The organism is Acidimicrobiales bacterium (assembly GCA_022452145.1).
Classification (GTDB): Bacteria; Actinomycetota; Acidimicrobiia; order Acidimicrobiales; family MedAcidi-G1; genus UBA9410.
The window spans coordinates 1-56,820 of sequence record JAKURY010000014.1; the positions used below are offsets into that span (position 1 = coordinate 1).

58 protein-coding genes and 2 tRNA genes are annotated in these 56,820 nt (G+C 69.0%); 13 read left to right on the forward strand and 47 right to left on the reverse strand.

Features of this window, described 5'->3' with window-relative positions; genetic code table 11:
• Positions 1-48: 48 nt before the first annotated feature.
• The 8 genes from MK177_06635 to MK177_06670 form a co-directional block, all read right to left on the reverse strand.
• Positions 49-132 (reverse strand) — tRNA-Leu (locus MK177_06635).
• An 85-nt stretch (positions 133-217) separates the two neighbouring features.
• Positions 218-442, reverse strand: coding sequence for a preprotein translocase subunit SecG (gene secG / locus MK177_06640; protein ID MCH2426995.1), 225 nt, complete (start codon positions 440-442; stop codon positions 218-220).
• Between the two features lie 30 nt (positions 443-472).
• A complete protein-coding gene (gene tpiA / locus MK177_06645) occupies positions 473-1,252 on the reverse strand; it encodes a triose-phosphate isomerase (GenBank protein ID MCH2426996.1) in 780 nt (259 codons plus the stop codon).
• Positions 1,253-1,277: 25 nt separating this feature from the next.
• Positions 1,278-2,399 (reverse strand): phosphoglycerate kinase, encoded by a 1,122-nt coding sequence (locus MK177_06650; GenBank protein ID MCH2426997.1) that lies wholly within the window; start codon positions 2,397-2,399, stop codon positions 1,278-1,280.
• A gap of 20 nt (positions 2,400-2,419) precedes the next feature.
• The gene (gap, locus tag MK177_06655) at positions 2,420-3,457 is read right to left on the reverse strand and encodes a type I glyceraldehyde-3-phosphate dehydrogenase (GenBank protein MCH2426998.1); all 1,038 of its coding nucleotides are present in this window, start codon (positions 3,455-3,457) and stop codon (positions 2,420-2,422) included.
• A gap of 132 nt (positions 3,458-3,589) precedes the next feature.
• Entirely contained in the window at positions 3,590-4,456 is an 867-nt protein-coding gene (locus MK177_06660; protein ID MCH2426999.1) for a YvcK family protein, read from the reverse strand.
• A complete protein-coding gene (gene rapZ / locus MK177_06665; GenBank protein ID MCH2427000.1) occupies positions 4,453-5,301 on the reverse strand; it encodes an RNase adapter RapZ in 849 nt (282 codons plus the stop codon). Before rapZ ends, MK177_06660 begins: the two co-directional genes overlap by 4 nt.
• A gap of 92 nt (positions 5,302-5,393) precedes the next feature.
• Entirely contained in the window at positions 5,394-6,137 is a 744-nt protein-coding gene (locus MK177_06670) for a class I SAM-dependent methyltransferase (GenBank protein MCH2427001.1), read from the reverse strand.
• Between the two features lie 92 nt (positions 6,138-6,229).
• On the opposite strand from MK177_06670, the gene MK177_06675 reads away from it, so the two are divergent.
• Entirely contained in the window at positions 6,230-7,078 is an 849-nt protein-coding gene (locus MK177_06675) for an EamA family transporter (GenBank protein MCH2427002.1), read from the forward strand.
• Positions 7,079-7,082: 4 nt separating this feature from the next.
• Here MK177_06675 and uvrC read toward each other — a convergent pair whose 3' ends face one another.
• The 10 genes from uvrC to MK177_06725 all read right to left on the reverse strand — a co-directional run bounded on the left by uvrC (position 7,083) and on the right by MK177_06725 (position 21,160).
• The gene (gene uvrC, locus MK177_06680; protein ID MCH2427003.1) at positions 7,083-8,945 is read right to left on the reverse strand and encodes an excinuclease ABC subunit UvrC; all 1,863 of its coding nucleotides are present in this window, start codon (positions 8,943-8,945) and stop codon (positions 7,083-7,085) included.
• A gap of 150 nt (positions 8,946-9,095) precedes the next feature.
• Positions 9,096-11,951: an excinuclease ABC subunit UvrA gene (gene uvrA / locus MK177_06685; protein MCH2427004.1), complete on the reverse strand. Its 2,856-nt coding sequence runs from the start codon at positions 11,949-11,951 to the stop codon at positions 9,096-9,098.
• Positions 11,952-12,038: 87 nt separating this feature from the next.
• Positions 12,039-14,042 (reverse strand): excinuclease ABC subunit UvrB, encoded by a 2,004-nt coding sequence (gene uvrB / locus MK177_06690; protein MCH2427005.1) that lies wholly within the window; start codon positions 14,040-14,042, stop codon positions 12,039-12,041.
• A gap of 132 nt (positions 14,043-14,174) precedes the next feature.
• Positions 14,175-14,822 carry a dephospho-CoA kinase gene (gene coaE, locus MK177_06695; GenBank protein MCH2427006.1) on the reverse strand — a complete coding sequence of 216 codons (648 nt, stop codon included), beginning with the start codon at positions 14,820-14,822 and terminating at the stop codon, positions 14,175-14,177.
• A 36-nt stretch (positions 14,823-14,858) separates the two neighbouring features.
• Complete coding sequence (gene rpsA / locus MK177_06700) at positions 14,859-16,259, reverse strand: 30S ribosomal protein S1 (GenBank protein MCH2427007.1); 1,401 nt, start codon at positions 16,257-16,259, stop codon at positions 14,859-14,861.
• A gap of 243 nt (positions 16,260-16,502) precedes the next feature.
• Entirely contained in the window at positions 16,503-17,249 is a 747-nt protein-coding gene (locus tag MK177_06705; GenBank protein ID MCH2427008.1) for a class I SAM-dependent methyltransferase, read from the reverse strand.
• A 10-nt stretch (positions 17,250-17,259) separates the two neighbouring features.
• Complete coding sequence (gene polA / locus MK177_06710) at positions 17,260-19,938, reverse strand: DNA polymerase I (protein MCH2427009.1); 2,679 nt, start codon at positions 19,936-19,938, stop codon at positions 17,260-17,262.
• A 77-nt stretch (positions 19,939-20,015) separates the two neighbouring features.
• On the reverse strand, positions 20,016-20,645 hold the full coding sequence (locus tag MK177_06715; GenBank protein ID MCH2427010.1) for a response regulator: 630 nt from the start codon (positions 20,643-20,645) through the stop codon (positions 20,016-20,018).
• Entirely contained in the window at positions 20,638-20,928 is a 291-nt protein-coding gene (locus tag MK177_06720) for a hypothetical protein (protein ID MCH2427011.1), read from the reverse strand. Before MK177_06720 ends, MK177_06715 begins: the two co-directional genes overlap by 8 nt.
• Before the next feature lie 148 nt (positions 20,929-21,076).
• A tRNA-Leu gene (locus MK177_06725) sits at positions 21,077-21,160 on the reverse strand.
• 174 nt (positions 21,161-21,334) lie between these two features.
• Here MK177_06725 and MK177_06730 point away from each other — a divergent pair.
• The 4 genes from MK177_06730 to MK177_06745 all read left to right on the forward strand — a co-directional run bounded on the left by MK177_06730 (position 21,335) and on the right by MK177_06745 (position 24,830).
• Positions 21,335-22,510: an ACP S-malonyltransferase gene (locus MK177_06730; GenBank protein MCH2427012.1), complete on the forward strand. Its 1,176-nt coding sequence runs from the start codon at positions 21,335-21,337 to the stop codon at positions 22,508-22,510.
• Between the two features lie 30 nt (positions 22,511-22,540).
• The gene (fabG, locus tag MK177_06735) at positions 22,541-23,254 is read left to right on the forward strand and encodes a 3-oxoacyl-ACP reductase FabG (protein ID MCH2427013.1); all 714 of its coding nucleotides are present in this window, start codon (positions 22,541-22,543) and stop codon (positions 23,252-23,254) included.
• A gap of 206 nt (positions 23,255-23,460) precedes the next feature.
• Positions 23,461-23,658, forward strand: coding sequence for an acyl carrier protein (gene acpP, locus MK177_06740; GenBank protein MCH2427014.1), 198 nt, complete (start codon positions 23,461-23,463; stop codon positions 23,656-23,658).
• Positions 23,658-24,830: a beta-ketoacyl-ACP synthase II gene (locus MK177_06745; protein ID MCH2427015.1), complete on the forward strand. Its 1,173-nt coding sequence runs from the start codon at positions 23,658-23,660 to the stop codon at positions 24,828-24,830. Before acpP ends, MK177_06745 begins: the two co-directional genes overlap by 1 nt.
• Positions 24,831-24,870: 40 nt before the next feature.
• On the opposite strand, the gene fabZ is transcribed toward MK177_06745, so the two are convergent.
• From fabZ to hisD, 17 genes are all read right to left on the reverse strand, one after another.
• Complete coding sequence (fabZ, locus tag MK177_06750; GenBank protein ID MCH2427016.1) at positions 24,871-25,302, reverse strand: 3-hydroxyacyl-ACP dehydratase FabZ; 432 nt, start codon at positions 25,300-25,302, stop codon at positions 24,871-24,873.
• Positions 25,303-25,440: 138 nt separating this feature from the next.
• The gene (locus MK177_06755) at positions 25,441-25,794 is read right to left on the reverse strand and encodes an HU family DNA-binding protein (GenBank protein MCH2427017.1); all 354 of its coding nucleotides are present in this window, start codon (positions 25,792-25,794) and stop codon (positions 25,441-25,443) included.
• Positions 25,795-25,989: 195 nt separating this feature from the next.
• Positions 25,990-26,310: a globin gene (locus MK177_06760; protein MCH2427018.1), complete on the reverse strand. Its 321-nt coding sequence runs from the start codon at positions 26,308-26,310 to the stop codon at positions 25,990-25,992.
• Positions 26,311-26,408: 98 nt separating this feature from the next.
• The gene (trpA, locus tag MK177_06765) at positions 26,409-27,203 is read right to left on the reverse strand and encodes a tryptophan synthase subunit alpha (GenBank protein ID MCH2427019.1); all 795 of its coding nucleotides are present in this window, start codon (positions 27,201-27,203) and stop codon (positions 26,409-26,411) included.
• A complete protein-coding gene (gene trpB / locus MK177_06770) occupies positions 27,200-28,354 on the reverse strand; it encodes a tryptophan synthase subunit beta (protein ID MCH2427020.1) in 1,155 nt (384 codons plus the stop codon). The genes trpA and trpB overlap by 4 nt, the downstream gene beginning before the upstream one ends.
• A gap of 34 nt (positions 28,355-28,388) precedes the next feature.
• Positions 28,389-29,054, reverse strand: coding sequence for a phosphoribosylanthranilate isomerase (locus MK177_06775; protein ID MCH2427021.1), 666 nt, complete (start codon positions 29,052-29,054; stop codon positions 28,389-28,391).
• A 10-nt stretch (positions 29,055-29,064) separates the two neighbouring features.
• Positions 29,065-29,859 carry an indole-3-glycerol phosphate synthase TrpC gene (locus MK177_06780; GenBank protein ID MCH2427022.1) on the reverse strand — a complete coding sequence of 265 codons (795 nt, stop codon included), beginning with the start codon at positions 29,857-29,859 and terminating at the stop codon, positions 29,065-29,067.
• A gap of 60 nt (positions 29,860-29,919) precedes the next feature.
• Positions 29,920-30,744: a hypothetical protein gene (locus MK177_06785; GenBank protein MCH2427023.1), complete on the reverse strand. Its 825-nt coding sequence runs from the start codon at positions 30,742-30,744 to the stop codon at positions 29,920-29,922.
• On the reverse strand, positions 30,737-32,272 hold the full coding sequence (gene trpE / locus MK177_06790) for an anthranilate synthase component I (GenBank protein MCH2427024.1): 1,536 nt from the start codon (positions 32,270-32,272) through the stop codon (positions 30,737-30,739). The genes MK177_06785 and trpE overlap by 8 nt, the downstream gene beginning before the upstream one ends.
• 4 nt (positions 32,273-32,276) lie before the next feature.
• Complete coding sequence (hisI, locus tag MK177_06795; protein MCH2427025.1) at positions 32,277-32,657, reverse strand: phosphoribosyl-AMP cyclohydrolase; 381 nt, start codon at positions 32,655-32,657, stop codon at positions 32,277-32,279.
• A 64-nt stretch (positions 32,658-32,721) separates the two neighbouring features.
• Positions 32,722-33,099 (reverse strand): co-chaperone GroES, encoded by a 378-nt coding sequence (locus tag MK177_06800; GenBank protein ID MCH2427026.1) that lies wholly within the window; start codon positions 33,097-33,099, stop codon positions 32,722-32,724.
• Positions 33,100-33,119: 20 nt separating this feature from the next.
• Positions 33,120-33,893: an imidazole glycerol phosphate synthase subunit HisF gene (gene hisF, locus MK177_06805; GenBank protein MCH2427027.1), complete on the reverse strand. Its 774-nt coding sequence runs from the start codon at positions 33,891-33,893 to the stop codon at positions 33,120-33,122.
• Complete coding sequence (hisA, locus tag MK177_06810; GenBank protein ID MCH2427028.1) at positions 33,893-34,633, reverse strand: 1-(5-phosphoribosyl)-5-[(5-phosphoribosylamino)methylideneamino]imidazole-4-carboxamide isomerase; 741 nt, start codon at positions 34,631-34,633, stop codon at positions 33,893-33,895. Before hisA ends, hisF begins: the two co-directional genes overlap by 1 nt.
• Complete coding sequence (hisH, locus tag MK177_06815; GenBank protein MCH2427029.1) at positions 34,630-35,265, reverse strand: imidazole glycerol phosphate synthase subunit HisH; 636 nt, start codon at positions 35,263-35,265, stop codon at positions 34,630-34,632. Before hisH ends, hisA begins: the two co-directional genes overlap by 4 nt.
• A complete protein-coding gene (gene hisB, locus MK177_06820; GenBank protein ID MCH2427030.1) occupies positions 35,262-35,852 on the reverse strand; it encodes an imidazoleglycerol-phosphate dehydratase HisB in 591 nt (196 codons plus the stop codon). The genes hisH and hisB overlap by 4 nt, the downstream gene beginning before the upstream one ends.
• A complete protein-coding gene (hisC, locus tag MK177_06825; GenBank protein MCH2427031.1) occupies positions 35,849-36,922 on the reverse strand; it encodes a histidinol-phosphate transaminase in 1,074 nt (357 codons plus the stop codon). Before hisC ends, hisB begins: the two co-directional genes overlap by 4 nt.
• Positions 36,915-38,219 carry a histidinol dehydrogenase gene (gene hisD / locus MK177_06830; GenBank protein ID MCH2427032.1) on the reverse strand — a complete coding sequence of 435 codons (1,305 nt, stop codon included), beginning with the start codon at positions 38,217-38,219 and terminating at the stop codon, positions 36,915-36,917. The genes hisC and hisD overlap by 8 nt, the downstream gene beginning before the upstream one ends.
• Positions 38,220-38,308: 89 nt before the next feature.
• On the opposite strand from hisD, the gene MK177_06835 reads away from it, so the two are divergent.
• Positions 38,309-38,506 (forward strand): hypothetical protein, encoded by a 198-nt coding sequence (locus MK177_06835; GenBank protein MCH2427033.1) that lies wholly within the window; start codon positions 38,309-38,311, stop codon positions 38,504-38,506.
• Positions 38,507-38,726: 220 nt separating this feature from the next.
• Here MK177_06835 and nth read toward each other — a convergent pair whose 3' ends face one another.
• A complete protein-coding gene (nth, locus tag MK177_06840; protein ID MCH2427034.1) occupies positions 38,727-39,368 on the reverse strand; it encodes an endonuclease III in 642 nt (213 codons plus the stop codon).
• Positions 39,369-39,394: 26 nt separating this feature from the next.
• Here nth and mshD point away from each other — a divergent pair, with 26 nt between their 5' ends.
• The 4 genes from mshD to MK177_06860 are packed head-to-tail and all read left to right on the forward strand — an operon-like array spanning position 39,395 to position 42,371.
• Positions 39,395-40,156 carry a mycothiol synthase gene (gene mshD, locus MK177_06845; GenBank protein MCH2427035.1) on the forward strand — a complete coding sequence of 254 codons (762 nt, stop codon included), beginning with the start codon at positions 39,395-39,397 and terminating at the stop codon, positions 40,154-40,156.
• Positions 40,153-41,289, forward strand: a complete 1,137-nt coding sequence (rlmN, locus tag MK177_06850) for a 23S rRNA (adenine(2503)-C(2))-methyltransferase RlmN (protein MCH2427036.1) — start codon at positions 40,153-40,155, stop codon at positions 41,287-41,289. Before mshD ends, rlmN begins: the two co-directional genes overlap by 4 nt.
• Before the next feature lie 13 nt (positions 41,290-41,302).
• Positions 41,303-41,641 (forward strand): hypothetical protein, encoded by a 339-nt coding sequence (locus MK177_06855; protein MCH2427037.1) that lies wholly within the window; start codon positions 41,303-41,305, stop codon positions 41,639-41,641.
• 13 nt (positions 41,642-41,654) lie between these two features.
• A complete protein-coding gene (locus MK177_06860) occupies positions 41,655-42,371 on the forward strand; it encodes a ubiquinone/menaquinone biosynthesis methyltransferase (protein ID MCH2427038.1) in 717 nt (238 codons plus the stop codon).
• Between the two features lie 61 nt (positions 42,372-42,432).
• Here the strand turns inward: MK177_06860 and MK177_06865 are convergent, their stop codons facing one another.
• Positions 42,433-43,404 (reverse strand): 1,4-dihydroxy-2-naphthoate polyprenyltransferase, encoded by a 972-nt coding sequence (locus MK177_06865; protein ID MCH2427039.1) that lies wholly within the window; start codon positions 43,402-43,404, stop codon positions 42,433-42,435.
• Positions 43,405-43,420: 16 nt separating this feature from the next.
• On the opposite strand from MK177_06865, the gene MK177_06870 reads away from it, so the two are divergent.
• Together MK177_06870 and MK177_06875 are read left to right on the forward strand one after the other, a co-directional pair.
• The gene (locus MK177_06870; protein MCH2427040.1) at positions 43,421-45,391 is read left to right on the forward strand and encodes a thioredoxin domain-containing protein; all 1,971 of its coding nucleotides are present in this window, start codon (positions 43,421-43,423) and stop codon (positions 45,389-45,391) included.
• A gap of 81 nt (positions 45,392-45,472) precedes the next feature.
• The gene (locus tag MK177_06875) at positions 45,473-45,766 is read left to right on the forward strand and encodes a hypothetical protein (protein MCH2427041.1); all 294 of its coding nucleotides are present in this window, start codon (positions 45,473-45,475) and stop codon (positions 45,764-45,766) included.
• A gap of 42 nt (positions 45,767-45,808) precedes the next feature.
• Here the strand turns inward: MK177_06875 and MK177_06880 are convergent, their stop codons facing one another.
• The 7 genes from MK177_06880 to MK177_06910 form a co-directional block, all read right to left on the reverse strand.
• Positions 45,809-47,008: a thiolase family protein gene (locus MK177_06880; GenBank protein ID MCH2427042.1), complete on the reverse strand. Its 1,200-nt coding sequence runs from the start codon at positions 47,006-47,008 to the stop codon at positions 45,809-45,811.
• Positions 47,009-47,037: 29 nt separating this feature from the next.
• On the reverse strand, positions 47,038-47,460 hold the full coding sequence (locus tag MK177_06885) for an OB-fold domain-containing protein (GenBank protein MCH2427043.1): 423 nt from the start codon (positions 47,458-47,460) through the stop codon (positions 47,038-47,040).
• 140 nt (positions 47,461-47,600) lie between these two features.
• The gene (locus tag MK177_06890; GenBank protein ID MCH2427044.1) at positions 47,601-48,218 is read right to left on the reverse strand and encodes a nitroreductase family protein; all 618 of its coding nucleotides are present in this window, start codon (positions 48,216-48,218) and stop codon (positions 47,601-47,603) included.
• A 7-nt stretch (positions 48,219-48,225) separates the two neighbouring features.
• A complete protein-coding gene (locus MK177_06895) occupies positions 48,226-48,894 on the reverse strand; it encodes a hypothetical protein (protein MCH2427045.1) in 669 nt (222 codons plus the stop codon).
• Between the two features lie 128 nt (positions 48,895-49,022).
• Positions 49,023-52,571, reverse strand: coding sequence for a DNA polymerase III subunit alpha (gene dnaE, locus MK177_06900; GenBank protein MCH2427046.1), 3,549 nt, complete (start codon positions 52,569-52,571; stop codon positions 49,023-49,025).
• A 13-nt stretch (positions 52,572-52,584) separates the two neighbouring features.
• Positions 52,585-53,100: a bacterial proteasome activator family protein gene (locus tag MK177_06905; protein MCH2427047.1), complete on the reverse strand. Its 516-nt coding sequence runs from the start codon at positions 53,098-53,100 to the stop codon at positions 52,585-52,587.
• A gap of 79 nt (positions 53,101-53,179) precedes the next feature.
• A complete protein-coding gene (locus tag MK177_06910) occupies positions 53,180-54,268 on the reverse strand; it encodes an alkaline phosphatase family protein (protein MCH2427048.1) in 1,089 nt (362 codons plus the stop codon).
• 147 nt (positions 54,269-54,415) lie between these two features.
• Here MK177_06910 and MK177_06915 point away from each other — a divergent pair, with 147 nt between their 5' ends.
• Positions 54,416-54,856, forward strand: coding sequence for an Rrf2 family transcriptional regulator (locus MK177_06915; protein MCH2427049.1), 441 nt, complete (start codon positions 54,416-54,418; stop codon positions 54,854-54,856).
• 13 nt (positions 54,857-54,869) lie between these two features.
• Here the strand turns inward: MK177_06915 and MK177_06920 are convergent, their stop codons facing one another.
• Genes MK177_06920 through MK177_06930 form a run of 3 tightly spaced genes read right to left on the reverse strand, consistent with a single transcriptional unit; the run spans position 54,870 to position 56,655 of the window.
• Entirely contained in the window at positions 54,870-55,835 is a 966-nt protein-coding gene (locus MK177_06920) for an RluA family pseudouridine synthase (GenBank protein MCH2427050.1), read from the reverse strand.
• Positions 55,832-56,302 (reverse strand): signal peptidase II, encoded by a 471-nt coding sequence (gene lspA, locus MK177_06925; protein ID MCH2427051.1) that lies wholly within the window; start codon positions 56,300-56,302, stop codon positions 55,832-55,834. The genes MK177_06920 and lspA overlap by 4 nt, the downstream gene beginning before the upstream one ends.
• A complete protein-coding gene (locus MK177_06930; protein ID MCH2427052.1) occupies positions 56,299-56,655 on the reverse strand; it encodes a hypothetical protein in 357 nt (118 codons plus the stop codon). Before MK177_06930 ends, lspA begins: the two co-directional genes overlap by 4 nt.
• Between the last annotated feature and the right edge of the window lie 165 nt (positions 56,656-56,820).

The following is a 56,820-nucleotide window of genomic DNA, read 5'->3' on the forward strand; positions in this document are numbered from 1 at the left end:
CGAGACCCAGGCGCGACGAAAACCGCTGTCAATCAGCGGCTCTCTACGTGTCGGAGGGGGGACTTGAACCCCCACGCCCTTGCGGGCACCAGCTCCTTAAGCTGGCGCGTCTGCCAATTCCGCCACTCCGACGTAACTCCCGGACAGGTCCGGATCGGCGGTCAGGATACCGCCCACTCCCCCGGCCGCCGCATGGCTGCGGGGTGCCCCAGGCGACCTAGAAGAGCAGGCCGAGGCCGATCGTGGTGAAGGCGAAGACCAGGGCCGTGAGCACGGTGATCCGGTCCAGGTTCTGCTCCACCACGGTCGAGCCGGCAGTCTGGGCACCGATGCCCCCGCCGAACATGTCGGACAGGCCGCCGCCCTTTCCGCTGTGCAGCAGCACGAGGAAGATGAGGCCGAGCCCCGAACAAGCCTGGATGATGGCGACGATCACGAACATGGTGGCGTAAGGCTATCGGTGGCCGGCCGGTCAGCCGACCAGGCGATAGGCGATGATCCGGGCGAATTCGTCGGCGTCCAGCGAAGCCCCGCCGACCAGCGCTCCGTCTATGTCGGGCTGTCGCATCAGGTCCGGTGCGTTGACCCCCTTGACCGATCCGCCGTACTGGATGCGTACCCCGTCGGCCGCGTCGCCGCCCCACTTCGCACGCACCACGGTCCGGATGGCACAGCACATCTCCTGGGCGTCCTCCGGTGTGGCCGTCCTGCCGGTTCCGATGGCCCAGATGGGCTCGTAGGCGATGACCAGGCCGGCCACCTGGTCGGCCGTCAGGCCGGCGAGGCCCTCGAGCACCTGACGCTCGACCTTCGCCGAGGCCCGGTCCGCCTCCCGCTCCTCCAGGGTCTCCCCACAGCAAACGATCGGGGTCATCCCCGCCGCCATCACGGCCTTCACCTTGCGGCTCACGTCGTCGTCGGTCTCGGCGAACAGCTCCCGCCGTTCCGAGTGGCCGACGATCACCAGGGACACGTTCAGCTTGGCCAGCATCCCCGTGGACACCTCGCCGGTTAAGGCGCCCTTCTCGTCGGCGTGGCAGTGCTGGGCGCCGAGGGCAATCGGGATGTCGTCGGACTCCAGCACCGTCTGCACGGACCGGAGGTCGGTGAACGGCGGGTGGACCGACACGTCGACCGCGTCGTAGTCGTTACGCGACAGCAGGTACGACAGCTTCTGGACCATCTGGATGGCCTCGAAGTGGTTGTGGTGCATCTTCCAGTTGCCGCTGATCAGCGGCTTGCGATCGGCCATCATCGACTCCTGTCCAGTTCCGGGTTCACTCGTGCTCACCGCGTAGGGCTGCCAGGCCCGGCAGGTCGCCCTTCTCGATCAACTCCAGCGCCGCGCCGCCACCGGTCGACACGTGGTCCATCCTGTCTGCCAGGCCGAACTGGCGGGCCGCAGCCGCGCTGTCGCCACCACCGACCACGGTGAAGCCCCGGCAGTTGGCGACCGCCTCGGCCACCGTACGGGTACCGGCGGCGAACCTGGGGTCCTCGAACACACCCATCGGGCCGTTCCACAGCACGGTGCGCGCTTCGGCTATCAGGTCGCAGAACTCCACTGCCGACCCGGGCCCGATGTCGAGCCCCATCCAGCCGTCCGGCATCGAGGTTCCGACCTGGCGCACCTCGCCACCGGCGGACGGGTCACCGATCCTCCCGCCGGGCCCAAGGGCCGTGATGTCCAGTGGCAGTCGGATCGGGGCACCGGAGTCAAGCAGCCGTGCGCATTCCCCGATCAGGTCCTCCTCCAGGAGCGAAGAGCCGACGTTGGCTCCCTTCGCCGCCAGGAAAGTGAAGCACATGGCGCCTCCCACGATCAGCTCGTCGACCACCCTGAGGAGCGCCTCAATCACGCCCATCTTGTCGCTCACCTTGGCCCCGCCCAGGATCCCCACGAACGGACGGCGGGCCGACGTGCGCAGCCCTCCCAGCACCTCCACCTCACGGGCCAGGAGTCGACCGGCCGCCGACGGGAGGTGGCGGGGCGGGCCTACGACCGAGGCGTGGGCCCGGTGGGAGGCCCCGAAGGCGTCGTTGACGTAGGCGTCCCGCCCGGCTACCAGTTGGGCCACGAACGCGGGATCGTCAGCGGTCTCCCCCGGGTCGAAGCGCAGGTTCTCCAACAGGTCCACCCCGGGGGCCAGGTCGGCCAACCGGGCCCGGACCGGCTCCACTGACCAGGCAGGATCCGGCGCTCCCCTCGGGCGACCCAGGTGGGAACAGGCCGTCACGTGGGCACCGGCATCCAGGAGGTACCGAAGGGTGGGAACCGCCGCCCGGATCCGGAGGTCATCGGTGATGACGCCGTTGGCCAGGGGCACGTTGAAATCGCAGCGCACGAGCACCCGACGACCGTCAAGGTCGCCGAGGTCCTCGAGTCGGGGAAAGTCCACGGTATCGACGGGCCGGACGGCTACTTCCGCTTGCCGGCCTTCACCTTCTTCGCTCGGCGGGTTCCTACGATCTTCGCCAGGTCGACCAGGCGGGTCGAGTACCCCATCTCGTTGTCGTACCAGCCGCAGACCTTGACCATCTTCCCTACGGCCATCGTCAGGCCGGCGTCGAATGTGCAGGAGGCTGGCCGGCCCACGATGTCGGACGACACCAGCGGGTCCTCGCTGTAGTCCAGGACCTTCGCGAGCGGACCCCTGCGGGCCGCTGCGGCGAAGGCGGCGTTCACCTGCTCGACCGTGGCGTTCTTCCTGAGGGTTCCCACGAAGTCCGTGATCGATCCGTCCGGAATCGGAACCCTCAGCGAGATGCCGTCCAACTTCCCCTTCATCTTGGGCATGACCAGGCTGGTGGCCCGGGCGGCTCCGGTCGAAGTCGGAACGATGTTCACCGCCGCTCCACGGGCCCGACGAAGATCGCTGTGCGGGCCGTCCACCAGGCTCTGGTCACCCGTGTAGGCGTGCGTGGTTGTCATGAAGCCCTGCTCCACGCCGAAGGCATCGTCCAGGACCTTGATCATCGGGACGAAGCAGTTCGTCGTGCAGGAAGCGTTCGAGACGACGTGGTGCTTCGCCGGGTCGTAGTCGTCGTCGTTCACGCCGACGACGAATGTGGCGTCGGCGTCGCCGGAAGGCGCCGAGATGATCACCTTGCGGGCACCGGAGCCGAGGTGCAGGGCGGCCATGTCGCGAGCCGTGAAGAAACCGGTCGACTCGATGACGACGTCAACGCCCAGGTCTCCCCACGGCAGGTCGGCCGGGTTGCGTTCGGAGAGGACCCTGATCTTCAGGCCGTCGACCGTGATGCCGTCCCGGGTGGCTCTCACCCTGGCATCCAGCCTGCCGTGGACCGAGTCGTTGGCCAAGAGGAATGCCATGGTGTCGATCGACCCCAGGTCGTTGACGGCGACGAACTCCAGGTCGGCGCCCCGGGCCCTGGCGGCCCGGAAGAAGTTGCGGCCTATGCGGCCGAATCCGTTGATGCCCACACGGACTGTCATTCGAAGTGCTGCCTCCTGCGACGGGTCGTCGCCCACTGGTGCGGATCAGGCCGGCGCCGTGTCTGCATACCGGACCCATGTATTGCTAGCCGATCGGTTAGCCGACGATACGGTTACCAACGCGGAAATCGGTCACATGTTCGCGGCCGTACAGGTCGAGAGGGCGGCACCCAGGAGTACCGGATCGTGGAGTCTTCCACCCGACGCCGAGACCGGAGCCCACTTCACCGGACAGGTCTCGGGCATCTCGCCGTCGAATGCCTCGTCCAGCAGGACCATGTCCGGTCGGATCCCGTGGTCCTCCAGGACCAGGAGCTGGTCGTCCAACGCCTCCGGTGACTCGACGTCGGGTTGCAGGTTCGCCACAAGCACCGTCGGACCACCCCGTCCGGCCAGGGCCTCGACCACGTCACGTGCCAGCGTCGCCGCCAGGACGCTCGTGTAGAGCGATCCCGGGCCCAGAACCACCTGGTCGGCGGCGGCTATGGCTTCTCCCACCTCGGGGGGCGACGACACGTCGGGTGGCACGAGCCGGAGCCTCACTATCCCGGAGGCCCGGTGTACGGCCACCTGCCCCTCCACCTCCCAGTCGCCCGTGTCGGCAACCAGGTCCACCGGCTGGCTGGTGGCGGGCAGCACCCGGCCGACGGCGCCCACCAGGCGGCCCACCTCGTCGAGGGAACCCAGGAGGTCGTCGCCGGCGCCGACCATGCCGGCGATCAGGAGGTTCCCGATGGCATGCCCGTCCAGTTCTCCACCCGAGAACCTCCAACCCAGCTCTGCTGTGAGCATCGAACCGTCACCGAGGGCCTCGAAGCAGCGCCTCAGGTCGCCGGGCGCCGGGCCTCCGGCGGCAGCCCTGATCCGCCCACTGGAGCCGCCGTCGTCGGCGATCGAGACCACCGCCGTGATCTCCTCCGCATATGTCCGAACGGCCCGCAGGCTGGTGGCCAGGCCGTGGCCTCCGCCCAGGGCGCAGACCCGGCGCGGGGTGCTCACCGCTCGACGTCGCGGTGGCTCACCACCGGGTCGAAGCCCCTGCCCCTGAGCATCTCGGCGACCGTCTCGGCGACCGCCACCGAACGGTGTCGACCACCCGTACACCCGAAGGCCACCGAGAGGTAGGACTTGCCCTCGGCCACGTAGGACGGCATGAGGACGGCCAGCAGGTCGCCCAACTGGTCCAGGAAGTCCTGGGTCGCCTCATGGGCGAGGACGTACTCGCTGACCGGGCCGTCCCGCCCGCTCAACGGGCGGAGGTCGGGTATCCAGTGTGGGTTGGGCAGGAACCGGCAGTCGAACACCAGGTCGGCGTCCCGGGGTAGGCCGTGCTTGTAGCCGAACGAGGTGATGGTCGTACGCATCGGTCGATCGTCGGCCTCGCCGTAGAGGGCCGACACCCGGTCACGCAGCTCGTGGACGTTGAGGTCGGAGGTGTCCAGCACCAGGTCGGCGGCGGTCCGGACTGGATCCATGATGTCCCGCTCGGCCTCGATGGCGTCCTGGAGCCCCTCATCCACCGGGAAGGGGTGCGGGCGCCGGCTGCTCTCGTAGCGACGCACCAGCGCCTCCGTCGAACAGTCCAGGAACACCACACGGAGGCGCTCCCCCGTCTCCCGCAATTCGGCCACCGCCCGAAGCGTCTCGCCGCCCGTCAGGTCGGCCCGAAGCACGAACGCCACCCGGTCCCACGCCGAGCCGCCTCCCAGCGCCAGATCGGCCACCTTGGAGGCGATGTCCGGGGGTAGCCGGTCGATGACGAACCAGCCCAGGTCCTCGAGGTCCTTGGCGAACTCGCTGCGCCCGGCCCCCGAGAGGCCGGTGATCACCAGTAGGTCGCTCATGGGAGCAGCGTAGACGGCGCCCCGGGTGCCCTTCCCTGCAGACCGTGGCCCTCAGGCCACCACTTCGGCAATGGACACGGACAGCGTCTCCCTCAGGCCTCCCTCTCGGCCACCAGGACCAGGAGACGTGGGATGGTCGAGGCCTCCCGGTACTCCGACGCCCGGGCCAGGAAGCCCTCCGGCGGTGCCGGTTCGTGCATGCGTCGCAGCACCATGCCGTGGTCGGCCATGGCGTTCACATACCGGCTGAGGGGCCGGTGTACGAAAGGCAGGAACACGTCCTTGTGGACCTCCTCCAACTCGATGGACTCCACCAGGTATGGCCCAATGCGCCAGTACTGCTCCGGAGGGTCCAGGACCTGGTCGTCGATCCAGCCGCTACCCGGTGTCTGGAGGAGGGGGTGGTTGAGGAAGAAGGCGAACCGCCCACCCGGCCGGAGCACCCGGGCCACCTCGGCGATGGCCTCGTCGACCGCCTCTATGTGCTCGAAGACCAGGCAGGCCACCACGGCGTCGAAGGAGGCGTCGCCGAACGGAAGGTGGTCGGCACCTGCACGCAGGTAGGACGGGCCACCAGCACGGGCCACGGCCGCGAGGACCTGCGCCGCCGCGGGATCCACGCCCACGACCGCCGACGCTCCCAGGCCGGCCGCCAGGCGGCTGATCTGGCCCTCCCCGGCCCCCACGTCCAGAATTCGGTCGTAACCGGCCAGCAGATCGGCGGCCAGCGGAAGTATCTGCTCGGTGTACTCGGCATCGGTGCCATCTGTGAAGCTGTCTTGCCACCATCCGGCGTGTTCCTCCCACGGGTCCGCGTCCGCGGCGTCATCGTCCACCGTCTGAGCCTCGCACGGCCCGGTGCCGAGCGTGGACATTGGCAGGCCGCCACACAGGGCCCGGGTGTGGCCGCCCCCTAGCCTCCTCGGGCGTGGCCGCCGCCCTCGCCCTCCTGTCCGCCCTGCTGTTTGGGGCCGCCGACTTCTTCGGCGGAACGGCGGCGCGCCGCACCCACGTTCTGGTGGTGGTGGCCGCCTCGCACCTAATTGGCCTCGCCCTGATCCTCGCAGTCGCCCCGGCCATAGCCGAGACCGTCTCCGGCCGGGACCTGGCCTACGGGGCCCTGGCCGGGCTGTTCGGACTTCTAGGCATTGGCCTCCTCTACCACTGTCTCAGCCAGGGTCCGATGGCTGTCGTGGCACCGATCACCGCCATCAGCAACTTCGCCCTTCCCGTCCTCTGGGGAGTGGCCTTCGGGGAGCGCCTCTCGGCGGTCAACGTGGTCGGGGTGCTCCTTGGACTGGTCGCCATCACCCTCGTCTCCCGCGGACCCAACACAGGTGGAGTGGCCAGCCCCACACGCGTTCCCACCACCCTCCTGCTGGAAGCGCTGCTCGCTGGTGTGGGATTCGCAGGGTTCTACATCGTCATGGCCGCCACCGCTGAGGCCAGCTTTCCCTGGCCCCTTGTCAGCGCCCGTGTGGTGGCGGTCGGTGTGGCACTCCTGCTGCTTGTTCGCGTCGGGCGCTCCCCGATCCCGAGGAGGGCCGAGGGCGGAACGGCCATCGTCATGGCCGGCCTCCTCGACATGATGGCAAATCTGGCCATCCTGGCGGCCATTCACCGTGGGTTGCTCAGCCTCACGGTGGTTCTTGCCTCGCTGTACCCGGCTACCACCGTCATCCTGGCCCGAACGGTCCTCGACGAGCGGATGAGTCGGAGCCAGGTGGTTGGCCTGTTCGGCGCACTGGCCGCCGTGGCCTGCATCGTCGGCGGATGAAGGCTCAGCCCGGCCGATGGACCTTGGCGAAGACCGCTGCAGCCACCTTGTCCGGCAACCACGACAGCGCCTTCAGGTCGTACAGCGATGCACGCTGTACGGCACGCACCCCGCCGAAGGCAGCCACCAGGCGCTTCCGCCTGGTCGGCCCTAGGCCGACTATGCCGTCCAGCACAGAGCCCGTCATGCGCCGGGAGCGGAGCCGACGGTGGTATTCGATGGCGAACCGGTGGGACTCGTCACGGATCCGCTGCAGCAGGTAGAGCGCCTCCGAGCCGCGCTCCAGGCGAACCGGCACCGACGACCCTGGGCGGTACACCTCCTCGAACTGCTTGGCCAGCGAGGCGACCGGGATCCGGTCGCCCAGGCCCATCTCGGCGACCACGCGTTCGGCCACCCCCAACTGTCCCTTTCCACCGTCCACTAGGAGCAGTTGTGGTGGGTAGGAGAAGCGACCCGGTCGCTCATCGAGGGGCACGGCCTGCTCCTCCAGGAAGGCCGTAAGGCGCCGGGTGAGCACCTCGGCCATCGCCGCGTAGTCGTCGTTGCCCTCCACCTGTCGGATCTTGAAGTGCCGGTACTCCGACTTGGCGGGCAGGCCGTCCTCCATGACCACCATCGAGCCCACGTAGTCGGTGCCCTGGAGGTGGCTCATGTCGTAGCACTCGATCCGCAGCGGGGCCTCGGGCAGCCCCAGAGCCTCCTGCAGTTCGCTCAGGGCCCGGGCCCGGGTGTTGTGGTCTGCTGCCCGCTTCAGGCGGTGCCGCACGAACTCCTCCTCGGCGTTGCGCGTGACGGTCTCCAGCAGGGATCGCCTGTCCCCTCGCTTCGGTACCCGGATCGTCACCGGTCGACCGCGTTCGGCTGCCAGCCACTCGGCCAGCAGCGGCCCGTCATCCGGATCCTCGGGAACCAGCACCTCGCGGGGTATCCCCTGCGGGGGATCCTCCCGGTAGTGGGCCGACAGGACCTCGGCCACCAGCCGCCCCCGGTCCAGGTCCTCCGCCCTGTCCACCACGAAGCCCTTGCGCCCCACCACCCGTCCCCGTCGTACGTAGAACACCTGGGCCGCCGTCTCCAACTCGTCGCCCGCCAGGCCGATGACGTCGAGGTCCTCATGGCGGGCGGCCACCATCTGCTGCTTCTCCAGCACCCTCAGCACGCTGGTGAGCCGGTCGCGCAGGCGGGCCGCCGCCTCGAACTCGAGGGCCTCGGAGGCGTCAGCCATCTCCTCCCTGAGTCGGGCGACCACCTCGTCGGTGTCGCCGTCCAGGAACCGCAGCAGATCGCTCACGATTCCGGCGTAGTCCTCTGCTGTGACCTCCCCGACGCACGGGCCACTGCACTTCTCGATGTGGAAGAGGAGGCACGGCCGGCCCATGCGCTGGTGCTCGTCGAACTTCGAGTCGCTACAGGTCCGGGCCGGGAAGGTACGCAGCAGCAAGTCGAGGGTCTCCCGGATGGCCCCGGCGTGGCCGTAGGGCCCGAAGTACCTGACCCCCCGCTTCCGCTTTCCCCGGGTGACCATCGGACGCGGCCACTCGTCGCCCACCGTCACCGCCAGGAACGGGTAGGACTTGTCGTCCTTCAGGTCGACGTTGAAGCGCGGCCGGTGCTCCTGGATGAGGTTGAACTCCAGCATCAGGGCCTCGAGCTCGTTGGCGACCTGGATCCACTCCACCGTGGCCGCCTCGTCGAGCATCTGGGCCGTACGGTTGGCCATCCTGTCCCGCCGCCCGAAGTAGCTGTTCAGGCGGTTCCGGAGGCTCTTGGCCTTGCCCACGTACAGGACTCGACCCTCGGCATCGCGGAACTGGTACGACCCCGGTGCGTCGGGCACCGTGCCCGCCACTGGACGTTCGACCATCGTCAGAGAGTAGGGGCCGTGCACCCCTGGTGGGACCGTCGGGTCGTCGGCCGTCACATCACGGTGGACGCCGAGACGGCCGAGTGGACCAGGGTGGCCCTGGACCGGATGCTCGCCATCACCTGATCTGAGGCAGTCGGCAGACCTGGGTCAGGCCAGCATCCCTGCCAGGAACCTGCCGGTGTAGCTCCCTGGAACCTGTGCAACCTGCTCGGGCGTCCCGACGGCCACCACCGAACCGCCCTTGTCGCCACCCTCCGGACCCAGGTCGACCAGCCAGTCGGCCGTCTTGACCACGTCCAGGTTGTGCTCGATGACGATGACCGTGTTTCCGTGGTCGACCAGGCGGTTGAGCACGCCCAGCAGCTTGCGCACGTCCTCGAAGTGGAGCCCGGTGGTCGGTTCGTCGAGTATGTAGACGGTGTGTCCGGTGGGACGCTTGGCCAGTTCGCTGGCCAACTTCACCCGTTGGGCCTCCCCTCCCGACAGGGTGGGAGCCGACTGTCCGAGGCGCACATAGCCCAGCCCGACGTCGACCAGGGTCTGCATGTGCCGGGTGATGGAAGGCTGGTTCTGGAAGAAGCCGAGCGCCTCGTCGCACGACATGTCCAGGACGTCGGCGATCGTCCGGCCCTTGAAGCGCACGTCCAGGGTGTCCCGGTTGTAGCGCTGTCCCTTGCAGACCTCGCATGCGACGTAGACGTCGGGCAGGAAGTGCATCTCGATGCGGATGGTGCCGTCGCCCGAGCAGGCCTCGCACCGTCCGCCCTTCACGTTGAAGCTGAACCGGCCCGGCTGGTAGCCCCGGATCCGGGACTCCTCGGTCCTGGCGAACAGTTTCCGGACGTGGTCGAACACGCCCGTGTAGGTGGCCGTGTTGGACCGTGGCGTCCGACCTATGGGCGCCTGGTCGATGTTGATGACCTTGTCGATGCCCTCGGAGCCCTCCAGCGCCCTGTGGAGTCCGGGTGGCACCTTGGAGCGGTACACCCTCTGCATGAGGGCCTTGTGCAGGATCTCGTTCACCAGGGTCGACTTGCCCGATCCGGAGACGCCGGTGACCGCCACGAAACAGCCAAGCGGGAACTCCACGTCGATGTCGTGGAGGTTGTTCTCGCGGGCACCCCTCAGCAGCAATCGGTCGCCGTCGGCGGGGCGGCGGACCTGCGGTACCAGGATCTCCTTCCCGCCTGAGAGGTACTGCCCGGTGAGGGAATGCTCCAGTGCCAGGAGGCCCTCCAGGTCGCCGGAGTGGACCACCTCGCCGCCGTGCTCCCCGGCTCCGGGTCCGATGTCGACCACGTGGTCCGCTGCCCGGATGGTCTCCTCGTCGTGCTCGACGACGATCACCGTGTTGCCCAGGTCACGGAGCCGCTCCAGGGTGTCGATGAGGCGCCTGTTGTCCCGCTGGTGGAGGCCGACGGACGGCTCGTCCAGCACGTACAGCACGCCGACCAGGCCGCTGCCGATCTGTGAGGCCAGGCGGATCCGCTGGGCTTCACCCCCGGCCAGGGTTGCCGCAGAGCGGGACAGGCTGAGGTAGTCGAGGCCCACGTCCAGCAGGAAGCCCAGCCGGGCGTTGACCTCCTTGAGGACCTGCTCGGCAATGATCGCCTCCCTGTCGGTCAACTCCAGGTCCCGAAGGACCGCGGCCGCCTCAGCGATCGACAGGCCGCAGACCTCGGCCAGGGAATGTCCGTCGATGGTCACGGCCCGCGAGAGGGGGTTGAGCCGAGCCCCCCCACAGTCGGGGCAGGCCACCTGGCGCATGTAGCCCTCGAAGTGCTCCCGTTGGACATCGGACTCGACGTCCTGGTGGCGGCGTCGCAGGTAGGGCATCACGCCCTCGAAGTTGGCCGAGTAGACACGGGAGCGGCCGAACCGGTTCTTGTACCTGACCTGGACCCGACCCCCGATGCCGCCGTCTAGGAGGGTTCTGCGGTGCTTCGCCGAGAGCTTCCGCCAGGGCATGTCCGGGTCGATGCCCTGGTCGGCGGCGACGGCCTCGATCAGCCGGGCGAAGTAGCGGTTGCGGCCTCCCGACCAGGGCGCGATGGCGCCCTCCGAGAGGCTCAGGTCGGCATTCGGGACCACCAACTCAGGGTCCACCTCGAACACCGAGCCCAGCCCGTTGCAGTGCTCGCACGCGCCGTAGGGGCTGTTGAAGGAGAAGTTCCGAGGGGCCAGGTCCTCGAACGATTTGCCGTCACTGGGTCGGGAGAGGTGCTGGCTGAACACGATGGTCCTGGGTTCGGCCGGCTGGCCGTCCTCGTCGACGTCGGCGTCCCGGGGGACCACCTGAATCTCGGCCACTCCCTCGGTGAGGGCCAGCGCCGTCTCCATCGACTCGGTGAGGCGTCGCTCCAACCCGTCGCGCAGCACCAGGCGGTCCACGACCACCTGAATGGTGTGCATCTCGTAGCGGGCCAGGTCCACGTCGTCGCCTAGCTCGTGGGGTTCGCCGTCCACGATGGCCCGGCTGAAGCCCTGGGCTGCCAGGTCGGACAACAGGGTGTCGTAGGTGCCCTTCCGCCCCCGCACGACCGGTGCCAGCACCTGGAACCGGGTGCCCTCCTCCATCTCCAGAACCCGGTCCACGATCTGTTGGGGTGTCTGGCGGACCAGGCGCTCGCCGGTCTCGGGGTCGTGGGGCAGGCCGATTCGGGCGTAGAGGAGTCGCAGGTAGTCGTACACCTCGGTGATGGTGCCGACCGTGGAACGGGGGTTGCGCGAGGCGCTCTTCTGGTCGATGGAGATGGCCGGTGAGAGTCCCAGGATGAAGTCCACGTCGGGCTTGTCGATCTGGCCCAGGAACTGCCTGGCGTAGGCCGACAGCGACTCCACGTAGCGACGCTGTCCCTCGGCATAGATGGTGTCGAAGGCCAGCGACGACTTGCCGGATCCCGAGATCCCGGTGAACACGATCAGCCGGTCCCGAGGGAGGTCCAGGTCGACGTCCCGGAGGTTGTGTTCGCGCGCTCCCTTGACGATCAACCGGTCCGACATCGCCGGCGAGCCTAGGCCGGGATCGGTGGACGCCACGGGCCGGCGCCCTGCCCACCCCGCACCATCGGCGTGGGCTCCGGACCAGGGTCAGACGGCCTCTGAGAGGTCCCGAAGCTCGCGTTCGATCTCCCTGATCTCGTCCCGGAGCCTGGCCGCGTACTCGAACCGCAGGTCGGCAGCGGCTTCGCCCATCTCCTGTTCGAGGGTGAAGAGCAGGCGCTGCAGGTCGTCCAGTCCCATGGCGGCGAAGTCCTTGGCCAGGCGTTCCGTACGGCGCCTGCGACCTGCCGAGGTGGGGGCCTCGGCGCCGGGCCGGATCATCTCCAGAATGTCGCTCACCGCCTTGCGCACGGTCTGGGGGTCGATGCCGTGCTCGGAGTTGTAGGCCTGCTGCATGCTCCGACGTCGCATCGTCTCGGCGATGGCCCGCTGCATCGACGGGGTGACCGCGTCGGCGTACATCACCACCTCGCCGTCGACGTTACGGGCCGCTCGGCCGATGGTCTGGACCAACGAGGTCTCGCTGCGCAGGAACCCCTCCTTGTCGGCATCCAGGATGGCCACCAGGGACACCTCGGGAAGGTCCAGGCCCTCGCGCAGGAGGTTGATGCCGACCAGCACGTCGAACTCGCCGAGCCGTAGGTCCCTCAGGATCTCGATTCTCTGCAGCGTGTCCACGTCCGAATGGAGGTAGCGCACCCTGACCCCCTGCTCCAGCAGATAGTCGGTCAGGTCCTCGGCCATCTTCTTCGTGAGCGTGGTCACCAGCACCCGCTGCTGTGCGGCCACCCGGCCCGCGATCATCTCCAACAGGTCGTCGATCTGCCCCTTCGTGGGACGAACCACCACCTCCGGGTCGACCAGGCCCGTGGGACGCACGATCTGCTCGACCACCCGACTGCTGGCCTCCAACTCCCAGTCCCCGGGCGTGGCCGACAGGAGCACCACCTGGCCGACACGGCCGGTGAACTCCTCGAAGGTCAACGGCCGATTGTCGGCGGCCGACGGCAGCCGGAAGCCGTGCTCGATGAGGGTCTTCTTGCGGCTGCGGTCGCCAGCGTGCTGACCGTGCAGCTGGGGAACGGCCACGTGCGACTCGTCCAGCACCACGAGGAAGTCGTCCGGGAAGTAGTCCAGCAGGGTGTAGGGCCGATCACCGTACGACCGGCCGTCCAGGTGCATCGAGTAGTTCTCGACCCCGTTGCAGTAGCCCAGCTCGGCCAGCATCTCGAGGTCGTACTCGGTCCGCATTCGGAGTCGCTGGGCCTCCAGCAACCTGCCGTCGGCTTCGAACTCCGCCAACCGGGCGGCCAGTTCGGCTTCGATCCCGGTGATGGCCCGACGGATGTTGGCTGCGTCGGCCATGTAGTGCGTGGCCGGGAAAACCACCAGTTCGCCCACCTGGCGGAGGTGCTCGCCGGTGAGCGGATCCACCTCGGTGATGGACTCGACCACGTCGCCGAACAGGGATATGCGGAATGCAGTCTTCTCATAGGCGGGGTGGATCTCGAGCGTGTCGCCCCTGACCCGGAACCTGCCCCTTCCCAGCACCATGTCGTTGCGCTCGTAGTGCATGTCGATGAGCCGACCCAGGGTGGCACGGTGGTCTATCTCGAGGCCGACCTCCAGGACCAGCAGTTGGCCCTCGTAGTGCTCCGGTGATCCGAGCCCGTAGATGCACGAGACCGATGCGACCACGATGGTGTCCCGCCGGGTCAGCAGCGAGGCGGTCGTAGAGTGTCGCAGCCGGTCGATCTCGTCGTTCACCGAGGAGTCCTTTTCGATGAAGGTGTCCGAGGTCGGGAGGTACGCCTCGGGTTGGTAGTAGTCGTAGTACGAGACGAAGTACTCGACCCGGTTGTCGGGGAAGAACTCCCGGAGCTCGTTGGCCAGCTGGGCGGCGAGCGCCTTGTTCGGGGCTATGACCAGGGTGGGCCGCTGCACTCGCTCGATGGTCCAGGCAATGGTGGCGCTCTTGCCGCTCCCGGTGATGCCGAGGAGCGTCTGGAACCTCTCTCCGCCCAGGATCCCGTCGCTCAACTCCTCGATGGCCCGTGGCTGGTCACCGGCCGGTTCGAAGGGTGCCTCCATCCGGAAGGCATGGCCACGGGACGGCCCGACCTGGCCCGTGGAGATTGCCGAAGGTGGTCCGGAAGACATCGTGTCGGCCATCGGGGCATGGTACCCAGCACCCGCCGGCGGCTCCCGTTTACGATGGCGGGGTCAGCTGTCCTCGGCCCTGCTGCCGATTCGAGGTACCCCAGAGCCGGACTGCGGGCGTTCCAGGCTGCAGATCCATGACCATGCTCGGTCCACCTCCCGGGTCAGGTCCTCGAGGCTGCCGCCGTTGTCGACCACCAGGTCGGCCCGACCCAGGCGTTCCTCCCGGGATGCCTGGCGCGCTATCCGGCTCCGGGCATCGTCCGGTGTGAAGCCACGGCCGGCCACCAACCGCGTGACGGCCACCTCCGGATCGACGTCGACCACGATGACCCCGGCCAGGCCCTGGTGGCCCGACTCGACGAGCAGTGGTATGTCCAAGATCACCGTGGCGTCGGTATCGGCCAGTGCTTCGCGTCGCCGGCTCATCTCGTCGCCCACAGCCGGATGGACGATCCCGTTCAACGCCGCCAGCTCATCCGCATCGGCGAAGACGATGTCCGCAACCGCCTGGCGGTCCAGCCCACCGTCGTCGTCCAGGATCCTGTCGCCCCACCGCTCGACCATGGCCGTGAAGACCGGTGTGCCGGGTGTCTGCAGGTCCCGGACGATGGCGTCGGCGTCCACCAGGGACGCTCCCCGGTCCCCGAGCATCGCCGCCACGGTGGACTTGCCGGAGCCAATCCCGCCGGTCAGGCCTATTTCCAGCATCTGGCCAGGGTCGACTTCAACGTGGCCCCGGACGGATCAGACCCCGGTGGTCTCCGGCTCGACGACCTCGGCTGCCTCATCGTCGGAAACGTCGTCGGTAGCTGCCTCATCGTCGGAAACGTCGTCGGTAGCTGCCTCATCATCGGAAACGTCGTCGGTAGCTGCCTCATCATCGGAAACGTCGTCGGTGGCGGTAGCCGCGCCCTCGTCGAACATGTCGGCCCAGGCCTCCTGACCCTCCGAGTCTTCACCACCGATGAAGTTGCCCTCATCGTCGTAGGCGTGCTCGCCGAAGTGCTCCTGGTACTCGGCTGCGACGATGCCTCCCTCGGCGGCCTGCTTGACCGACAGGCTGATCCGGCGGCGCTGGAGGTCGAGGTCGATGATTTTCACCCAGAGTTCCTCACCCGGGGTGACCACCTGCTCGGGCAACTCGACGTGGTGGGCTGACATCTCGGAGATGTGGACGAGGCCCTCGATGCCGTCACCGACCTGGACGAACGAGCCGAAGGGAACGAGCTTGGTGACCCGGCCGTAGACCAGTTCGCCGACCTGGTGAGCGCCGGCGAACTCCTGCCACGGATCCTGTTGGGTGGCCTTCAGGGAGAGGCTGATGCGCTCCCGGCCCAGGTCCACCTCAAGCACCTGGACCTCGATCTCATCACCCACGGTCACGACCGAACCGGGGTGGTCGACGTGCTTCCATGACAGCTCGGAGACGTGCACCAGGCCGTCCATGCCGCCCAGGTCCACGAAAGCACCGAAGTTGACCACGCTGGACACGACGCCCATACGGATCTCGCCGGGCCGCAGGTTGTGGAGGAACTCCTCACGCTGTTCCTTCTGGGTCTCCTCCAGCCACGCCCGCCGGGACAGGACCACGTTGTTGCGGTTCTTGTCCAACTCGATGATCTTTGCGTCGATCGTGGTGCCGATGAAGGGCTGCAGGTCACGGACCCGCCGCAGATCCACCAGGGAGGCCGGCAGGAATCCCCGCAGGCCGATGTCCACGATGAGGCCGCCCTTGACCACCTCGATGACGGAGCCGGAGACGATGCCATCGCCTTCCTTGATCTCCTCGATCCTGCCCCAGGCCCGCTCGTACTGGGCCCGCTTTTTGGAGAGGATCAGGCGCCCGTCCCTGTCCTCGCGTTGGAGGACCACGGCCTCGATCTTCTCGCCGACGGCCACAACCTCGCTGGGGTCGACGCCGTTGCGGATCGACAGCTCGCGTGGAGGGATCACGCCTTCGGACTTGTACCCAATGTCGAGGAGGACCTCGTCCTTGTCGACCCGTACGACGGTGCCCTCCACGAGCTGCCCATTCTCGACGTCGACCATGGTGGCCGAGTAGGCCTCCTCCAGGGTCAGGGTGCCGAGGTCGTTCTCGGTGATCGGGCGGGGAACGTACTCGCCGCTCTCGTCGAAGGTCCCCATGGGCGTGGATTCGAGGGCGGTTGCGGTCAGGGTGAGGTCGGACACGTGTTCTTCTCGTCGGATGGGAGTAGGTGGACAGGGTCAGTCCGGGAGCCCACGGTTGCGCGGATCGGACCGCAAGAGCCTACCGGGGGACGACTGCTACAGCGCCCGGAGCCGTTCCAAACTGTCCGAGGCCCGTTCCAGGCTGTCCGAGGCCTGCTCCGGGGCGCTCTGTGCTCATTCGGGGTGCCGATGTCCGGCTCAGGGGCACCGCCGCCCCAGGACCAGGAACTCCGGGTGCTCCAGGTCGGGTGCCCGATCCGAGTAGTCCCCCGGCCGGACCGAGCGGATTCCGATCACCTCCAGGCCAGCCCGGTCACAGAGGAGGCGAAGCTCACGTGGGGTGAAGCAGGTCGTCCACAGGTCGGCCGCGACCTCCGACCCGTCGACACCGCGCAGCACCGTCCGCTCCTGGTTGACCCCGGAGCCCGCATCGAAGTCGTCATGGTCCTCCAGGAAGCGGACCTGGAAGTAGGCGGAGAAGGCACTCATGGCCACTCCCCCGCCGGGCTTAGCCGCCGCCACGATTCGCTCCAGGATCACCCCGTCCGGGTCCACCACCCCATCGTCGGCTCCCGGGCCGCCTGCCAGGCCGAAGGCCCCCTGGCAGAGGGAGATGACGGCATCGAACTCCGCTTCGAAGTCCATCCGTCGGGCGTCACCGACGACGAAGGAGGCGCCGTCAGGAGCCTCCAGGCGGGCGAGGTCGATGAAGGTGGACGAGACGTCCACACCCACCACCGAGAATCCACGTCGGGCCAGCTCGTGGGCGTGGCGACCGGGCCCGCAGCCGACGTCCAGGATCCGCTGGCCAGACCTCAGGCCCAACGCGGCCACGATGGTGTCGACCTCATGGACCGTGCCGTAGGTGAACGAGTAACGCAGGTAGGCGGCACCCAGGTGGTCGGCCACCTCCTCGAACCAGTGGTTCCCGCCCCGTTCGACCACCTGGCCTCCCTCAGCCCTTGGCGGCGGCCCAGGTGGTGCCGACCGCCACCTCCACGGCCAACTCGACCCGCAGCTCGTAGGCGCCGGTCATCTCGGCCCGGACCATGGCCTCGACCTCGGAGAGCTCGTCGGGCGGCACCTCCAGGATGACCTCGTCGTGGACCTGCAGGACCAGGGCCGTGGTCGCCCCGGCGTCCCGGAGACCCCGGTCGATGCGGATCAGGGCCACCTTGAACACGTCTGCGGCCAGACCCTGAATGGCGGCGTTCATGGCCTGCCTCTCCCCCGCCAGCCTGACGTTGTAGTTGGGCGACGAGAGCTCCGGTATGCGCCGACGGCGGCCGAACAGGGTTTCCGTGTAGCCCTTCTGTCGGGCCTCTGCCACCGTCCGGTCCATGTAGGCACGGATCGCCGGAAAGGCCTCGAAGTACGAGTCGAGGATCTCGGCGGCCTCCTCCACCGGGGAACCGAGGCGCTGGGCCAGGCCGTAGGCCTCCATGCCGTAAGCCAGGCCGTATGCCACCATCTTCGCCCGGTTGCGGACCTCGGTGGTGACCTCCGAGGGGTCGATGCCCCAGGTCCGCGAGGCCACGGCGGTGTGCACGTCGTCTCCGGCCTCGAAGGCGGCGATGAGCCCCGGGTCATCGGCCAGGTGGGCAATGCAGCGCAGCTCTATCTGGTTGTAGTCGGCCACCAGCAGGGACCGGCCCGGCGCCGGCACGAAGGCTCGCCGGAATGCACGGCCGGCCTCGGTACGAATCGGGATGTTGTGGAGGTTCGGGGCGTCGGAGCTGAGCCGACCCGTCCTGGCCACCGTCTGGTTGAACGTCGCCCGGATCCGGTCTCCCGGCCCGACCGCGGCCAACAGGCCCTCGCCGTACGTGGAGCGGAGCTTCTCAACCTCCCGGTAGGCCAGCAGGTGATCAACCACCGGGTGGTCCCCGCGGAGCCGTTCCAGGGTCGCAGCGTCGGTCGAGTACCCGGTCTTGGTCTTCTTTCCCGGGGTGAGGCCCAGGTTTCCGAAGAGGACCTCCCGGAGCTGCTGGGTGGAGTTCACGTTGAACTCCTCCCCGGCAGCCTCGTGCACCATGCCCCGAAGCCGGTCGCAGTCCGACGTCAGTTGGTCGCGCAGCCGGGTCAGCTCGGCCACGTCGACCCCCACGCCCAGCTCCTCCATCCGGGCCAGCACGGCGACCAGAGGCACCTCGAGGGTGGCGTTCAGCTCGCGTAGGCCCTGGGCTTCCAGGGCTGCCAGGAGCGGCTCCTGCAGGACGGCTGCTGCCGCTGCCCGGACCCCCGCCTCGACCGCCGGGTCGAAGGTCTCCCCGGACAGGTCGAGCTGCCCATCAGGAGGCCCCAGGTCGGACAGGCTCCGCCCATCGTGGCGTTCCAGCAACGTCGCCAGGTCGTAGCCGGCGTCGGCCGGGTCCAGCAGGTACGCGGCCAGGGCCGTATCCATGACGAGTGTCACCTCGTCCAGCCCGAGGCGGGCCATGGCCCTGAGCGCCGGCTTGGCGTCGTGGGCCACCACCCCGGGTCCGCCCGGTCCGAGCAGGTTTCGGAGCGCCTCCAACGAGTCGGACAGCAAATTCTCGTCGACCCACCATGCCCGCTCGCCGTCGGACAACGCGATGCCGCCACCCAGACCGGGCCCGGTGGCGCTGGGCGGCGGGTCCTGCACTGTCGCCATCCCGATCGGGGATCCCGTGAGTGCCCGCACGGCGGCAAGGACCGCCGCCCTGTCGAAGCAACGTTCCACGGCCACCTCCAGGTCGCCGGCCGGGCCGCCGGGTCCATCGGCCGGTCCACCGAAGTCCACGCCCAGCAGAGGGGCGAGGTTCTTCCGGGCCCTGCTCAGCTCCAGTACCTCCAGGAGACCGCCCGCCCGCTCCATGTCGACCGGCCCCTGTTCGAGGTCGTCGACGCACAACCCGAGGGGGACGTCGCGCACCAGGGCCATGAGCTCCTCGTTCAGGCGTGCGAGCGCCTCGTGCGCCAGCAGGTTCTCGCTGAGCCTGGGGGTCTGCTCTCCGGCGGCAGCAAAGACGCCATCCAGCCCCCCATAGGCGTTGATCAGCTTCGCGGCCGTCTTCTCGCCGACGCCGGGGACACCGGGGAGGTTGTCCGAGGGGTCCCCCCGGAGTGCCGCATAGGCGACGTAGTCGACGGGTCGCACACCGGTGCGTTCCCGGATCCCCGCCTCGTCGTACAGGGCGTAGTCCGACACGCCCCGCCTGTTGTAAAGCACGCGGACATGGGGATCATCGACCAGTTGGTAGCTGTCCCGGTCGCCGGTGACGATGGTGACGTCCCGACCGGCGGCCGACGCCATGGTGGCCAGGGTGGCGATCACGTCGTCGGCCTCGAAGCCTTCGGCCTCCACCACCAGGAACCCCAGGGCATCGACCAACTCGCGCACGAGGTCCAACTGCTGGTAGAGGCTGTCATCCTGCCTCTCCCGGTTGGCCTTGTAGGAGGGCAGCCGCTCGTGGCGGAACGTGTCGCCCGGCAGGTCAAAGGCCACCACCACCCCGTCGGGCTCATGCTCCCGGAGCAGGGTGATCAGCATCTGGGTGAAGCCGAAGATGGCGTTCGTCTCCTGGCCGGACCTGGTCACCATGTCCCGAGAGATCGCGAAGAACGCCCGGTAGATCAGGGAGTTACCGTCGAGGATCAGCAGGCCGGACACCGGCCGGACAATACCGCGGACCCCGTGACCGCTACCGCCCACGGTCGGCCATGTACCGCTCCCGTGGGCAGGTCCGGTCAGGGGCGAAGGTCGTCGCCGATGACCGCCCGGGCCACGTCGGCCATGGTCCGGCGACCGGACATCGCTGTGACCTGGATGAAGCGGAAGGCCTCACCCTCCGACAGCCCAGCGTCGTCGATTAGGACGCCCTTGGCCCGGTCGATCGCCTTCCGGGCCTCCAGCCGGTCGGCCAGGGTACGGGCCTGGTCGGTCAGCGCACGCATCTCCCGATGGCGTGCCAGGGCAATCTCCACGGCCGGTACGAGTTCCGAACGTTGGAAGGGCTTAACCAGGTAGGCCAGTGCCCCGGCCTCGACGGCCCGATCGATGAGCTCCCGCTGGCTGAAGGCGGTGAGTATCACTACCGCGGCGTCATGGGAGGCGGCTATCCGTCGAGCCGCCTCGATCCCGTCAAGTCCCGGCATCTTGATGTCCAGGATGACCACGTCGGGATCCAGGTCGCCTACGAGCTCGACGGCGTGGTCGCCCCGACCCGTGTCACCGACCACGTCGTAGCCCTCGTCCTCGAGGGTCTCCTTCAGGTCCAGCCGGATTATGGCCTCGTCCTCGGCGAGGACCACCCGGACCCTGGTGGAAACCTCGCCTGGGGTGGCGCCGTCGGCGGCGATGCCGAGCGTCTCACCCATCGGCGGCCAGCCGGTCCAGCAGGCCGTCCTGGGCGGCCTCCAGTCGTGAGATCTCGGCCACCACCTCATCCCGGTGGCGGGCCATGGTACGGGCGTGTCGGTCTGCACCCCGATGGGCCCGCTCGGAGATGGCCGTCTCGGATACCAGCGACCTGACCCTGGCGTCGTCGGCGTCGGCGGCGAAGTGGGCCAACTGTTCCTCTGCCACCGCCAAGTCGGCCCGGAGCCGCCGAAGGCGGTCGCCGAGCTCTCTCAGCCGTCGTTCGATCACCGGTCGTGCCATGGGACTAGCCAGTCTACGGACCTGGAACCGCTGGGCCGTCCCGACCAGGCGAAGCCGACCGCATGGCCCATGGGAGGGGCCAGTCCAGGTCCGTCGCGACCGGGCGCAACGCTGCGGGGACGCCGCAGCCGGCAGCCTGTCGTCATCGTGCCCGGGGCGGGACTTGAACCCGCACGACCTCGCGGCCAGAGGATTTTGAGTCCTCCGCGTCTGCCAATTCCGCCACCCGGGCGACCGGCCGAGCCTACCGGTGGGCATTACCGCACCTGCCGGTCCCCATGCTCCCGCGCCGCCCATCTGGGCCACCGTGCCCAAAGGAGCCGCCCATCGGCCACACTATGGGCCGCAGGATTGGTCAGGCTGCCGCCCGGCCCGGCCGTGGCACCACCGCCCGAGGAGACCAACGATGATCGCCTTCACGTACTCCGGCCAGGGCTCCCAGCAGCCAGGCATGGGCGCTCCGTGGGTGGACCACCCGTCGTGGGAACTGGTCGAGGATGCCTCGGCGGCAGCCGGGCGGGACGTGGCCCACCTCCTGCTCGAGGCCGATGCCGAGAAGCTCCGCGCCACCCGCAACGCCCAACTGGCCACCTTCGTCACCAGCATGGTCATCCTGGACGCAGTGGCCCGCCTGGGCATCGACGCAGCCGGCCACGCTGGGCACAGCCTCGGGGAGTACAGCGCCCTGACGGCTTCTGGAGCGCTCGACTTCTCCGACGCGGTGGCCCTTGTCGTCGAGCGGGGCGAGGCCATGCAGGAGGCCGCCCGGGACCCGATCGGCACCATGGCTGCGGTTCTGGGCCTCGATGACGCCGGCGTGGAAGAGGCGTGTGCCGAGGTTGGTGGCTCCGTGTGGGTGGCCAACTACAACGCCCCGGGCCAGGTGGTAATAGCCGGTGACCCGGATGCCGTCGCCGCAGCCGGCGACGGGTCAAGGGCCCGTGGCGCCAAGCGGGTCACCGGACTGGAGGTATCCGGTGCCTTCCACACACCGTTCATGTCCCCGGCCAGGGACCGCCTCGGCGAGGCCATAGAGCGAACCGACCTCCGGTCGCCGGAGAGCGTGGTGGTGGCCAACGTGGACGCCGGCATCCATTCGAACCCCGCAACCTGGCGGGTGCTCATGAATGCCCAGCTGTGCAGCCCGGTCCGCTGGTCCCAGACACTCCAGACCCTGACCGGGGCCGGATTCACCACGTTCGTGGAGCTGGGCCCCGGCAGCGTTCTGACCAGCCTGGTGAAGCGCAGCCTGAAGGGGGCGCTGCGCCTCACGGTCAACACGCCTGACGACCTCGACACCCTCCTGGACGCGTTGGCCGCACCGCTCGACGATGGCGTCCATGCACCCGAGGGAGAACACCTCTTCGCCACGGACCGGATGGTGGTCAGCCCCTGCGCCGGGGTCTTCACCCCTGTGCCGGACCTGTATCCGGGCCAGCAGGTCGCAGCAGGCGCACTCCTCGGCCACATCGGCGTAGAGGAGGTCTACTCCCCGTTCGCCGGTGAGCTCATGGGCTGGCTGGCCGTGGAAACCGAACGGGTGAGCTCATCCAAGCCGATCGCCTGGCTGCGGGCCACCTGACCTTATGACGATTATCCCCGGGAGGGTGAGATGAGCCGAGTCGTGATGGTTACCGGAGGCAACCGGGGAATCGGGTTGGCATGTGCCCGTGCGTTCGCCGCAGACGGCCACCGGGTAGCGGTGACCTGTCGGGGCGAGGCCCCCGGGGAACTTGCCGACGCCGGGATCCTGGCCGTTCCGTGCGACGTCACCGATTCCGCAGCGGTCGAAGCCGCCTTCGCCTCCATCGAGGAGGGCCTGGGCCCGGTCGAGGTCCTCGTGGCCAACGCCGGCATCACCCGCGACGGCCTTGTGCTGCGGATGTCTGACGAGGACTTCATCGACGTGATCGACGCCAACCTGACCGGCGCCTTTCGCGTGGCCCGGAGGGCCGTCAGATCGATGATGAAGGGCCGCTGGGGTCGGATCATCCTGGTCTCGTCGATCGCCGGACGGATAGGCCAGACGGGCCAGGCCAACTATGCGGCCTCCAAGGCCGGTCTGGTCGGCCTGGGTAGGTCCCTGGCCAAGGAGTTCGCAAGCCGCAACGTGACGGTCAACGTGGTGGCACCGGGCCCGATCCTGACCGACATGCTCGCCGGCCTCCCTGAGGACCAGCAGGCCGCCTACGCCGAGGCGGTACCGCTGGGTCGCCTGGGAGGGGCCGAGGAGGTGGCGGCCGCCGTCACCTTCCTGGCCTCGGACGCCGCCGCCTACATAACCGGGGCGGTGCTCCCGGTCGACGGCGGCCTGTTCATGGGCTGAGCCCGTGTGTCGGCCTACATGGGCTGACCTCCGCCGGCTCCCCGGCTGACGGATCGTCAGGCTGTGACAGGAATGACCACCTCCTCCGGGGGGAATGGATTCCCCGCTTGGCCCGACCGCCGTAGGGTGATGCAGTTCAGATCACCGATGAGAAACGGAGCCTGACGGTGAGTAACGAGAATTTCGAAAGATTCACGAAGTGTGCGGTGGAGGTCCTCTCAGTCGATGCCGGGCAGGTAACCAGGGAGGCTTCCTTCGCCGACGACCTCAACGCCGACAGCCTCGACCTGGTAGAGCTGATCATGGCCCTCGAGGAGGAGTTTGGCGTGACGGTCGAGGAGGAGGAGCTCGAGGGCATCACCACGATCGGTGGCGCCTACGACCTCATCGCCTGCAAGCTCTGATGCCCCGTCGTCGGGTCGCCGTCACGGGACTGGGCGTCGTCGCCTCGTGTGGCATAGGCACCGACGCGTTCTGGGACGGCCTCTGCGGAGACGCACCGGTGGGTGACAGGCGGGTCCACGACTTCGATCCGACCCCCCACTTCAAGAACCCGAAGGAGGTCCGACGGAGCGACCGGTGCACCCAGTTCGCCATCGCGGCCGCCGACATGGCCCTCGAGCAGGCCGGCCCCCTGACCGCCGATCCGTTCCGTAGCGGCGTGTTCATCGGTACCGGCATCGGCGGGATTGCCACCCTCGAGGATCAGATCCTGATCATGCATGAGAAAGGCCCCCGTCGGGTGTCGCCCTTCATGGTGCCCATGATGATGCCGAATGCCGCTCCGGCGGCTGTCTCCATGCGCCACGGCTTCCAGGGTCCGGCTGAGAACACCTGCACTGCGTGTGCCGCCGGCACCCATGCCGTGGCCAACGCCGCCCGCCTCATCGCCCACGGGCGCTGCGACGTTGTGCTTGCTGGCGGCAGCGAAGCGGCCTTCGTAGAGACGGCGATAGCTGGCTTCACCAACATGACCGCCTTCTCCTCGCTCGGGATCTCACGGCCGTTCGACGCCGAGCGCGACGGCTTCGTCATGGGCGAGGGCGCCGGCATCCTGGTCCTCGAGGACTGGGAGATGGCCAGGGCCAGAGGGGCAACCATCCTCGCCGAGATACTCGGAGGGGCCAGCACGGCCGACGCCCACCACATCACCGCTCCGTCTCCCGGCGGCGTCGGAGCCATCACCTGCATGCGCCTCGCCCTCGAGGAGGCCGAGGTGGAGCCTGACCAGATCCGCCACGTGAACGCCCACGGCACCTCGACCCCGTTGAACGACATGGCCGAGGCCGTGGCCATGGCCGAGATCTTCGGCCCCGACGGGCCCCGGGTCACGTCCACCAAGGGGATCACGGGCCATGCCCTCGGCGCAGCCGGCGCCATCGAGGCCGTCGCCGTCGTGCTCTCCATGCAGAAGGGGCTCATCCCCCCGACAGCCGGCTACGCCACGGTGGATCCGGACATGCCGCCGATCGACCTGGTCACCGGATCGGCGGCCCCGTGGGAGCCGGGCATCTCGATGTCTAACTCGTTCGGGTTCGGCGGCCACAACGGCAGCCTGGTGATCGCTCCGAACTGATCGCCCCCTCCGTCGGCCCGGGGCCCACGGACCGTATCGATCAGGCGTCCTGTACGAAGACGAAGAGGAGATCACATCGGCAGGCCTCCTCGCCGTCAACCGACGCCCGACCACTCCCCCTGCCGGCCCTGGCCGACACCCGGCCCAACTCGACCTCGAGGTCCAGCCTCTCCCCGGGTAGGACCTGGCGGCGGAACCTGACACCGTCCAGACCCCCAAACAGCGCCAGGCGACCCGCGAAGTCGGGCCGGCTGAGCAGCGCATAGGCCCCCAGCTGTGCGATCGACTCGCACATCAGGACTCCCGGGAGCGTTGGGCGACCCGGGAAGTGTCCTGCGAAGAACGGTTCGGCTCCCGTCAACTGCCAGTAGCCCACGGCCCGTTCGCCCACCGTGACCTTGGTGACCTCGGTCAGCAGCAGGAAGGGGGCCCGGTGGGGTATCACCGCCTCAGGTGGCGGCAGGTCGGTCATCGGCTCGTCATACACCGGCGCCTCCCCGCTGGTCTGGCGAATCCGAGGAACGTACGAGGGCGCAGCAGGATCGCCCCGGCCTCACTGCCCACGGTGGTGTTCGCCTGCCGGTCGTCGCGGCCGGGCAGGTGCCGAGTGTTACCAGGCTCGGGGAGCGGAGTACTCCTCCGGTGCAGGTGTCTCTTCTTCTGCGGCTGCCTCGCCGGGCGCCCCGCTGCTCTTGGCGGCCGCCTTCAGCTTCGAGCCGACCGAGACCTTGCAGGCCCTGGTGGCGGCAACCTGGATCTCCTCACCCGTCTGCGGGTTGCGGCCCTTGCGGGCGGCCCTGATGACCTGCTCGAACGAGATCCAGCCGGGCACCGACACCTTGGCGTCACCAGATGCCACCTCCGCGGCCACCACCTCGAAGAATGCGTCCAGACAGGCGCCGGCGTCCTTGTTGGACACGCCAGCCCGACCGGCCATAGCTCCGATCAAATCGCTCTTGTTCATCGACCATCTCCTTTTTTTGGTCCCCGGATGGGCCTGCCCACCTGGTGGTCGAATGACATCCGACTACCTGAAGCGGCCCATGTCAAGCATTTCCGCCCAGCGTTCCGCTTGATTGCACGGATCTGCCCTACATCGAGGTGCTATGACAGAATCACAAGGGTTGACGAAGAGGACGTCGGGAGCCCCGTTTCGGGTTCAGTCGGGATCGTTCACCACGTGGCTGGCCGCACCCTCGAAGTACTCCATCACCGTCGTGGCCGCAGCCTCCAGGAGGTCCCCGGCGGCCACAGCGGTGGCCATGTGCCGGATCCAGGCGTCGCGCTCCTGTGTCCTGATCCGAAACGGTGCGTGGCGCATGCGGAGGCGGGGATGCCCACGCTCCGCGCTGTAGTCGGGCGGCCCGCCCCAGTACTGCTGGAGGAATCCGGCCAGATGGCGACGGGACTCCTCCAGGTCCTCCGGATAGAGGGGCCTCAGCAACTCGTCGGTGGCGACGCCGTCGTAGAAGCGATCCACGAGTGCGACGAACCAGTCCGGGCCGACGAGGTCGTAGAGGCTGTCGGCGGATCGACCATCCTCGGCCGTCCAGGGAGTTCGACGGCCCAGCGGGACCCTCACGAGGCGTCGAGGGCGGCGCGGAACCCGGCGACCAGCTCGCCAACGCCTTCCGGACCCGCGCCGTCGACCATGCGTTGCACGACCGCCGAGCCGACCACCACGCCGTCGCCGTGTCGCGACGCCTCGACCGCCTGGGCGGGTGTGCCCACCCCGACGCCGACGAGCACCGGAACGTCGGTCACGGCCTTCAGGCGGGTGGCGATCTCGACCGCGCTGGCCGCCAGCTCGGCCCTGACCCCTGTCACGCCCAGGAGCCCTACGCCGTAGACGAAGCCCCTGGAACGTCCACAGATCCGGGGAAGGCGGTCGTCGGGGGCGGTGGGTGCGGCGAGCAGGATCGACTCCACGCCGACGTCGGCGGCGACCTCCAGCCAGGGCTCGGCCTCCTCCAGGGGAAGGTCGGGCAGGATGCAGCCTGAGACACCGGCCTCCAGCAGCGAGTCGGCGAACCTCTCCAGGCCCATCCGATGGGCGATGTTGTAGTACGTCATCACGGCCAGCGGGACGCCCACGTCGGCGCCCCGGAGGGCATCGAGGATGCTGACCGGAGTGGCGCCGCCTGCCAGTGCCAGGTCGTTGGCGGCCTGGATGGTGGGCCCGTCCATGACCGGATCGGAGAACGGGATGCCGACCTCGATGGCGTCGGCGCCCGCTGCGGCAGCGGCCCGGGCGGTCTCGACCCAGTCGTCGCCAAGGCCACCGGTCAGGTAGGGCACCAGGCACTTGCCCCCAGCGTCCCGCCGAGCCCGAAGCGCCGTCTCCACCGGTCCGGTGACCCGATCGCCGCTCACGCCAGGATCTCCATCATCTGGGCGACGTCCTTGTCGCCACGACCCGAGAGGTTCAGGACCACGGACCTGCCGGCCAACGACGCCCGCTCTCTGGACACCCAGGCCAAAGCGTGGGCCGGCTCGAGAGCCGGAATGATCCCCTCGGCCCGACTCAGGAGCTGGAAGGCCTCCACCACCTCCGCATCGGTGACCGACTCGTAGCGCGCCCGCCCGACGGCCGCCAGGTGGCTGTGTTCCGGCCCGACGCCCGGATAGTCCAGCCCGGCGCTGATCGACTCGGCCTCCAGGACCTGGCCGAACTCGTCCTGCATCAGGTACGACTCCATGCCGTGGACGACCCCGGGCACGCCCCGACCGATCGCCGCCCCGCCTGCCGGCTCCACGCCCACCAGCTCGGTCGCCGCGTCGGCGAAGCCGGAGAAGATGCCTATGGCGTTCGATCCACCACCCACGCAGGCCACCACCACGTCCGGTGGGCCCCCCAGCAGTGTCTCGCTCTGCTCCCGGGCCTCACGACCAAGCACCTCCTGGAAGGTTCGCACCATCCATGGATAGGGGTGGGGTCCCATCACCGAACCGAGGCAGTAGTGCGACTCCTCCACCGTGGCGACCCAGTCGCGCATGGCCTCGTTCACCGCGTCCTTCAGAGTCCGGCTGCCGGACATGGCCGTCCGGACCTCGGCCCCCAGCAACCGCATGCGAAATACGTTCAACTCCTGGCGCTGCACGTCCACCTCGCCCATGTAGACGCAGCACTCCATGCCCAGCAGAGCGGCCGCCGTCGCCGCGGCCACGCCGTGCTGTCCGGCACCGGTCTCGGCCAGGAGCCGGGTCTTGCCCATCCTCCTGGCCAGGAGCGCCTGTCCGAGCACGTTGTTGATCTTGTGGGAACCCGTGTGGTTCAGGTCCTCGCGCTTCAGGAGCAACCGGCAGCCCAATTGTTCGGAGAGATTGTGGCATTCGGTCATCGGGGACGGCCGGCCGGCGTAGTCGGCCAGCAACCCGTCCAGGTCGGCCCGGTAGGACGGGTCGGCCCAGGCCTCCAGGAAGGCCTCCTCGAGTTCCAGCACCGCGGGGATCAGCGTCTCCGGGACGAAGCGACCACCGAAGTCGCCGAACCTGCCGTCGGGCGTCGGATCGGTCAGGCTCATGGTCGGGGGCCCCCGCTTTGGCTCGTAGTCCTCCTCACCGCCACTCCTCCTCCTGCCAGTCGAAGGGTTGACGCTCCACATCGCCCTCGTAGCGGACGGGTTGTGCCGCCCTCGCGGTGGTAATGAACGCCCGGAGCAACCGAGGGTCCTTGCGACCCGGGCCTGACTCGACCCCGGACGAGACGTCGACACCGTAGGGGTCCACCTGCTCGATCGCCGAACCGACGTTGTCGGGGGTGAGGCCGCCGGCCAGCAGGGTCCGACGGTTCGCCGGCGCCCCTTCCGCCAGGGCCCAGTCGAAGACCTCGCCGGAGCCGGGAGCCGCCGAGTCCAGGAGGAGGAGGTCGGCGTCGTACTCGTCGAACCGTTGCAGGTCGGGTGAGCCCGCCGGCAGGGCGCGGATCGTCAACGGAACCCTCTCGGCCACCCAGCGACAGGTGGCCGGAGATTCCCGGCCGTGCAACTGGGCCGCCTTCAGGCCGATCCGGTTCACGATCTCGACGACCCGGGTCTTCCCGGTGTTCCGGAACACCCCCACGGTCAGGACGTCGTGGGGCAGTTGGCCGACGATGTCGCGCACCACCGTCTCGGACACCTGCCGGCGGGACGGGGCGAATACGAAGCCCAGCGCATCGGCACCCAGGGCGGTTGCCAGCAGGGCGTCCTCGGCGCACGTGATACCGCAGATCTTCACGAACACGGCAGTGACGCTACTCCCCTGCTCCGACGCCCCGGAGGGCCCGGATGGCCCCGGCCCTGTCTCCTGCGGTCACGACCGACTCTCCCACCAGGAGGGCGTGGTAACCGGCTTCGAGGAGGGTCGCTGCGTCCTGTGGGCCGCGTATCCCCGACTCGGCGACGCTGGTGACGGCATCCGGAATGAGGGGGGCCATGCGGACAGCCCGCGCCATGTCCACCTCGAAGGTGGCCAGGTCCCGCTGGTTCACGCCGACGAGCCGGGCTCCGACCGCCAGCGCCCGCTCCAACTCGGGCTCGTCGTGGACCTCGACCAGGGCGTCCAACCCGAGCTCGAGCGCCAGGGCGTGGTGGTCCACCAGCTCGGCGTCGTCCAGGGCCGATGCTATGAGGAGGACGGCGTCGGCACCCATGATGCGGGCATCGCAGACGTCACGGGCGTCGATGGTGAAGTCCTTGCGGAGCACCGGGACCGTGACGGCCTCCCGTGCCCTCGTCAGGTCCTCCACCGAGCCTCCGAAGTGGCCCGCTTCGGTCAGGACCGAGATGCATGTCGCACCCCCGAGGACGTACTGGGAGGCCGTCTCCGCCGGGTCCAGGTCGGCGACCAGGTCACCCCTGGAGGGGGACCGGCGCTTGACCTCGGCGATGATCGCCGGCTCGGTGCCGGCACCGCCCCGCAGCGCTGCTCCGAATCCGCGGACGGCAGGTCGGGAACGGGCCAGATCCATGAGGCCATCGAGGCTCCGGGTGTCGACGGCAGCCGCAGACCTGTGGTCGGAGAGAATTCGGTCCAGGTAGGTGGCCACCGTCCGAGGCTACTGATGGCCCCGGACCACTGGGGCCGGGTTTCAACGGACTACGGCTCCTCAGAGGAGTGAGACCGGGGTCGTGCCCGCCTCGGCGTCGGCCGGGGTGACCACAGCCCGACGGACCGACGCGAGGGCCACGAAGCCGTCCCGGACCGCCGCCACGCTGGTTAGGTGTCCGGCCGGACCGCCGTCGACGGTGATGTCGGTGCCGACGGCCGGGGCAGTGCCGCTCCCCGATGCCCGGACGATCCGGGTCGGCGTCCCGGCCGACCGGCTGTCCACCCGGGCCACCAGCTCCTGGCCGGTGTAGCAGCCCTTGGTGAAGCTGGCCGACCGGTCGACCATACCGGTGGCTCCCGGAATGGTGCTGGAATCGATCTCGGCTCCCATGGCGGGGATCCCGGCTGCGATCCGTCGGGCCTCCCAGCACTGCAGTGACCCCTCGGAAACACCGTCGGGCAGCACCACCGAGGGCCCGAGGAGGTCCACGGCCTCCAGGCCGGGCCATGCCACCGACAGGGCCAAGCCTCCGGCCGGAGCCGGGAACGTGGAGGGTTCCCCGTCGATCACGGTCACGAGGTCCCAGTCGACCGACTCGATCATGCAGTCGGTCCGGAGCAGGAACCGCTGCAACCGATCGACCACCACCCGGCCGTACCCGGCGTCGGCGTCCAGCACGTAGTGGTCGTCGGCGAGCCGTGAGACCCTCAGCCAGACATCCACCTTTCCGGCCGGCTGGAGCAGGAACGTCTCAGCCGCTCCACCCACCCCAAGGGCCTCGACGTCCTGGCTGAGCTGGCCCTGCAGGTAGGTCCGGGCCTCTGGGCCCACCACCGCCACCACGTCGCGTGGCCGCCTGACGGCCAGTCGTGTGTCAGCCACGGGTCTCCTCATCTGGTACCGAGGTGGCACGCCGGGCCGCAGTCATGCGACGGGCCGCCGGAATGGCCGACAGCAGCGCTCTGGCCTTGTTCTGGCATTCCAGGTGTTCCAGCTCGGGGACGCTGTCGGCCACGATGCCCGCGCCCGCCTGCACCGAGGCCACGCCATCGGCCACAAGCATCGTGCGGATGGCGATCGCCGTGTCGATGTTGCCCGAGAAGTCGAAGTAGCCGACCACGCCCGCGTACGGCCCCCGCTTGACCGGCTCCAGGGCGTCGATGATCTCCATGGCCCGGACCTTTGGGGCGCCGGACACCGTGCCGGCCGGCAGGGTGGCGCGCAGCACATCGATCGGGGTGCACCCGTCGGCAAGGTCGCCGGCCACCTGGCTGGTCAGGTGCATGACGTGGCTGTAGCGCTCCAACGTCATCATCTCCTCCACCTCCTCGGTGCCGAACCGCACGACCCGTCCCACGTCGTTGCGGGCAAGGTCCAGCAGCATCACGTGCTCGGCGACCTCCTTGGGATCCTCGGCCAACTCGGCAGCCATCCGGCGGTCGTCGGCGTCGGTCCGGCCCCTGCGGCGGGTCCCGGCGATCGGCCGGGAGACCACCCGCCCGTCCAGGAGGCGGACCATCGGCTCCGGCGATGCGCCGACCACCGACAGGTTGTCGTAGCGAAGGAAGTACATGTAGGGGCTGGGATTGAGTTGGCGGAGCACGCGGTAGACGTCGAACGGCTCGGCGTCGAGGTCCACGTCGAACCGTTGGGAGAGGACCACCTGGAACACGTCTCCGGCGAAGATGTGCTCCCGCGCCGCCTCGACTGCGGCCCCGTAGAGCACGGGACCCATGCTGGACGTCACCTCCGGCGGCTCGTCATCGGGATCGGGTGGCTCCATGAGGGGTTCGTCGAGGGGACGGGCCCCGTCGCTGGCCAGAACCTCCAGGCTGGAGACCGCTTCGTCATAGGCGGCGTCCAGCGTCGCATCGTCTGCATCGTCGGGCACGACCACGTTCACGATGAGCACGGCCCGCTGGCGCCAGTGATCGATCGCCACCAGCTCGCCTATGACCGACATCACCCCGTCCGGGAAGCCCTTGTCGTCGGGAGGTACGTCCGGAAGGTGCTCGACCTCCCTCACCACGTCGTATCCCAGGTAGCCCATCAGCCCGCCGTGCAGGGGCGGCATGCCCTCGATGGTCGGTGATTCGAAGTGGGCCAACAGGTCCTCGAGGGCGGCCAGCAGACCGTCGCCGGTCCGGATGCCCTCCGGCAGGTCACCTTCGACAACCAGCTCGCCCCCGATCGAGGTGAGGGTTGCCGAGGGTCGCCGGCCGATGAACGACCAACGACCCCAGGTCTCGCCCCTTTCCACGCTCTCGAGCAGGAAGCCCTCACCATCGCCGACGCAGCGGGCGAAGAGCGAGACCGGGGTGGTCAGGTCGGCCAGGAGTTCCCTCCACACGGGAACCACGGAGTGGCTGCGGGCCAGCCTCCGGAACTCCCCGCGATCGGGCGAGACCACGTGATCAGTCGGCGTCGGGGCCGAATGCCCGGAAGAAGCAGCTGTACTCGCCCGTGTGGCACGCTCCCCGACCCTCCTGCTCGACCACGAACAGGAGGGTGTCGCCGTCACAGTCGTAGTAGGCCTCGCGGACGTACTGCCGGTCGCCCGACGTCTCGCCCTTGCACCAGTACTCCTGACGGCTTCGACTCCAGAACCACGTCCGGCCGGTCGCCATCGTCTCGCGAAGCGAGTCGGCGTTCATCCAGGCCATCATCAGGATCCGCCCCGTGTGCTCCTCCTGGACGATTGCCGGCACGAGCCCGGCCTCGTTGAAGGTGACCCGACCGAGTTGCTCGGTGGTGACGGAAATCGGGGTGGAGATGGGCGTAGCGACGTCGGACATGACGTCAGCCTACGGTCGCCCACCCATCGGCCGATGGGGGTTTCGGCGCCGGAGCGACTCCAGGTCACAGGTAGAGCCCGGTGCTGCCCTCCTCCAGGCGATGGGCGGCTACAGCGTGGACGTCCCGCTCCCGGAGGATGATGTAGTCGTGGCCCCGGACCTCGACCTCGTAGCGGTCCTCAGGGTTGAACAGAACCTGGTCGCCGACCTCCATGGAGCGCACGTTGGGACCCGCCGCCACCACCTGAGCCCATGACAGGCGCTTGCCGACCTGCGCGGTGGCCGGGATGAGGATGCCCCCGGTGGAGCGTCGCTCACCCTCGTCGGTGTCGGTCCGGACGAGGATCCGGTCGTTGAGCATCTTGATCGGGAGGCCCTCGTGGTCAGAGGGCCCCGGCATCACGGCCTCGCCCCCGGCGGCGGTGGTCGTGGTCCTGCTCACCTGTTGAACGGTATCGGCCGTCAGGCGGCGGGGGGACGCACGGCGACACCGGCCCCGGCCAGGTGCCGCTTGGCGTCGGCCACCGTGTGCTCGCCGAAGTGGAATATGGATGCTGCCAGCACCGCGTCGGCCCCACCTTCGGTCGCGCCCTGCACCAGGTGGTCCAGGTCGCCCACGCCTCCGCTGGCGATGAGGGGCACCGTGGCCACCGCCCCGACGGCCTTCAGCATCTCGATGTCGAACCCGTCACGAGTGCCGTCGCGGTCCATCGAGGTGAGGAGGATCTCGCCGGCACCGAGCGCCACCACCTCTGCGACCCAGGCCACGGCGTCGCGACCAGTGGGTGTGCGGCCACCATTGGTGAAGACCTCGAAGCCGCTGGGCACCGCTGTGCTGCGTCTGGCGTCCACGGCCACGACCACGCACTGGATTCCGAACTCGGCGGCGAGTCCGGTTACGAGCTCCGGCCCGTCGACCGCCGCCGTGTTCACGGACACTTTGTCGGCGCCCGCGCGCAGAATTCCCCGGGCATCCTCCACCGAGCGGATGCCGCCTCCCACGGTGAATGGTATGAACACCTCTTCGGCGGTCCGGCGGACCATGTCGATCGTTGTGTCCCTGGAGTCGACCGAGGCCCTGATGTCGAGGAACACCAGCTCGTCGGCGCCCTCACGGTCGTAGCGGGCAGCCAACTCCACCGGGTCACCTGCATCCCGCAGGCCCACGAAGTTGACCCCCTTGACGACACGACCCCCGTCCACGTCGAGGCAGGGCACGACCCTGACGGTCTGCATCAGCGGCCGCCCAGCGTCCGGACGGCTGTCGCCAGGTCCACCGTCCCCTCGTAAATGGCCCGTCCGATGATGATTCCCGCAAGGCGCCGACCATCCACCTCCAGGTCTGCCAGGTTCTCCAGGTCGGACGGGCTGCCCACTCCGCCCGAGGCCACGACGTCTATCCCGGTCGCCGCCAGGGCCCCGCCCAGCCCGTCGAGGTCGGGACCCCCGAGGGTGCCGTCCCGCTCGATCCGGGTGATCACGAAGGCATCGGTGCCGAGCGTGGAGAACCGATCCAGGGCGTCGTACAGGCCGAGGCCGCTGGCGACAGTCCAGCCGCGCACCGCCACCTCGTCGCCGCGTACGTCGAGGCCCACGGCTACGCGGCCGATGGCGGCCACCGAGGTCACCAGGTCGGGTGACTCGATCGCAGCGGTGCCCATCACCACGCGGGTGACGCCGGCGTCGAAGAGCGCCCGGGCGTCGTCGACCGTACGGACACCGCCCCCGGCCTGGACCCCGATGTCCAGGGCCTCGGCGACCGCTGAGACCACCGGGCGGTTCACCGGCTCGCCGGTACGGGCGGCATCCAGGTCGACGATGTGTACCCACGCGGCACCGGCCTCCTGGAAAGCCCGGGCCTGGGCCACCGGGTCGTCGCCGTAGACGGTCTCCCGGTCGTAGTCCCCCTGCATGAGCCTGACGCAGCGTCCGTCCCGGAGGTCGATCGCCGGAAACAGTGCCGGGGCGGCGCTCATGCGGGCACCGTGGCCAGGGCCTCCACGAAGTTGGTCAGGATCCGGAGTCCGGTGTCGCCCGACTTCTCGGGGTGAAACTGACACGCCCAGAGGTTGCCCCTGGCTACGGCGGCGCAGACCTCGGTGCCATACCGGCAGGTGGCCACCGTGTCGGGTCCGACCGCTGCGGCGTAGCTGTGGACGAAGTAGGTCCATGGCTCCTCGCCCAGGCCATCGAACATGGGGTGGTCCCGCCGGCACTCGAGTCGGTTCCACTGCATCTGGGGCCGCTTCACGTCACCCGCCAGCAGGTCGACCCGTCCGTCCATCACGCCCAGGCCCAGCATTTCGGGACATTCGCCGCTCCCCTCGTAGAGGAGTTGCAGGCCGACGCAGATTCCCAGGAACGGCCGACCGCCACCCATCGCCTCGAGGGCTGCGTCGGTGGCCACACCGGTCAGGCCGGAGGAGCCCAGCGCCTCCACGCACCGGCCGAAGGCGCCGACTCCTGGCAACACGACCCCGTCGGCACGTGCCACCAGGTCCGGGTCATCGGTCAGCCGGGCATCGGCGCCGACGCGCTGGAGGGCCTTCTGGGCGGAGCGCAGGTTCCCGATGCCGTAGTCGAGGACGGCGACCAGGGGTCTCGTCACAGGCTTCCCTTGGTGGAGGGCACGCCTCCGCCGTCGACTCGCACCGCGTCCCGCAGCGCCCTGGCGACGCCCTTGAAGGATGCCTCGACGATGTGGTGGGTGTTCTTCCCGCGGACCAGGGTCAGGTGCAGGGTGATCCGGGCGGCGACGGTGAAGGCCCGCCAGAACTCCTCCATCAACTGGGGATCGAACGGCGGGTCGCCGAGGATCTTCTCGCCCGGGAAGTCCACCTCGTGGTGCAGGTAGGGACGACCGGAAAGGTCCAGAGCCACGTCCACCAGGGCCTCGTCGAGCGGCACCCGGATGGAGGCGAAACGCCGCACGCCGGCCTTGTCGCCCAGCGCCTCTGCGAAGGCCTCGCCGATGGCGATGCCCACGTCCTCGACGGTGTGGTGCGCGTCGATCTCGAGGTCGCCGTCACACCGGACCTCCAGGCTGAAGCCGCTGTGGCGCCCCAACTGGTGGAGCATGTGGTCGAAGAATGGGATGCCGGTGGCCGCAGACACCGCTCCCCCGTCCAGGTCGATCGAGACGACGATCGCCGTCTCCGTGGTCGTCCGTTCCCTGCTGGCGGATCGGGTCGTCATGTCAGCGCCTCCCGGAGGGCATCGAGGAATCGGTCGTTCTCGTCGTGGCTTCCTATCGTGACGCGCAGGCACCCCTCTACGCCCGTCATCGTCGTGAAGTCCCGGACCAGCACCGACCGGTCGACGAGGCCCTGCCAGACATCGGCGCCGGACCGGTCCTCGGGACGGAAGAGAATGAAGTTGGCCGCCGACGGCCACGTGGTCACCGGAAGCGAGGCCAGGGTCGCGGCCACCCGTTCCCTCTCCTCGACCAGGCGTGCCACCCGGGTGTCCATGGCTCCGGAGTGTGCCAGGGCCAGTACCCCGGTCTCCTGCTTGAGGGCATCGAGGTGGTACGGCAGTGCCACCTTCTGCAACTCGGCCACGCACCATGAGGGGGCGACCAGGTAGCCCAGTCGGGCTCCGGCCATGGCCCATGTCTTGGAGAAGGTCCGGCTCACGACCAGGGAGCGGTCCTCGGCAACCAGTCCCACGGCGCTGCCCGGGGCAAACTGCCCGTAGGCCTCGTCTACCACCAGGAGGCCACCGTACGGTCCGGTCACCTGGATCAACTCGGTCACCAGTCCCTCCGGGTCGAGCGTCCCCGTGGGGTTGTTGGGCGAGCAGAGGATGACCACGTCGGGGCGCTCTCCGTCCACGAACTCGCAGGCGTCACCGGAGACGACGGTGAAGTCCGTGTCCCGACAGCCCCGCAGCAGGCGCGTTCCGGTGGTCCGTGCGATCTGTGAGTACATGGCGTAGGTGGGCTCGAATACGGCCACGGAACGCCCGGCGCCGCCGTAGGCCAGCAGCAGGCTCTGGAGTACCTCGTTGGAGCCGTTGGCGGCGAAAACCTGTTCGACGTCCACGCCGTACCGGGCGGCCAGGGCAGAGCGCAGACGCGTCGCGGACCGGTCCGGATAGCGGTTCCAGTCGATGCCGCGGGCTGCCTCGGCCACCGCCTCGACGAAGCCCTGCGGAGGAGGGAACGGCGACTCGTTGGTGTTCAGCCGGACGTCGACGTCGAGCTGGGGCGAGTGGTAGCCGGACTCCGAAGCCAGGTCGGTTCGGGCGACCGGGCGCTCACCCATCGTCGGACCCGTCCGTCCAGGCCGTGCGCAGACGCACCGACTCGGCGTGGGCGTCCAGGCCCTCGGCGCCGGCAAGGGCAACCACGTGCGGGGCCAGCCGCAGCAGCGCTGGGCGGTCGGCGGTGATCAGGTGGATGTCCCTGGTGAAGTCGGAGACGGTGAGTGCTCCGGCGAACCGGGCCGTCCCGGCAGTGGGCAGGACGTGGCTGGGGCCGGCCACGTAGTCGCCGAGCGATGCAGGCGACCACGGTCCACAGAAGACGGCGCCCGCGTTGCGGACCCGCTCGGCCATGTCGCCGGCGTCTGCCACCATGAGCTGGAGGTGCTCGGGGGCGATGGCATCGGCGATTGCCAGCGCCTCCTCGGGACCGTCCACCAGCACGCTCCAGCCGGACGCCGCCAGCGTCGCGGTGATGTCAGAGCGTCGCGGTGCCGCCTCGGCGATCCTGACGACCTCGGCCTCCACGGCCTCGGAGACCGCCTCGTCCCAGGTGACGAGCCATGCCAGGCCATCGGGACCGTGCTCCGCCTGGGCCACGACGTCGATGGCGGCGAATTCCGGCGGAACCGTGGCGTCGGCGACCACCACGACCTCGGACGGGCCGGCGAACGCCGACGGCACGCCGACCTGTCCGGCCACCTCGCGCTTGGCCAGGGCCACGTAGACGTTTCCCGGGCCGGCGATCACGTCCACGGCGGGAATGCTCGCCGTGCCGTAGGCCATGGCCGCCACGGCCTGGGCGCCGCCCACGGCGTAGACGGCGTCCACCCCCGCCACGGCTGCGGCCGCCAGGGTCGCGTCGGCGACCCGGCCGTCCGGGCCCGGGGGCACGCACAGCACGACGACCTCCACCCCAGCCACCCGGGCCGGTACCACGGTCATCAGGACGGTGGACGGGTAGGCGGCCCGACCGCCCGGTGCGTAGCAGCCGGCCCGTTCCACCGGGCGGCTGAGCGACCGCACGCACAGCCCGTCGTCATCGGTTCGGTGCTCCGCACGTAGTTGTCCCTCGTGGTGTCGGCGGATGGCCGCCGCGGCGACCTCCAGCGCACCCAGGACCGCCGGATCTATGCGGGCCGGTGCCGAGGCCACGTCTGCGGGGTCCACGACGACGGTTTCCAGGTCCACCCCGTCGAACCGGGCGGTCAGCTCACGCAGGGCCGTGTCACCCCGCTCACGGACGTCGGCGATGATGCCCCGTACGGCGTTCAGGGGTCCGTCGCCACCGGTCGTCGGTCGGGGCAGGACGGCTCGCAGGTCTCCGAGGGGGCCGCGGAGGTCCAGGCGCCGGAGCATCCCATCACGCTACCGGCCGTCGCCGGGAGCATCGGAGGGCATTTCGGATGCCGTTGGACCGGACCGGCCCACAGGAGCAGACTCCCACCATGGACACCGGCAATTCCGCTGAGCTCTCCTCGATCGCCACCCAGATGGCAGACCTGGTGCGCCGTGTGGTCGCCCTGACTGAACAGGGGGACGGGGTCCGGGCCGGGGAGCGACCGGCGCTCCTGGAGGTCGAACGCCACCTCAGGGGTGCGATGAGGGAGTTGGAGCGCTCCCGCCGGGCCACCCTCGGCGACTGACCACCGGTTGGTGTCTACCAACGGATGTCGTTCGCCTCCACCACAAAACGTCGTTCGGCGCCCCTGAGGGCGCCGAACGGGCGAGGTGGGTGGCGGGAACCCGCTCCTCGCGGCCAGGTGGCGGGACCCGGCAGGGGGAAGGTACTACACCGGGAAGCGTGCTAGAAGCGGTTCTGATTCACATTGGCATGTGTCATTCGTCTCATGCTTGTCGACGTGATCAGACCTCCGAGGCCGGACAGAAGTCGTTCAGGACGCATTCACCGCAGCGGGGCCTTCGGCTCGGGCAGACACGCCGACCATGGAGGATTAGGCGCATACTGAACACGCCGCGCTCGGCCATGGGCACCATGGGGTTCAGCTCGTACTCCACCTTGACCGGATCGGTCTCCGTCGTCAGCCCCAGACGCCGTGACAACCTCCCGACGTGGGTGTCCACGGGCAGCCCCGGCAGGTCCAGGGCCACGCTCCGCACGACGTTTGCAGTCTTGCGACCAACTCCCGGAAGTGACGTCAAGTCGACCATGCCACCCGGCACCACGCAGTCGAACACCTCGACGAGGCGTTGGGCCATGCCGAGCAGGCTCCTCGCCTTGTTGGCGTAGAAGCCGGTGGAATGGACGATCTCCTCCAACTCGTGGGGCACGGCCCCGGCAAGGTCCTCAGGCCGCGGATATGCGGCGAAGAGGGCCGGGGTAACCATGTTCACCCGCTTGTCGGTGCACTGTGCAGACAGGATGGTGGCCGCCAGGAGCTGAAACGGTCCATCGTGGTCGAGCTCGCACTCTGCATCCGGATATTCGTCGGCGAGCCGACGATGGGTCTCGCCGGCCCGACCCTTCGCAGACCGGGGTCGTCCCATGGGGGCCGACGGTAGCCTCACCGGCCATGGACCGGTTCACCGTCTCGGACGGAACCGACACCGCCACCCTGACCGGCGACCCGGAACATCCGGACGTCGAGCTGCGGAGGTGGACCGTCGACCTCGACCTTCCCGCCGACGGCCCGGAGGCCGGCAACCACGCGGAACGTGGCTGCCGCATGCTCGAGGCGGCCACGCAAGCCGTGTCCATACAGGGCGGAGGACGCCTCGAGTTCTGGATCGAGCGGGTCGGCCCGCGGAGCGATCAGGTACCGACGACCGCCGGCTTCACACCACATCGCGACCTGCTCCGCCTCCGTCGGGAGCTTCCGGCACTGCCTACCGACCTGACCACCCGCCCGTTCACCCCGGAGGACGCCGAAGGGTTCCTGGCGGTGAACAACCTGGCCTTCGACTGGCACCCCGAGCAGGGAGGCATGACGCTCGAAGTACTGCAGGCCCGGCAGTCCGAGTCGTGGTACGACCCGGAGGGCTTCCTGCTCCACGAGGTCGACGGCGACCTGGCCGGCTTCTGCTGGACAAAGGTGCATGCCGAACAGTCCCCGCCGCTGGGCGAGATATATGCAATCGCCGTCCACCCCGAGCACCACGGCAGGGGCCTGGGCCGGGCACTCACCCTGGCCGGCCTCGCACACCTGGCCGGTCGTGGGCTCCGCCACGCCATCCTCTACGTCGAGTCCGACAACCGACCAGCACTCCGGATGTACTGGGGCCTCGGGTTCGACAAGGAGTTCACCAACCGCGCCTACCAGCGCATCGTCCGGTGAACGAGCGGATCGACTCCGGGTCGGTGGACGGTCGTCCCAGGAGCCGGTACGACCTGGACCGCCAGGAGTTGTCAGACCTGCTCGACGGCCAACCGGCCTACCGGCTGGACCAGCTCTGGCAGGGCCTCTACCGCGACCTCGCCGAGCCCGACCAGATCACCACGCTCCCCACCGACCTCCGCCGGGAACTCCTCGAACGCCTGCCGGCTGCCCTGGCCCTGGACACCCGCTCCGAGGGCGACGGTGGCGACACCGTCAAGTGGCTCTGGAAGCTGGCCGACGGTGCCCTGATCGAGACGGTCCTCATGCACTACGACGACCGGTCCACGGTCTGTGTGAGCACACAGGTCGGCTGTGCCATGGCCTGTGGGTTCTGCGCAACCGGCCAGATGGGCTTCGACCGCCACCTGTCGACCGGCGAGATCCTCGAACAGGTCGTGCGGGCCCAGTTGGAGGCCGGGGACCGGCGGGTCTCCAACGTGGTCTTCATGGGCATGGGGGAACCGCTGGCCAACTACGACAGGACCTGGGCAGCCGTCGAGAGGATCCACGGTGACCTGGGGCTCTCGGCACGCCACCTGACCATCTCCACGGTGGGCCTGGTCCCCGGAATCAGGCGGCTGGCCACCGAGGAGCTACCGGTGAACCTGGCCGTGTCCCTGCACGCCGCCGACGACGGGCTACGGGACGAGCTGGTTCCCATCAACCGACGGTGGCCGCTGGCCGAGTTGGCCCGGGCATGCGCCGAACACGTCGCCGCCACCGGTCGCCGCCTCTCCTTCGAGTGGGCGCTGATCCACGACACCAACGACCGCCCCGTCGATGCCGAGCGCCTGGCTGCCTACGCCAGACCCCTGGGCGCCCACATCAACCTGATCCCCCTGAACCCCACCCCCGGCTGGCCCACCCGCGGCTCGGCACCCGACCGGGTCAGGGCCTTCGCCGACGAGCTCCGCTCCCGGGGTGCCAACGTCACAGTCCGGCGCACACGTGGCACCGACATCGATGCGGCCTGCGGGCAGCTCCGGGCCGACCGGGTGGGCGGCCGGGACACCTCCCGGGTCGCCGATCCGGTCCGGCGGGCAGTCGGCACGGCGCCGTCGTCGTCGGGCCGCATCCAGCCCCGCCCCTGACAGACTGTCCGCCGTGGAACCCAGACGCTGGCTGAACCGCAGCCATCCCCAGACCCTGCTCAGCGCGACGATGCTCCTCTACATCGAGGGGCTCTTCAGCCTCGTCAGGGGCGAAGTTCAGTTGCTGATCGGCGTGGCGATGTTCCCTGCGGCATGGGCCATCGCCAACGACCGTCGTTGGGGCTGGCGGCTCGGCATAGCCGCAGCGGTGCTGAACGTGCTCCTGCCTCTGCAGTGGTACGGGCTCGGCCGCCCGATGAGCCTCGCCTTCGCCCTGCTGTTCCCCGTCGTCCTACTGGTGCTCCTGGTGCACCCGGTCAGTCGGGAACACCAGCGCATCTGGTTCGAGTGAGCCGTCGGTGCCCATGAGCGCCTCCGACTCCCCCACTCCAGATCCGACGCAACCCCTTCCCGAGGGGGAGGCGAAGGCGACCGCCATGCGGTCGATGTTCGATGCCATCGCTCCCCGCTACGACCTGGTCAACAGGATCATGACGTTCCGCCTCGACGTGCAGTGGCGGCGCCGGACCGTCCGCCGGCTGGACCTCCCCGACGGCTCCGTCGTCTTGGACCTGGCCTGTGGCACCGGCGACCTCTGCCGGGACCTGGAGCGGGCCGGCTTGGCACCGATCGGCATGGACCTCTCCTGGGGAATGCTGGCCGCCGCCCGTACCGGCGCCCCGCTGGTGCACGGCGATGCCCTGCGCCTCCCGGTGGCCGACGGCGCGGCGGACGGCGTCACCTGTGGGTTCGCCCTGCGCAACCTGATCGGCCTCGAGCCCTTCTTCGCCGAGCTGGCCCGCGCCCTGCGACCGGGTGGCCGGATCGCCATCCTGGAGGTGGACAGCCCACCGAACCCGTTACTGCGCCTGGGACACGGCCTCTATTTCGGGCGGGTGGTGCCCTTCATCGGCGGCCTGCTCTCCGACCGTGACGCCTACCGCTACCTGCCACGATCGGTGGCATACCTGCCATCCGAGGAGGACCTGCTGGCGACAATCGCGTCAGCCGGTTTCGTCAGCGTGGCCAAGGAGCGGTGCAGCGGCGGAATAGCCCAGCTGCTCACCGCAACCCGGGCCTGACCGCCTGACCGGATCCGACGGCTCCCGGTCAGGCCGAAAGCGCCAGAACCACGGTCGCCGATCAGGCTGAGAGCGCCAGGCCGGCGGCCAACAGGATCCCTGCCGCCAGCTGCGTCCTTCCGGTCCGCTCCAGCACGCCGATCAGGTCCCGACCCTCGGCTCCGCCCAGCACCACCCGCACGGCCGGGCCGGCCAGGACCCCCGCGCCGAGGACCAGGAATGCCCAACGCCGGTCCAGGGCGCACAGGGAGCCCACGACCAGGGCTCCGTCCACCAGGACGACGTAGAGGACCCGGGTCCTACGGTCGCCCATGCGGACGGCCAACGTGCGCTTGCCGGCCTCGGCGTCGGCCGGACGGTCCCTCAGGTTGTTCACCACCAGCAGGGCACAGGCCAGGAGTCCCACGGCGGTGGCCGCCGCCCAGGCCACGGCGGGTACCTGCCGCTGGTGCACGTAGGTGCTGCCGACGGTCGCCACCAGGCCGAAGAAGACGAAGACGAACACCTCGCCCAGGCCCAGGTATCCGTAGGGACTCGGTCCGCCCGTGTAGAGCCAGCCGGCGGCCATCGACGCGGCTCCGACCACCAGGAGCCACGGCGTGACCGCTGCCGCCAGGAGGAGGCCGGCCACGGCAGCCACGCCGAAGGCGCCCAGCATCGCTAGCCGGACCTCCTGCGGGGTGGCCAGGCCGGATCCCACGAGGCGTTGCGGCCCCACCCGGTCCTGGCCGTCGGTGCCCCTCACGCCGTCCGAGAGGTCGTTGGCGTAGTTCGCCGCCACCTGGAGTGCGAGGGCCACCACGAGGGCGGCGGCGGCCCGCCACCAGACGATCCCGGACCCGGCAGCCACGGCGGTACCCACCAGTACCGGGACTACGGCAGCTGGCAGCGTCGGGAGTCGGGCACCGAGGATCCACCGCTGCATCCCGGCAGTCTGCCAGCGTGCCCGCCCGCTGGCCGCTATCCGTCGGCGGAGCCCGGCGGCAACGCAACGGGCCGCCACCAGGGTCTCGGCGGCAACGCAGCGGGCCATCACTAAGGTCCGGGCGATGAACCTCCTCGGCGACGAGACCAGCCCCTACCTGCGACAGCACGCCGACAACCCCGTCCACTGGTACCCGTGGGGACCGCTTGCAATGGCCGCCGCTGTCGAACGGGACGTGCCCATCCTGCTGTCCGTCGGCTACTCGGCGTGCCACTGGTGCCACGTCATGGCCCACGAGTCGTTCGAGGACCCGGTCATCGCCGCGACCATGAACGAGGGCTTCGTGAACGTGAAGGTGGACCGGGAGGAGCGTCCCGACGTCGACTCGATCTACATGGATGCCGTCACCTCCCTGACCGGTCGGGGCGGCTGGCCCATGACAGTGTTCTGCCATCCAGACGGACGACCCTTCCACGGCGGCACCTACTGGCCGGACCGTCCCAGGGGCGGGATGCCCTCCTTCCCGCAGGTTCTGGCCGCGGTCAGCGAAGCCTGGCAGAACCGTCGTGACGACCTGGACGGCATGGGCGACCGGCTCACCGCCACGATGGGCCGCCACGCCGAGGTGGAGCCCTCCGACGCGCCCCCGGGTCCCCGGACCCTCGCCGGCGCCGCCGTCCACATGGTCCAGGTCCACGACCTTGAGTGGGGTGGATTCGGTGGAGCCCCCAAGTTCCCACAGGCCATGAACCTCGAGGCGCTGCTGCGCCACATCGCCACCACCGGGGACATACCGGCGAATCTCATTCTCACACGGACACTGGATGCCATGGCCTCAGGCGGGATCTACGACCACCTTGGTGGCGGGTTCTCCCGCTACTCGGTGGACCGCTACTGGCTGGTCCCCCACTTCGAGAAGATGCTCTACGACAACGCCCTCCTGGCCCGCGCCTACCTGCACGGCTGGCAGGTCCTCGGACACGACCATTGGCGGCAGGTGGCATCCGAGACCATCGAATACGTGCTGCGAGACCTCCGCCACCCCGACGGCGGGTTCCTCTCGGCGGAGGACGCCGATTCCGAGGGAGTCGAAGGAAAGTTCTACGTCTGGTCTGAGGCAGAGGTCCGTGAGGTGTGCGGGGTCGATGCCGACGCTGCCGTCTCCTGGTACGGGATGTCCGAGAACGGCAACTTCGAAGGCGCCAACATCCTGCACAGGCCGGTCCGCGGCGACCTGTCGAGGCCCGACGACGTGGAGCGGGCCCGACAGGCCCTCTTCGCCCGACGGGAGGCCAGGGTCCGTCCGGGCCTTGACGACAAGGTCCTGACCGAGTGGAACGGCCTGATGCTGGCCACCCTGGCCGATGCCGCCATGGCGATGGGCCGCGAAGACTGGATGGAGGCCGCCCGGACCAACGGCGACTTTCTGTGCAGGACGCTGCAACGCGCCGACGGCCGATGGCTGCGCTCCTGGCAGGCCGACGGAGGCGCCAGGGCGCTCGGCTACGCAGCCGACCATGCGGCGATGGTGGACGGCCTGACCCGGCTGGGCGAGGCCACCGGCGAGGCCCGCTGGACCGAGGCGGCCATCTGCAGCGCCGACGTCCTGCTGGAGCGCTTCAGCGACGATGCCAACGGCGGCTTCCACATGACCGGCAGCGACGCAGAGGCCCTGGTCAGGCGTCCCAAGGACCTGATGGACAACGCCCAGCCGTCGGCCAACAGCCTTGCCGCCGTCGGCCTGCTCCGCCTCGGAGCCCTGGTCGGCGACAGCCGCTATACGGAGGCCGCTGAGGGCGTGCTGCGGCTCCTCGGCGACCGAGTGGCCGAGCACCCCACGGCGTTCGGCCACCTGCTGGGTGCCGTCGACCTGTTCCACTCGGGAATCACCGAGGTGGTGGTCACCGGCGACCGACCGGATCTGGTGGCCGCGGCCGGCGGGACATGGCGACCGAACGTGGTCCTGTCATGGGGTGAGCGCATCCCGGGCCCGCTCTGGGAGGGCCGTGACGGGGACCGCGCATGGGTCTGCCGGGACTTCGCATGCCGGGCCCCGGTGGACACCCCCGACGGCCTCCGGGCCGAACTGGGCTGAGGTCCTGACCACCCGGCCGTCGTGGGCCACAGGCCTGCTATCAATGCCACCCGTAGCCAACGACAATCAGGAGGCCCACCAGTGCTCTTCCACATCACCCACCACCACGACGAGACCACCTGTCCAGCGCACGACGAGGCTGTGGTTGCCGAGACCTTCGGTGCAGTGCTCGGCACGCTCAAAGAGAACGTGAACGAGGTGATCGGCGCCTGGGTGGATCCACCCGGACATGACTTCTTCTTCGTGGTCGATGCCGACGACGCGGGACAGATATTCACCGGCCTGTTCCCGATCGTCTCCGCCGGGACTGCGAAGGTCCAGCCGGTCGGCGACTATGTGGCAATGATGAAGGTGCGCGAGCAGATGAATGCATGACCGGCTTGGCCCTACCTACGTGGCAGGTCAGGGCTTCCAGATTTAGGCAGCCGCCTTCTCCAAGATGTGGATGCCGCACGCCGAGCCGAGGCCGATCACGTGTGTCAGGCCGACCTTCGCGCCCTCGATCTGGCGGTCGCCGGCCTCGCCACGGAGGTGGGTGGTGACCTCGTAGACGTTGGCCACGCCGGTGGCGCCGATCGGGTGACCCTTGGAGATCAACCCGCCCGAGACGTTCACAGGGGTCGGACCGTCGCGGAAGGGGCCACCCGAGTCGATGAACTCGCCGGCACCGCCACGCTCGCAGAGGCCTAGGTTGTCGTAGTGGATCAGCTCGGCGGTAGCGAAGCAGTCGTGCAACTCGACGAGGTCCAAGTCCTCCGGGCCAACGCCGGCCGCCTCGTAGGCCTGGGCGGCGGCGTTGCGGGTCAGGGTGTTCACGTCAGGCTGTACCTGGCCGCTCTCCACCCAGGGGTCACTAGTCAGCACCGAGGCCGAGATCTTCACGGCCCGCTTCTGCACATCGTCGGGCATGGAGCGGAGGCGCTCCTCGGAGACCAACACGGCGGCGGCCGCACCGTCGCCGGTCGGACAGCACATCAGCAGGGTGTTGGGGTAGCTCTGCACCGGTGAGCCCATGATCTCCTCCATGGAGAACTCCTTGCGGTACTGGGCCAACGGGTTCAGCGTGGAGTGCTGGTGGTTCTTGTAGGCCACCCTGGCGAACTGCTCGAAGCCGACGCCGTCGTAGTCACACGCGTACTCCATGCCCGCCTGGGCAAAGACGCCGGGCATCGTCTCGGTCCCGAGGATGCCGTCGACGCCGGTCACCGCTCCGTAGCGGCCTGTGGGCTCGAAGACCTTCTCCTCGGCCTTGCTGCCACCACGCAGCAGGCCCATCTTGCCCATCTGCTCTACGCCGAAGGCCAGGCCCATCTGCGCCTCCCCGGCCTTGATCGAGAGGTAGACGGTGCGCAGGGCCGTCGCCCCGGTGGCACACGCGTTGGTCACGTTGAACACCGGTATGCCGGTCTGGCCGATCTGCTTCTGCACCCGCTGGCCCATGCCCGACTGGGCCTGGAAGAGCGTGCCGGCGCCCATCACGTCCATGTCGTGGATGGTCACCCCGCCGTCCGCCAACGCGTCCATGCAAGCCCGCGAGGCCAGGTCGACCGCGTCCAGCTCCGGGTAGCGGCCGAACCGGGTCATGGACGTTCCGAGGATCCAGACTGCGTCGCTCATTCCTAGTTCTCCTTCTATCGTCCGTAGGGTCAGGCAGCCGCGTAGCCGAAGGCCACGCAGTCGGTGCCGTTGTCGTCTGTGCCGCAGCTGAAGGTGGTGAACCGGAGGCGCATTCCCAGCTCCGCTGTCATCGGGTCCTCCAGCCCGACCACGTTGGCCCGCACCGAGGTGCCGTCATCGGTCTTCACGATGGCCGACACGTACGGCACCGGTATGCCGGGGGCCGCCCGGTAGACGATGCTGAAGGAGCGCAGGGTGGCGTCGTCCGCGACGCGCACGGGCCTGAACTCATCCTTCCCACACTTCGCGCAGGCATTGCGCCGGTCGAAGTAGCGGGCCTGACAGCCGGTGCACTCACTGGCCTCCAGGTGCGGGTCGTCCCCGAGGCGCAGGTAGTCGACGATCGGCAGCAGGGCCGGAATCTCGGCGCTCTCAGACGATTCCTCAGTCATGCGGTCTCCTCCGGACGTGGCGCACGGTCACGCCAACGGGCCGGACACTACCGACCCTCCCATCGACCCTCCCATTCGGGCCCATGTCGGAGGATCCTCCGGCACCGCAACCCGGACACACGGAGAGACCAGCGACCGGATCACCAGGAGCCGCGGTGCAGGACCTCGCCGAGCGGACGCCGGCCCCTGGCTGCCGACCGGCTGGAGCGGGCTGCGGATGGTTCCGGATGGCCGATCGCCACCGTGCCGACGGCGCGGGCCTCGTCGGGAACGCCGAAGCGGCGACGTACCGCATCCTCGTGTTCGAAGAGCCCAAAGAAGCAGCAGGCCAGGCCCGTCTCGACGGCCAGGAGCTGGAGGGCCAGGGCCGCGAACGCCGCGTCGGTCAACCAGTACGGGACCGTCCATGCCTCCGAGCCGGCGCCGAGGCCGGTCGGCGCCTTGTCCGGTTCCCCGTAGCGGGATACGTAGAGACCTGGCAGGCCGAACGGCACGACGAGTGCTGGGACATTCAGGAGCCCCGGCCAGGGAAACCCCCCACGCCGATCGGCGGGAAGGGTGGTGTCCCAGTAGGCCCCCACGTCGACGCCCTCCAGGACCAGGAACTCGACGCCCTGGCAGTTGCCGGCGGTCGGGGTGCGTCGTGCCAGGTCGACGAGGTCGTCAAGCAGGCCGGCGGCCAGGGGTTCGGGAGTGAACGACCGGCAGGACCTGCGGTAGCCCAGGGCGTCGGAGACGGTCACCGGAGGCGGCGCCACCGCCGGATCAGAGGTGCTTCTCGAGGTCCTCGGCGAGCGCCCAGCCGAAGGCCACCAGCACGTCGCCGTTCGCCACGTCCAGCGCATCGAAGTAGGCGGCCACGTCCGCTTCGATCTTCTCCGGCTTGAGGCTGGAGTGGTCGAACAGGCAGGCCTGGGTGCCCTTGCCCGGTGAGACGAAGCGGCGTTCGTCGTAGGCCAGGGTGGATAGGCCAAAACGCTTCACGAACCGTCGACCCCACGCCCTCTCCTCGCCGGAGGCCTTGTGGCCGGGACGGGGGACGATGTCGGAGAGGGCCCTGTAGGCCTCGAACCCCGAGGGTTCGTTGAACCGGGAGCCGATGATCACGTCCTCGTCCGGGAAGGCGAGCACGGCCCGACGCAACTGCTCGGCGACCAGCGCCCGGAGCACCGTGTCACGCCTGGAGGTCCTGTGAACCGAGGCCAGGCCCACGATGACGCTCGGCGTCCCGCCGATGCGCTCCAGGGTGCAGAAGGCGAAGCCCTTCAGGCGGCCACCCTCGCGGACGGTGGTGATGAGCACCCACTCCTCGGTCTGCTTGGAGATCAGCCCGATGCCGAATGGGTTCGGCCCCATGGCGCAGAGATCCGCCATCTCCTCGATCTCGGCGTCGCCGAGCATCGTGCAGTCCTTGGTCTCGACCTCGATAGCCATCGGCCCAGATGCCTCCGAATCCGCCTGTGGTACCCACTCCATCCTGCCGGTCGATGGCCTTGTTCCCAACCCGGCAGCTCACCGGGGGCCGCAGGGGGCCGATCGGGGGGGGCCGGTCATCCGAAAACTCAACCGACCAGAACCGAGTCCGCTCCCAGCAGCACCCTGATCTCGCCCACCAGTCCACTGGCCGGATCCACCGAGAAGTCGTCCGGGAGGCGCAGCACCTGGCTGTCGCCCAGGTGGAGGTAGACCTCGGAGTCGCCGGGATGGGCCACCAGCAGCACCTTGAGCTCCTCGATGGTCTCCTCACGGATGCTCTCCACCGGCAGCCGCACGCGTACCGGCCTGGCCTGCTCCAGCTGAGAGACCTCCAGGACCTCGACCTCGTGGCAGATCAGCTTGGGAAGGTCGTCCCGTCGATCGACCCGCCCCTTGACCAGCACGATCCTGTCGTCCTCCAGCTTGTGGCCGTGTTCGGCCATCGTCTTCGGGAAGACCATGACCTCCATCGCTCCACCCAGGTCCTCCAGGTCGAAGACGGCCATCAGGTCCCCGCGTCTGGTCCACTTCTTGGAGAGGTTCGTGACCACCCCGCCGACCACCCTGATCAACCCGTCATCGACCTCGGCCAGGTCGTCGATGCTGGATTCGGATCGGCGTCGCAGCGCCCCCTCGTAGCCGCGCAGCGGGTGGTCTGACACGTAGAGGCCGAGCATCTCCTTCTCGAATGCCAGCCGTGTGTTCTTGTCGAACTCCACGTCGGCCACCACCGCACGCTCGTCGAAGTCCGGGCCTTCGGTGCTCTCGCCGAACAGCGACATGACCCCCATGTCGTGTTCCTTACGGCGGGCCACCGTGTGGTCGATTATCTGCTCGTGGGCATGGAGGAGCCCCTGGCGAGGGTGGCCCAGGGCGTCGAATGCCCCAGCCTTGATCAGCGACTCGACCGTCCGCTTGTTGAGCACCATGGTGTCGCAGCGCTCCGCGAAGTCGTAGAAGTCAGCGAAGGGTCCGTTGGCGGCCCGCTCGACCTCGATCAACTCCACCATCCCCTCACCCACGTTGCGCACTGCGGAGAGCCCGAAGACGATCCGACCCGGCGACTCCCCCGGCCTGGCGTCCGGCGCGGGCACCGGCTCGAAGTCCGAACGTGCCACGTTGATGTCCGGTACGTCCACGACGATGCCCAGCACCCGGCACTCGTTCAGGTACACGGCGGCCTTGTCCAGGTTCGACTTGACGCTTGTCAGCAGGGCCGCCAGGTACTCCACCGGATAGTGGGCCTTGAGATAGGCGATCTGGTAGGCGATCAGGCCGTAGCCGTACGAATGGCTCTTGTTGAAGGCGTAGTCGGCGAACTGCTCGATGACGTCGAACAGTTCCTCGCCCAGGGCCGTGCCGTAGCCGGTGGCGTCGCAGCCACCCACGAAGGACGCACGCTCCTTCTGCATGAGCTCCCGTATCTTCTTGCCACAGGCCTTCCGGAGGTTGTCAGCCTCTGCCAGCGAGTAGCCAGCGAACTTCTGGGCGACCCGCATCACCGATTCCTGATAGATCATGAGGCCGTAGGTGTCGGCCAGGAGTTCCTCGGCATCCGGGTGGAAGTAGTTCACCGCCTGCCGGCCGTTCTTTCGATCGGCATAGTCGTTGTGCATGTTGGCCGCCATCGGCCCGGGCCGGTAGAGGGCCACCAGGGCGGCCACGTCCTCGAAGCTCGTCGGGGACAGCGAACGCATCAGGGCACGCATCGGGCCGGACTCCAGCTGGAACACCCCTATGGAGTCGCCCCGGGCCAGCATCTCGAAGGTCGGCCCGTCGTCCAGGTCCACGTCGTCGATGTCGACGACCTCTCCGCGGATCCGATCCACGTGGGCAAGGGTGTCGGTGATCACATCCAGGTTCCGGAGGCCCAGGAAGTCCATCTTGAGTAGGCCCAGGTCCTCGACACCGTGCATCTCGTACTGCGTGACGACCGGGGCGTCGTCGGGATCCTGGCCCGACTCCGGCTTGCGCTGGATGGGGAGGTACTCGGTGAGTGCCTCCCGCGTAATGACCACGGCCGCCGCGTGGATCCCATCCTGGCGACGAAGCCCCTCCAGGCCCTTGGCGACGTCGACCACCGATCGCACGTCGTCGTCGCCCCTGTACATCTCGCGCAGGTCAGCGGCCATCTTGTATCCGTCGGCGTGCTTCTCGGTCTCGGTGAGACATGCGGCCAGCGGGGTGTCCCGGCCCAGGATCAGAGGCGGCATGGCCTTGGCGATGCGGTCTCCCATCAGGTACGGGTAGCCCAGCACCCGGGCGGCGTCGCGCACGGCGGCCCGGGCCTTGATCTGGGAGAAGGTAACTATCTGGGCGACATGGTCCCGTCCGTACTTCTCTGCGGCGTAGCGGATCATCTCGTCCCGGAACCGGGAGTCGAAGTCCATGTCGATGTCCGGCATCGAGATCCGGCTGGGATTCAGGAAGCGCTCGAAGAGCAGGTCGTACCGGATCGGATCCAGGTCGGTGATCCGGAGGCTGTACGCCACGGCACAGCCAGCTGCGCTACCCCGCCCGGGGCCGACCCGGATGTCCTGCTCGCGGGCGTGGCGGATGAGGTCCCAGGTGATGAGGAAGTACGACGAGAACCCCATGTCCCTGATGGTCCGCAGTTCGTAGGCCAGGCGCTCCACCACCGTGTCCTCGAGCTCGGCGCCCCACCTGCGTCGTGCCCCCTCGAAGGTCAGGTGCTCGAGGTAGGCGTCCGCGTCCTCGAATCCCTCCGGGATCGGAAAGTCCGGAAGCCGGGGATTGCCGAACTGGATCTCCACGTTGCACCGTTCAGCGATCCACAACGTGTTGTCGCACGCATCGGGGAGGTCCCGGAAGAGTTCCCGCATCTCGTGCGAGGTCTTGAGGTAGTGCTCCTCGCCGGAGAACCGGAACCGGTTCGGGTCGCTCATGAGCGAGCCGGTCTGGACGCACAGCAGGGCGTCGTGGGCCCGGGCGTCCTCCCTGCGGATGTAGTGGCTGTCGTTGGTTGCCAGCAGGGGTGCCCTGAGCTCCCGTGCGATCTGCTCCAGCTGCGGGTTGGTCCGGTGCTGTTCGGGCATCCCGTGATCCTGGAGCTCGACGAAGAGGTTTTCCCTTCCGAAGATCTCCTGCAGGCGGGCCGCCTTGGTCAGGGCGTCGTCGTAGTCGTCACGCATCAGGGCCTGGAGCACATGGCCGCCGAGACATCCCGTGGTGGCGATGAGTCCCTCGCTGTGCTCGGACAGCACCTCCCAGTCGACCCGTGGCTTGTAGTAGTAGCCCTCCAGGAACGCCCGGCTGGCCACCTGGATGAGGTTGCGGTAGCCCACGTCGTTCTCGGCGAGGAGGGTCAGGTGGTACATGAGCTTGCGGCCACCGTCGGTCTGGCCGCCGGAGTCGTCCACCCGGCCCCGGCGCGACGGCCGTTCAAAGCGGGTGTCATGGGCCATGTAGGCCTCCGTACCCAGGATCGGCTTCATCCCGCGGTCCCGGCAGGCCCTGTAGAAGTCCAGGACCCCGTACATGTTTCCGTGGTCGGTGATCCCCAGCGCCGTCTGACCGTCGGCCGCTGCAGCGTCCACCAGCTCGTCGACCCGTGCCGCTCCGTCCAGCATGGAGAACTCGGTGTGGACGTGGAGGTGGGTGAACCCGCTGCTCATCTGAACGCTCAGGTCACAGGTAGGTGCCGTGCCGGGTCTCCGGACCGTCGACCGGGTCACCAGGCGCCAGTTCCGGACGCCGCATGCCCGCCAACTGCTGCTGGGCGGCCATCTGCTGGGCGAACAGGGTGGCCTGGATGCCCTGGATCAGGCCCTCCATCCATCCCACCAGCTGGGCCTGGGCGATCCGCAGTTCGTCCACGCTGGGCGCCGCCTCCTCCCCGAAGGGAAGCGCCAGCCGTTCCAACTCGTCCCGGAGGTCGGCCGAGAGCGCTGAGCCAAGCTCGGCCACCGAGGTCGCGTAGATCTCCCGGAGTCGATCCCGGCTGGGCTCGTCCAGGGGTGCCGATCGCACCTCCTCGAGCAATTGGCGCATCATCGTGCCCACCCGTATGACCTTGCCGGGATGCTCGATCGACTCGTCGACATCGTCCACCTCGTCGCCCGATCCCTCCCCGACCACCTCCGTGGGGTCGGTCAGCACCTCGGGTTCCACCGTCTCCGGTGGCTGTGGGTCATCGTCCGGCATCGTCCCGGACTCTATGCCGATCGACACCCCCCGGGTGGGCGACCATCGGGCTCCATCCGTCGGTGTTCGGAGCCACTCCTCAGGTGACCACGGCCAGGGCCGGAACGAGCATCTCGTCGACCGTCATGGAGCCGTGACGACCGATCAGGTGGAACGACATCGCCTCGGCGGGATCCACGAAGGCCACTGGGTCTCGGGCCAGCACCGCCACGTCGCCCAGCCGCGCCCTCGCCACGGCGGTCACCTCGGGTCCCAGCCACCCGGCAGTAACCACCTCGTCCACCGAGCGGACCCAGCCGACAGCGTCGAAGGCCTCGTGGGCGGCTTCCAGCAGGTCGCCGGCAGACCCGGCGCGGGCGTGAAGCCACCGGAACCGGGCCTCGCCACTCTGTCCGTCCACCAGCCTGGTCACGGACTGCGGAAGGTCGATGAGCTGGTCCCCCACGTGGACCTGGCCGTGGTCGGCGGTGACGACGATCGCAGTACCCGCAGGAAGCCGGGTGGCCAGCTCCGCGACCATGGCGTCGCACGCCGCCAGCTCCTCCTCGTAGCGATCGGCCAACCCAAATTCGTGGGCCGTTCGGTCGATGTCGTCCCAGTAGGCGTATACGAACGGCTCACCGCCGTCGAAGGCCTCGAGAACCCTGGACACGAGGCCGTCCCGATCCCGGTACCCCATGAGGCGGGTGTCGGACAGGTGGACGGCCGTGAACCCCGACTCGGCGAAAGCCTCCCGGGTCACCACCGGTGGCCACTGCGCTTCGAACAGCTCGCAGGGCTGGAACTCCCGGGGATCGTGCCGTCGTCGGGCATCCCCGTCCCCGGTGGTCCACCGCAGAGCGTTCAACACCTCGGCGTGGGCCGCCCCCTCCGGAGCCCCGACGGCGATCCGATACCCGACCACCCCGTGGAGTCCAGGCGCCACGCCGGTGGATATCGAGGTGAGGGCGGCCGCCGTCGTGCTGGGGGCGACCGTGGTAATCGGTCCGCCGGCGAGGGCCGCCAGGTTCGGAGCGGCCGCCGAACGGGACCTCAACTGCTCCCAGCCCAGGCCGTCCAGGACCAGCAGGAGGATCCGGCGGGACCCGAGCACCTCTCCTGGTAGCCACGACGGCCAACCACCGGGTACAAGGTCACCATGCAGCAGGGCCGGCACCAGGGCCGTCACGCACGCTGCGTCGTACGCCGGGGCGACCGGTTGGGCATCTACCTCGGCAGGTTGCACGGGCCGACCGTACTGTCGGCTCCACCGACAGGCGACCACCATGGGCCGACATCGCTGGTGCCGGGAGCACCGGGTCTAGGATCCACCGACGTGAAGGTCTCGACGCGGGGTGATTACGCCAGCCGCGCACTGTTGTCCCTCGCCCTCCACGGCGACGGCCAGACTCCCCGATCGGTCCGCGAGATCGCCGACAAGACCGGGCTTCCCCAGCCCTACCTGGAACAGATCCTGCTGGCCCTGAAGGGCGCCGGCCTGGTCCGGTCCAAGCGGGGCGTCGGCGGGGGCTACGTCCTGGCACGCCAACCGTCGCTGATCCTGCTCTCCCAGATCGTGGCCGCCGTGGACGGACCCATAGTGGCCGGCGACTTCAGCGATCCCCACACCGACGGGGCCTGCGACCACGAGGGCCAGTGCGTCCTGCTCTCCATCTGGGCGAGCGCCGGGAGCCACATGCGCAGCTACCTGGACTCGTTCACCCTCGAGACCATCGCCACCATGGCCCGCGGTGAGGCCTCCTGGCCTGACGCCTAGGGGACCGGCGGGTTCACGTCGTCTGCTCGGCGGGCCGATCCAGCGACTCAGGCTCGCCGAGGCCATCAAGGATCTCGCGGAGGTCGGCAGGCAGCGGCGCATCGAAGGCGAGGTGGTCGCCGGTCACCGGGTGGTCGAAGGACAGGTGGGCGGCGTGCAGGAACGGCCGATCCAGCACCAGCCCGCTCCGCTCCCCACCGTAGGTGCCGTCGCCCACCAGTGGGTGTCCTATGGCCGCCAGGTGGACGCGGATCTGGTGGGTCCGCCCGGTCTCGAGCCGGCACGACACCCGCGAGACCTCGGGATCCCTCCAGATGGCCATCACCTTGTAGCCCGTCCTGGCCGGTCGGCCCGAACCGACCACGGCCATCCTGGTTCGGTCCCTGGGTGACCGCCCGACCGGGGCATCCACCACGCCGTCAGCCGCCTCGAACAGCCCCCAAGCCAGCGCCTCGTAGCGACGTCCGACCGAACGGTCCGCCAGTTGGGCCACGAGGGAGTCGTAGGCCGCCTGGTTGCGGGCGACGGCCAGCGCCCCGGACGTACCCAGGTCCAGCCGATGCACGATGCCCGGCCGGGCCGCCGAGCCGACGCCGGCGATATCCGGGTGGCTGGCCAGGAGCCCGTTGACGAGGGTACCTGTCGAGTTGCCGGCGCCGGGATGGACAACGAGGCCTGCCGGCTTGTCCACGACGAGGACGTCGTCGTCGGCGTACAACAGCGGAACGCTGATCGACGAGTCCGGCTCGGGCACGTGGACCGCCTCGCGCTCGAAGCCGGTGACCACCAACTCCTCACCCTCCCGGAGCCGACGGGACCGTTGGAACACCACCTGGCCGTCTACGGACACGCTTCCGGCCGCCAGGGCACCGGCCGCCCGGTTCCTGCTCACGTAGGCCAGGAGGGATACCACCCGGTCGATGCGCTCGCCGTCCAGGGCAGGAGGTATGGCCTCCCGGAAGCCGGCCCCGTCAGTCATCGTCGCCAACCACGCCAGACGACGAGCCCCCCGGCCACGACGATCGTCGCGTCCGCCAGGTTGAACACGGGCCACCACTGCAGGTCGACGAAGTCGACCACGGCACCGCCCAGGAAGCCAGCGTCGTCCCGGAAGGCACGGTCCGAGAGGTTGCCGATGGCCCCGCCCACGATCGCACCTACGGCGACCCTGGCCACCGGATCCACCGTGACCGCACCCTGGCGGACCAGGAGCACGATCACGACCAGCACCAAGACTGCGAGGATCGGGCCGAGGCCCTCACCCCGACTGAAGGCCGCTCCGGTGTTGAAGACGAGTCGGAGCCGCAGGGTCCAGAAGATGTCGATGGTCTGATCGGCGAGCACTTCGGAGGCCCACCACTTGGTCAGCTGGTCGACGACCAGGACCGTGGTACCCACCACCGCCGACGCCTTCCACCGGCGCCGCGGGCCGGCGACGACGGTCACCGCCTACCCAGTCCCCCGACCTTGAACTCGACCCGCTGGGCGGCCCACGGGATGGCCTTGAGTCGTTCCTTGGGCACGTTCTTGCCCGAGGCGACGCAGACCCCGTAGACGCCAGTGCGGATCCGTTCCAGGGCGGCGTCGATCTGGTCGACCGCATCTCGGGCCTGGGCGCTCAGGGCGAGGTCCAGGTCGCGTTCCACAGCGAGCGTGTCGCCCTCGCCCGACTCGTCGTCGAACTGGACGTCACCAGGATCACGGTCCTCGAGCAACGAGTCCGCCTCGGCCTGCAGGCTGTCGGCACTACGCACGTAGCGGGCGCGCTCCTCGAGGAGGGCCTTCTTCTGCTGTTCCACAAACTTCGCACCAAACGGAGACTTCTTGGCAGGAGCCTTCTTGGCTGCGGGAGCCTTCCTGGCAGGAGCCTTCTTGGCTGCGGGAGACTAGCAGGCCGGAGACGTCATGCAAACCGGAGAAATGCAGCCCGGCGAGTTCATAAAGAGAGTAGAAATGCGTGGGGG

Coding starts and splice junctions, on each gene's coding strand:
- hisI (MCH2427025.1), bottom strand. CDS start 32,657: ATGTCCGACGTCGCTACGCCCATCTCCACCCCGATTTCCGTCACCACC.
- MK177_06730 (MCH2427012.1), top strand. CDS start 21,335: ATGATCGCCTTCACGTACTCCGGCCAGGGCTCCCAGCAGCCAGGCATG.
- rpsA (MCH2427007.1), bottom strand. CDS start 16,259: ATGGGGACCTTCGACGAGAGCGGCGAGTACGTTCCCCGCCCGATCACC.
- uvrC (MCH2427003.1), bottom strand. CDS start 8,945: ATGGTCGAACGTCCAGTGGCGGGCACGGTGCCCGACGCACCGGGGTCG.
- MK177_06865 (MCH2427039.1), bottom strand. CDS start 43,404: ATGGCCCGCTGCGTTGCCGCCGAGACCCTGGTGGCGGCCCGTTGCGTT.
- MK177_06745 (MCH2427015.1), top strand. CDS start 23,658: ATGCCCCGTCGTCGGGTCGCCGTCACGGGACTGGGCGTCGTCGCCTCG.
- MK177_06720 (MCH2427011.1), bottom strand. CDS start 20,928: ATGGCACGACCGGTGATCGAACGACGGCTGAGAGAGCTCGGCGACCGC.
- trpB (MCH2427020.1), bottom strand. CDS start 28,354: ATGAGCCTGACCGATCCGACGCCCGACGGCAGGTTCGGCGACTTCGGT.
- MK177_06920 (MCH2427050.1), bottom strand. CDS start 55,835: ATGACTGACGGGGCCGGCTTCCGGGAGGCCATACCTCCTGCCCTGGAC.
- hisA (MCH2427028.1), bottom strand. CDS start 34,633: ATGAGCGCCGCCCCGGCACTGTTTCCGGCGATCGACCTCCGGGACGGA.
- tpiA (MCH2426996.1), bottom strand. CDS start 1,252: ATGGCCGATCGCAAGCCGCTGATCAGCGGCAACTGGAAGATGCACCAC.
- fabZ (MCH2427016.1), bottom strand. CDS start 25,302: ATGACCGACCTGCCGCCACCTGAGGCGGTGATACCCCACCGGGCCCCC.
- MK177_06905 (MCH2427047.1), bottom strand. CDS start 53,100: ATGCCGGACGATGACCCACAGCCACCGGAGACGGTGGAACCCGAGGTG.
- gap (MCH2426998.1), bottom strand. CDS start 3,457: ATGACAGTCCGTGTGGGCATCAACGGATTCGGCCGCATAGGCCGCAAC.
- fabG (MCH2427013.1), top strand. CDS start 22,541: ATGAGCCGAGTCGTGATGGTTACCGGAGGCAACCGGGGAATCGGGTTG.
- dnaE (MCH2427046.1), bottom strand. CDS start 52,571: ATGAGCAGCGGGTTCACCCACCTCCACGTCCACACCGAGTTCTCCATG.
- nth (MCH2427034.1), bottom strand. CDS start 39,368: ATGGGACGACCCCGGTCTGCGAAGGGTCGGGCCGGCGAGACCCATCGT.
- hisC (MCH2427031.1), bottom strand. CDS start 36,922: ATGGGTGAGCGCCCGGTCGCCCGAACCGACCTGGCTTCGGAGTCCGGC.
- hisB (MCH2427030.1), bottom strand. CDS start 35,852: ATGACGACCCGATCCGCCAGCAGGGAACGGACGACCACGGAGACGGCG.
- mshD (MCH2427035.1), top strand. CDS start 39,395: ATGGACCGGTTCACCGTCTCGGACGGAACCGACACCGCCACCCTGACC.
- MK177_06880 (MCH2427042.1), bottom strand. CDS start 47,008: ATGAGCGACGCAGTCTGGATCCTCGGAACGTCCATGACCCGGTTCGGC.
- MK177_06715 (MCH2427010.1), bottom strand. CDS start 20,645: ATGGGTGAGACGCTCGGCATCGCCGCCGACGGCGCCACCCCAGGCGAG.
- MK177_06895 (MCH2427045.1), bottom strand. CDS start 48,894: ATGGCTATCGAGGTCGAGACCAAGGACTGCACGATGCTCGGCGACGCC.
- MK177_06860 (MCH2427038.1), top strand. CDS start 41,655: ATGAGCGCCTCCGACTCCCCCACTCCAGATCCGACGCAACCCCTTCCC.
- uvrB (MCH2427005.1), bottom strand. CDS start 14,042: ATGGAGGCACCCTTCGAACCGGCCGGTGACCAGCCACGGGCCATCGAG.
- rapZ (MCH2427000.1), bottom strand. CDS start 5,301: ATGAGCGACCTACTGGTGATCACCGGCCTCTCGGGGGCCGGGCGCAGC.
- coaE (MCH2427006.1), bottom strand. CDS start 14,822: ATGCTGGAAATAGGCCTGACCGGCGGGATTGGCTCCGGCAAGTCCACC.
- hisF (MCH2427027.1), bottom strand. CDS start 33,893: ATGCAGACCGTCAGGGTCGTGCCCTGCCTCGACGTGGACGGGGGTCGT.
- MK177_06755 (MCH2427017.1), bottom strand. CDS start 25,794: ATGAACAAGAGCGATTTGATCGGAGCTATGGCCGGTCGGGCTGGCGTG.
- uvrA (MCH2427004.1), bottom strand. CDS start 11,951: ATGTCGGACCGGTTGATCGTCAAGGGAGCGCGCGAACACAACCTCCGG.
- MK177_06835 (MCH2427033.1), top strand. CDS start 38,309: ATGGACACCGGCAATTCCGCTGAGCTCTCCTCGATCGCCACCCAGATG.
- MK177_06885 (MCH2427043.1), bottom strand. CDS start 47,460: ATGACTGAGGAATCGTCTGAGAGCGCCGAGATTCCGGCCCTGCTGCCG.
- MK177_06870 (MCH2427040.1), top strand. CDS start 43,421: ATGAACCTCCTCGGCGACGAGACCAGCCCCTACCTGCGACAGCACGCC.
- hisD (MCH2427032.1), bottom strand. CDS start 38,219: ATGCTCCGGCGCCTGGACCTCCGCGGCCCCCTCGGAGACCTGCGAGCC.
- secG (MCH2426995.1), bottom strand. CDS start 442: ATGTTCGTGATCGTCGCCATCATCCAGGCTTGTTCGGGGCTCGGCCTC.